This window comes from Streptomyces sp. NPDC097617 (genome assembly GCF_044761485.1).
GTDB lineage: Bacteria > Actinomycetota > Actinomycetes > Streptomycetales > Streptomycetaceae > Streptomyces.
The window spans coordinates 560907-616391 of record NZ_JBIWCL010000002.1 but is presented as its reverse complement, the minus strand read 5'-3'; the positions used below and the strand labels follow the sequence as shown (position 1 = coordinate 616391).

Annotated in this window: 60 protein-coding genes and 2 pseudogenes (2 of these 62 running past the window's edge); 51 read left to right on the top strand and 11 right to left on the bottom strand. The window is 70.9% G+C overall.

Annotation, left to right across the window (positions count from 1 at the left end):
- The 18 genes from ACIQZO_RS06175 to ACIQZO_RS06090 form a co-directional block, all read left to right on the top strand.
- A protein-coding gene (locus ACIQZO_RS06175; RefSeq protein ID WP_403620822.1) for a hypothetical protein crosses the window boundary here: on the top strand, window positions 1–1281 show its 3' portion. It extends 300 nt beyond the left edge of the window; 1281 of the gene's 1581 nt are visible here — the last part of the coding sequence; its start codon lies beyond the left edge, outside the window; the stop codon is at window positions 1279–1281.
- Window positions 1282–1321: 40 nt separating this feature from the next.
- Window positions 1322–1627 (top strand): hypothetical protein, encoded by a 306-nt coding sequence (locus ACIQZO_RS06170; RefSeq protein WP_403620819.1) that lies wholly within the window; start codon window positions 1322–1324, stop codon window positions 1625–1627.
- A 54-nt stretch (window positions 1628–1681) separates the two neighbouring features.
- Window positions 1682–1933: a hypothetical protein gene (locus ACIQZO_RS06165; RefSeq protein WP_403620816.1), complete on the top strand. Its 252-nt coding sequence runs from the start codon at window positions 1682–1684 to the stop codon at window positions 1931–1933.
- A 4-nt stretch (window positions 1934–1937) separates the two neighbouring features.
- Window positions 1938–2666 carry a hypothetical protein gene (locus ACIQZO_RS06160; protein WP_403620813.1) on the top strand — a complete coding sequence of 243 codons (729 nt, stop codon included), beginning with the start codon at window positions 1938–1940 and terminating at the stop codon, window positions 2664–2666.
- 112 nt (window positions 2667–2778) lie between these two features.
- Window positions 2779–3117 (top strand): DUF1360 domain-containing protein, encoded by a 339-nt coding sequence (locus tag ACIQZO_RS06155; RefSeq protein WP_403620810.1) that lies wholly within the window; start codon window positions 2779–2781, stop codon window positions 3115–3117.
- Complete coding sequence (locus ACIQZO_RS06150; RefSeq protein ID WP_403620807.1) at window positions 3117–4865, top strand: hypothetical protein; 1749 nt, start codon at window positions 3117–3119, stop codon at window positions 4863–4865. Before ACIQZO_RS06155 ends, ACIQZO_RS06150 begins: the two co-directional genes overlap by 1 nt.
- Window positions 4866–5078: 213 nt before the next feature.
- The gene (locus tag ACIQZO_RS06145) at window positions 5079–5315 is read left to right on the top strand and encodes a hypothetical protein (RefSeq protein WP_403620804.1); all 237 of its coding nucleotides are present in this window, start codon (window positions 5079–5081) and stop codon (window positions 5313–5315) included.
- A complete protein-coding gene (locus ACIQZO_RS06140) occupies window positions 5308–9108 on the top strand; it encodes a phage minor head protein (protein ID WP_403620801.1) in 3801 nt (1266 codons plus the stop codon). The genes ACIQZO_RS06145 and ACIQZO_RS06140 overlap by 8 nt, the downstream gene beginning before the upstream one ends.
- Window positions 9108–9290, top strand: a complete 183-nt coding sequence (locus ACIQZO_RS06135; protein WP_403620798.1) for a hypothetical protein — start codon at window positions 9108–9110, stop codon at window positions 9288–9290. The genes ACIQZO_RS06140 and ACIQZO_RS06135 overlap by 1 nt, the downstream gene beginning before the upstream one ends.
- Window positions 9291–9392: 102 nt before the next feature.
- The gene (locus tag ACIQZO_RS06130) at window positions 9393–11018 is read left to right on the top strand and encodes a major capsid protein (protein WP_403620795.1); all 1626 of its coding nucleotides are present in this window, start codon (window positions 9393–9395) and stop codon (window positions 11016–11018) included.
- Between the two features lie 83 nt (window positions 11019–11101).
- Complete coding sequence (locus ACIQZO_RS06125; RefSeq protein ID WP_403620792.1) at window positions 11102–11953, top strand: cupin; 852 nt, start codon at window positions 11102–11104, stop codon at window positions 11951–11953.
- Window positions 11950–12438 (top strand): hypothetical protein, encoded by a 489-nt coding sequence (locus ACIQZO_RS06120; RefSeq protein ID WP_403620789.1) that lies wholly within the window; start codon window positions 11950–11952, stop codon window positions 12436–12438. The genes ACIQZO_RS06125 and ACIQZO_RS06120 overlap by 4 nt, the downstream gene beginning before the upstream one ends.
- 169 nt (window positions 12439–12607) lie before the next feature.
- Window positions 12608–13306: a hypothetical protein gene (locus tag ACIQZO_RS06115; RefSeq protein ID WP_403620786.1), complete on the top strand. Its 699-nt coding sequence runs from the start codon at window positions 12608–12610 to the stop codon at window positions 13304–13306.
- Window positions 13307–13308: 2 nt separating this feature from the next.
- Window positions 13309–14013 carry a hypothetical protein gene (locus ACIQZO_RS06110; protein WP_403620784.1) on the top strand — a complete coding sequence of 235 codons (705 nt, stop codon included), beginning with the start codon at window positions 13309–13311 and terminating at the stop codon, window positions 14011–14013.
- Window positions 14013–14819 carry a hypothetical protein gene (locus ACIQZO_RS06105; RefSeq protein ID WP_403620781.1) on the top strand — a complete coding sequence of 269 codons (807 nt, stop codon included), beginning with the start codon at window positions 14013–14015 and terminating at the stop codon, window positions 14817–14819. The genes ACIQZO_RS06110 and ACIQZO_RS06105 overlap by 1 nt, the downstream gene beginning before the upstream one ends.
- Window positions 14810–15409, top strand: coding sequence for a hypothetical protein (locus tag ACIQZO_RS06100; protein WP_403620778.1), 600 nt, complete (start codon window positions 14810–14812; stop codon window positions 15407–15409). The genes ACIQZO_RS06105 and ACIQZO_RS06100 overlap by 10 nt, the downstream gene beginning before the upstream one ends.
- Window positions 15406–15567: a hypothetical protein gene (locus ACIQZO_RS06095; RefSeq protein ID WP_403620775.1), complete on the top strand. Its 162-nt coding sequence runs from the start codon at window positions 15406–15408 to the stop codon at window positions 15565–15567. Before ACIQZO_RS06100 ends, ACIQZO_RS06095 begins: the two co-directional genes overlap by 4 nt.
- Window positions 15568–15642: 75 nt before the next feature.
- Window positions 15643–15954 (top strand): hypothetical protein, encoded by a 312-nt coding sequence (locus ACIQZO_RS06090; protein ID WP_403620772.1) that lies wholly within the window; start codon window positions 15643–15645, stop codon window positions 15952–15954.
- Window positions 15955–16017: 63 nt separating this feature from the next.
- Here ACIQZO_RS06090 and ACIQZO_RS06085 read toward each other — a convergent pair whose 3' ends face one another.
- Window positions 16018–16167 (bottom strand): hypothetical protein, encoded by a 150-nt coding sequence (locus tag ACIQZO_RS06085; RefSeq protein WP_403620770.1) that lies wholly within the window; start codon window positions 16165–16167, stop codon window positions 16018–16020.
- 269 nt (window positions 16168–16436) lie between these two features.
- Between ACIQZO_RS06085 and ACIQZO_RS06080 the strand changes: the two genes are divergently transcribed.
- The 11 genes from ACIQZO_RS06080 to ACIQZO_RS06030 all read left to right on the top strand — a co-directional run bounded on the left by ACIQZO_RS06080 (window position 16437) and on the right by ACIQZO_RS06030 (window position 26975).
- Window positions 16437–17009, top strand: coding sequence for a hypothetical protein (locus ACIQZO_RS06080; protein WP_403620767.1), 573 nt, complete (start codon window positions 16437–16439; stop codon window positions 17007–17009).
- A 102-nt stretch (window positions 17010–17111) separates the two neighbouring features.
- Window positions 17112–17657 (top strand): hypothetical protein, encoded by a 546-nt coding sequence (locus ACIQZO_RS06075; RefSeq protein WP_403620764.1) that lies wholly within the window; start codon window positions 17112–17114, stop codon window positions 17655–17657.
- 319 nt (window positions 17658–17976) lie between these two features.
- Complete coding sequence (locus ACIQZO_RS06070; RefSeq protein ID WP_403620761.1) at window positions 17977–21228, top strand: hypothetical protein; 3252 nt, start codon at window positions 17977–17979, stop codon at window positions 21226–21228.
- A gap of 1 nt (window position 21229) precedes the next feature.
- Window positions 21230–22471: a hypothetical protein gene (locus ACIQZO_RS06065; RefSeq protein WP_403620759.1), complete on the top strand. Its 1242-nt coding sequence runs from the start codon at window positions 21230–21232 to the stop codon at window positions 22469–22471.
- Window positions 22471–23622, top strand: coding sequence for a hypothetical protein (locus tag ACIQZO_RS06060; protein WP_403620756.1), 1152 nt, complete (start codon window positions 22471–22473; stop codon window positions 23620–23622). The genes ACIQZO_RS06065 and ACIQZO_RS06060 overlap by 1 nt, the downstream gene beginning before the upstream one ends.
- 13 nt (window positions 23623–23635) lie before the next feature.
- Window positions 23636–23920: a hypothetical protein gene (locus ACIQZO_RS06055; protein WP_403620753.1), complete on the top strand. Its 285-nt coding sequence runs from the start codon at window positions 23636–23638 to the stop codon at window positions 23918–23920.
- Between the two features lie 42 nt (window positions 23921–23962).
- On the top strand, window positions 23963–24901 hold the full coding sequence (locus tag ACIQZO_RS06050) for a hypothetical protein (protein ID WP_403620750.1): 939 nt from the start codon (window positions 23963–23965) through the stop codon (window positions 24899–24901).
- A 176-nt stretch (window positions 24902–25077) separates the two neighbouring features.
- Window positions 25078–25344: a hypothetical protein gene (locus ACIQZO_RS06045; RefSeq protein WP_403620747.1), complete on the top strand. Its 267-nt coding sequence runs from the start codon at window positions 25078–25080 to the stop codon at window positions 25342–25344.
- Window positions 25344–26264: an N-acetylmuramoyl-L-alanine amidase gene (locus ACIQZO_RS06040; RefSeq protein WP_403620936.1), complete on the top strand. Its 921-nt coding sequence runs from the start codon at window positions 25344–25346 to the stop codon at window positions 26262–26264. The genes ACIQZO_RS06045 and ACIQZO_RS06040 overlap by 1 nt, the downstream gene beginning before the upstream one ends.
- A gap of 14 nt (window positions 26265–26278) precedes the next feature.
- Window positions 26279–26587 (top strand): hypothetical protein, encoded by a 309-nt coding sequence (locus ACIQZO_RS06035; protein ID WP_403620744.1) that lies wholly within the window; start codon window positions 26279–26281, stop codon window positions 26585–26587.
- Window positions 26588–26600: 13 nt separating this feature from the next.
- Window positions 26601–26975 (top strand): hypothetical protein, encoded by a 375-nt coding sequence (locus ACIQZO_RS06030; protein WP_403620741.1) that lies wholly within the window; start codon window positions 26601–26603, stop codon window positions 26973–26975.
- A gap of 24 nt (window positions 26976–26999) precedes the next feature.
- Here the strand turns inward: ACIQZO_RS06030 and ACIQZO_RS06025 are convergent, their stop codons facing one another.
- Window positions 27000–27875: an aminoglycoside phosphotransferase gene (locus ACIQZO_RS06025; RefSeq protein WP_403620738.1), complete on the bottom strand. Its 876-nt coding sequence runs from the start codon at window positions 27873–27875 to the stop codon at window positions 27000–27002.
- A 281-nt stretch (window positions 27876–28156) separates the two neighbouring features.
- Between ACIQZO_RS06025 and ACIQZO_RS06020 the strand changes: the two genes are divergently transcribed.
- Window positions 28157–29176, top strand: coding sequence for an HAD-IA family hydrolase (locus ACIQZO_RS06020; RefSeq protein WP_403620735.1), 1020 nt, complete (start codon window positions 28157–28159; stop codon window positions 29174–29176).
- 54 nt (window positions 29177–29230) lie between these two features.
- On the opposite strand, the gene ACIQZO_RS06015 is transcribed toward ACIQZO_RS06020, so the two are convergent.
- Entirely contained in the window at window positions 29231–30541 is a 1311-nt protein-coding gene (locus ACIQZO_RS06015; protein ID WP_403620732.1) for an XRE family transcriptional regulator, read from the bottom strand.
- Between the two features lie 223 nt (window positions 30542–30764).
- Between ACIQZO_RS06015 and ACIQZO_RS06010 the strand changes: the two genes are divergently transcribed.
- From ACIQZO_RS06010 to ACIQZO_RS05985, 6 genes are read left to right on the top strand one after another with little or no spacing between them, the layout of a single operon-like run.
- The gene (locus ACIQZO_RS06010; RefSeq protein WP_403620729.1) at window positions 30765–31667 is read left to right on the top strand and encodes a dTDP-4-dehydrorhamnose reductase family protein; all 903 of its coding nucleotides are present in this window, start codon (window positions 30765–30767) and stop codon (window positions 31665–31667) included.
- Between the two features lie 16 nt (window positions 31668–31683).
- Window positions 31684–32874, top strand: a complete 1191-nt coding sequence (locus tag ACIQZO_RS06005) for an SIS domain-containing protein (protein WP_403620726.1) — start codon at window positions 31684–31686, stop codon at window positions 32872–32874.
- A gap of 14 nt (window positions 32875–32888) precedes the next feature.
- The gene (locus ACIQZO_RS06000) at window positions 32889–33569 is read left to right on the top strand and encodes an RraA family protein (protein WP_403620723.1); all 681 of its coding nucleotides are present in this window, start codon (window positions 32889–32891) and stop codon (window positions 33567–33569) included.
- Window positions 33566–34621, top strand: a complete 1056-nt coding sequence (locus tag ACIQZO_RS05995) for a DUF2332 domain-containing protein (RefSeq protein ID WP_403620720.1) — start codon at window positions 33566–33568, stop codon at window positions 34619–34621. Before ACIQZO_RS06000 ends, ACIQZO_RS05995 begins: the two co-directional genes overlap by 4 nt.
- 17 nt (window positions 34622–34638) lie before the next feature.
- Complete coding sequence (locus ACIQZO_RS05990; protein WP_403620717.1) at window positions 34639–35415, top strand: sugar phosphate nucleotidyltransferase; 777 nt, start codon at window positions 34639–34641, stop codon at window positions 35413–35415.
- Window positions 35390–36232 carry an alpha/beta hydrolase-fold protein gene (locus ACIQZO_RS05985; protein ID WP_403620714.1) on the top strand — a complete coding sequence of 281 codons (843 nt, stop codon included), beginning with the start codon at window positions 35390–35392 and terminating at the stop codon, window positions 36230–36232. The genes ACIQZO_RS05990 and ACIQZO_RS05985 overlap by 26 nt, the downstream gene beginning before the upstream one ends.
- An 18-nt stretch (window positions 36233–36250) precedes the next feature.
- On the opposite strand, the gene galE is transcribed toward ACIQZO_RS05985, so the two are convergent.
- The 3 genes from galE to ACIQZO_RS05970 all read right to left on the bottom strand — a co-directional run bounded on the left by galE (window position 36251) and on the right by ACIQZO_RS05970 (window position 39221).
- A complete protein-coding gene (galE, locus tag ACIQZO_RS05980; protein WP_403620711.1) occupies window positions 36251–37246 on the bottom strand; it encodes a UDP-glucose 4-epimerase GalE in 996 nt (331 codons plus the stop codon).
- Window positions 37247–37635: 389 nt separating this feature from the next.
- Window positions 37636–38208 carry a GNAT family N-acetyltransferase gene (locus ACIQZO_RS05975; protein ID WP_403620708.1) on the bottom strand — a complete coding sequence of 191 codons (573 nt, stop codon included), beginning with the start codon at window positions 38206–38208 and terminating at the stop codon, window positions 37636–37638.
- Complete coding sequence (locus tag ACIQZO_RS05970) at window positions 38208–39221, bottom strand: hypothetical protein (protein WP_403620705.1); 1014 nt, start codon at window positions 39219–39221, stop codon at window positions 38208–38210. The genes ACIQZO_RS05975 and ACIQZO_RS05970 overlap by 1 nt, the downstream gene beginning before the upstream one ends.
- Window positions 39222–39789: 568 nt before the next feature.
- On the opposite strand from ACIQZO_RS05970, the gene ACIQZO_RS05965 reads away from it, so the two are divergent.
- From ACIQZO_RS05965 to ACIQZO_RS05935, 7 genes are all read left to right on the top strand, one after another.
- Entirely contained in the window at window positions 39790–40272 is a 483-nt protein-coding gene (locus ACIQZO_RS05965; protein ID WP_403620702.1) for a hypothetical protein, read from the top strand.
- 98 nt (window positions 40273–40370) lie between these two features.
- Window positions 40371–40799, top strand: a complete 429-nt coding sequence (locus tag ACIQZO_RS05960; RefSeq protein ID WP_403620699.1) for an ATP-binding protein — start codon at window positions 40371–40373, stop codon at window positions 40797–40799.
- Window positions 40800–40882: 83 nt separating this feature from the next.
- A complete protein-coding gene (locus ACIQZO_RS05955; protein WP_403620697.1) occupies window positions 40883–41071 on the top strand; it encodes a hypothetical protein in 189 nt (62 codons plus the stop codon).
- Window positions 41072–41158: 87 nt separating this feature from the next.
- Complete coding sequence (locus tag ACIQZO_RS05950) at window positions 41159–42274, top strand: radical SAM protein (RefSeq protein ID WP_403620694.1); 1116 nt, start codon at window positions 41159–41161, stop codon at window positions 42272–42274.
- Window positions 42271–42888, top strand: coding sequence for a dTMP kinase (gene tmk, locus ACIQZO_RS05945; RefSeq protein ID WP_403620691.1), 618 nt, complete (start codon window positions 42271–42273; stop codon window positions 42886–42888). The genes ACIQZO_RS05950 and tmk overlap by 4 nt, the downstream gene beginning before the upstream one ends.
- Entirely contained in the window at window positions 42885–43697 is an 813-nt protein-coding gene (locus ACIQZO_RS05940) for an endonuclease/exonuclease/phosphatase family protein (protein ID WP_403620688.1), read from the top strand. The genes tmk and ACIQZO_RS05940 overlap by 4 nt, the downstream gene beginning before the upstream one ends.
- Window positions 43698–43726: 29 nt before the next feature.
- The gene (locus ACIQZO_RS05935) at window positions 43727–44062 is read left to right on the top strand and encodes a MazG-like family protein (RefSeq protein WP_403620685.1); all 336 of its coding nucleotides are present in this window, start codon (window positions 43727–43729) and stop codon (window positions 44060–44062) included.
- Between the two features lie 286 nt (window positions 44063–44348).
- Here the strand turns inward: ACIQZO_RS05935 and ACIQZO_RS05930 are convergent, their stop codons facing one another.
- On the bottom strand, window positions 44349–46079 hold the full coding sequence (locus ACIQZO_RS05930) for a tyrosine-type recombinase/integrase (protein WP_403620682.1): 1731 nt from the start codon (window positions 46077–46079) through the stop codon (window positions 44349–44351).
- 86 nt (window positions 46080–46165) lie between these two features.
- On the opposite strand from ACIQZO_RS05930, the gene ACIQZO_RS05925 reads away from it, so the two are divergent.
- The 5 genes and pseudogenes from ACIQZO_RS05925 to ACIQZO_RS05905 all read left to right on the top strand — a co-directional run.
- Window positions 46166–46573, top strand: coding sequence for a thioredoxin family protein (locus ACIQZO_RS05925; protein WP_403620679.1), 408 nt, complete (start codon window positions 46166–46168; stop codon window positions 46571–46573).
- A gap of 41 nt (window positions 46574–46614) precedes the next feature.
- Window positions 46615–48042, top strand: a complete 1428-nt coding sequence (locus ACIQZO_RS05920; protein ID WP_403620676.1) for a dihydrolipoyl dehydrogenase family protein — start codon at window positions 46615–46617, stop codon at window positions 48040–48042.
- A gap of 281 nt (window positions 48043–48323) precedes the next feature.
- The gene (locus ACIQZO_RS05915) at window positions 48324–48863 is read left to right on the top strand and encodes a hypothetical protein (protein ID WP_403620673.1); all 540 of its coding nucleotides are present in this window, start codon (window positions 48324–48326) and stop codon (window positions 48861–48863) included.
- Between the two features lie 75 nt (window positions 48864–48938).
- Window positions 48939–50666, top strand: coding sequence for a hypothetical protein (locus ACIQZO_RS05910; RefSeq protein WP_403620670.1), 1728 nt, complete (start codon window positions 48939–48941; stop codon window positions 50664–50666).
- A gap of 94 nt (window positions 50667–50760) precedes the next feature.
- Window positions 50761–50859 (top strand): annotated as a pseudogene (locus ACIQZO_RS05905) (phosphodiesterase); the annotation flags it as partial.
- Window positions 50860–50900: 41 nt separating this feature from the next.
- On the opposite strand, the gene ACIQZO_RS05900 reads toward ACIQZO_RS05905, so the two are convergent.
- Entirely contained in the window at window positions 50901–51263 is a 363-nt protein-coding gene (locus ACIQZO_RS05900) for a hypothetical protein (protein ID WP_403620939.1), read from the bottom strand.
- Window positions 51264–51270: 7 nt separating this feature from the next.
- Window positions 51271–51858: pseudogene (locus ACIQZO_RS05895) on the bottom strand (transposase); the annotation flags it as partial.
- Between the two features lie 227 nt (window positions 51859–52085).
- Between ACIQZO_RS05895 and ACIQZO_RS05890 the strand changes: the two are divergent.
- Both ACIQZO_RS05890 and ACIQZO_RS05885 read left to right on the top strand, forming a co-directional pair.
- Window positions 52086–53096, top strand: coding sequence for an RCC1 domain-containing protein (locus ACIQZO_RS05890; protein ID WP_403620667.1), 1011 nt, complete (start codon window positions 52086–52088; stop codon window positions 53094–53096).
- A 147-nt stretch (window positions 53097–53243) separates the two neighbouring features.
- The gene (locus ACIQZO_RS05885; RefSeq protein WP_403620664.1) at window positions 53244–53615 is read left to right on the top strand and encodes a hypothetical protein; all 372 of its coding nucleotides are present in this window, start codon (window positions 53244–53246) and stop codon (window positions 53613–53615) included.
- 237 nt (window positions 53616–53852) lie between these two features.
- Here ACIQZO_RS05885 and ACIQZO_RS05880 read toward each other — a convergent pair whose 3' ends face one another.
- Window positions 53853–54497 (bottom strand): hypothetical protein, encoded by a 645-nt coding sequence (locus tag ACIQZO_RS05880; protein ID WP_403620661.1) that lies wholly within the window; start codon window positions 54495–54497, stop codon window positions 53853–53855.
- A 688-nt stretch (window positions 54498–55185) separates the two neighbouring features.
- On the opposite strand from ACIQZO_RS05880, the gene ACIQZO_RS05875 reads away from it, so the two are divergent.
- The gene (locus tag ACIQZO_RS05875; protein ID WP_403620658.1) at window positions 55186–55353 is read left to right on the top strand and encodes a hypothetical protein; all 168 of its coding nucleotides are present in this window, start codon (window positions 55186–55188) and stop codon (window positions 55351–55353) included.
- Here the strand turns inward: ACIQZO_RS05875 and ACIQZO_RS05870 are convergent.
- A protein-coding gene (locus tag ACIQZO_RS05870; RefSeq protein ID WP_403620655.1) for a DUF2087 domain-containing protein crosses the window boundary here: on the bottom strand, window positions 55326–55485 show its 3' portion. It continues 158 nt past the right edge of the window; the window shows 160 of its 318 coding nt (coding positions 159–318); the start codon falls outside the window, past its right edge; it ends in the stop codon at window positions 55326–55328. The genes ACIQZO_RS05875 and ACIQZO_RS05870 overlap by 28 nt on opposite strands.

Sequence of the window (55485 nt, the reverse complement as noted above, 5' to 3'; positions counted from 1 at the left end):
GACCGGGTGGCGGTCACGTCGTACGGCGACGACCTGGCGCTTCGCCGAGGCAAGACCATCCGTGGCTACGTCACCGAGTACGGGGCCGAGTGGGACATGTTCATCCAGCCCGGCTCGGGGGCGATGCAGGACTGGTCTCTCACCGAGGGCGGCGGTGTCCGCTCGGTGTCGGTCGGCAAGGGCCTCACAGGCCACCCGGTGAACCTGCTGATCGTGGACGACCCGCACAAGGACCGCGCCGACGCGGAGTCGGAAGCCTCCCGGCGGGCGCTGCACGACTGGTACTCGTCCACCGCCCTCAAGCGTCTCCAGCCCGACCGGAACGCGGTGGTCGGCATCCAGACGCGCTGGCACCCGGACGACTGGGCCGGCCGACGCCTCGCCGATGAGGGCCGGATCGAGGAGGGCGGCCGGTGGCGGGTGATCCACCTCCCCGCGGTCGCCGACCCGAAGTTCGGCCCGGACCCGCTCGGCCGCGCCCCCGGCGACCCGCTGCCGCACCCGAAGATCCCGACGCGGGACCGGCGGCTGCTCAAGGCGTGGTGGGCGGACATGAAGAAGACGTCGATCGTGCGGGACTGGCACAGCCTCGCCCAGGGTGACCCGCAGCCCGCCGAGGGCGCACTGGTCTCGGACGAGCTGCTGCGGATGCTGCGGGACACGACCACCAAGGTTGAGCCGCAGAAGATCGCCGTGGCGATCGACCCGTCCGGCGGCGGCCGTGACGTCGCCGGCGTCGTCGGCGGCTTCCTCGGCGACGACAAGCGGGTGTGGATCACCCACGACCGGTCGGCCGTCATGTCGTCGGCCGACTGGTCCACCGCGGCCTGTCTCCTCGCCCACGAGACGAACGCGGCGATCATCTTCGTGGAATGGAACTTCGGCCGGGACATGGCCGTCCTGGCGCTCCAGACGTCGTGGGACACCCTCCAGCGGGAGGGCCGCATCCCGCCCGAAGTCCTCATGCCGCAGATCGCCCCGGTGCGCGCGAAGCAAGGGAAGCTGCTCAGGGCCGAGCCGATCGCCCAACAGATGGTTCAGGACCGGGTACGGCTGCGCGGCGTGTTCACCGACCTGGAACGGGAGTGGGCTACGTGGATGCCGTCGGACCCCGACAGCCCCGGCCGGATCGACGCCTCGTGCATCCTCGTGTACGGCCTGATCCCCGAGGTGAACAAGGGCGCCATCGTCCACGCCCCGCTGCCGACGGCTCCGACGCCCTCGACGGTCCGTCAGCCCCCGCCCTCGGCCGGCCTGTACGGGCGGAGGATCGGGAAGTGATCGGCCCCGCCCCGTCGGCCGCCCGTGGGACACTGCGCCCATGGACACCCTTAACGGCGGGGCGGCGCTCCGCGAGCACCTGGAGCGCAACCCGGAAGCCCAGCGCGCGGCCCTCCAGGACCCGCAGTACGCGGCTGAAGTCCACCGGCTCCGCGCGGTCCTGGGCCACCTGGACGCCGCCCTGGCCGCCGAAGACATGTCCGGCGAGGTCCGGCAGCGCATCGCGGCGCGCCTCGTCGCCGACTGCCTCGGCACCGATGAGGCGAATGCCCGGGTACGCGACCGCGCCCGCGCCGTGCAGGACCTCATGACGGGCGGCGCGGTCCACGTACCCGTCGGCCGGTAGACCGCTTACCTGAACCGTTGGCGGTGGCGCGGCCGACCCCGTCACACTGACCGGGTGATGAAGCTTCCCCGCGTGGAATGCCCGAGCTGCACACGGTCGATCGCGGCCGGGATGGTCGCCGGTCGCCTCAGCAAGGGCCGGATCTGGCGCCACGACGCCCCCGACACCCGCCGCGACACCACCGGGCACCTTCTGTCGTGCGCCGGATCGCTGGAGATCGTGGACCTGCCCTACGGGCAGATGGAGATCCCCATCAGCGAACCCGAGCCCCAGCCCGAGCCCGCCGACGCGATGGCCCTGTTCTAAGCCCATGACCACCTCGAAGGCACACACCGCGTGGGACGGACTGAACGACCGTCAGCGGACCTACCTCGACGCGATCTTCCACGAGGACCAAGCGCGCGAGGAGGCCCACCACGCCGACTCCGCGCGCACCTGGTCCAGCACGCCCGCCCGCGTCTGGCGGCGTATCCCGCTGAACAGCGCGGGCTCCTCCCTCGCCTCACGGCTGCGGTCGAAAGGCGTCCACGACCCGGGCGCCGGGTCCACCCTCAGCGCGCTGTGTACCCGCGGCCTGGCCGAGGTCGACCACGTGCCCGGCATCCTCTCCGACATCGTGTGCGTGCGGATCACCCCGGCCGGTCGTGCCGCCGCCCGCGCCGGCCTCGGCTACGGCCCCCGCTGGGTGAAGCCCAGATGGGCCCTGTCCGAGTGGCTGTGGCGCGAGTTCACCAAGGTCGTGGCAGCCGGTGAGGACGGCCTACAGACGGATCAGATGTGGCACAGCGCCCACGGCTACCTGGTCGACGGCGAACTCGCGCGCGGCAACCGGCCGTACCTGTGCGTCGTCGTGACCTGGGAGAAGGTGAACCGGGCCTACCCGGGCGAGCCGCCGCGCTACATCAACCGCGAGCGGCGCCGGTACCGCCTCACCGACACCGGGCGCGCCCACTACACGGAACGTCTCGCGGACTACCGGGAGATCTACCCGGAGGTCGTCGCCCCCGACGTACCGCCCGAGCCCGCCGACACCCCGTGAGTTTTTGATCTGAAAACGGGGTCTGACCTGCACAGATCCCGGCGGGCCCGTCCCCTTCGGATGGCCTATCATCCCCGCCTGACTCGGCCGGATGATCCATCGGGGTACGGAAATGATCAGTCTTGCAGTGCTCGCCTTCCTTGCGCTCGCCGGATACCGCGGCACGCAGCTCGTCGTCCATGACTCGATCCTCGATCCGGTGCGCGCCCGCGTCGACGCCTGGCAGCAGAAGCGCCCGACGTCCGGGTTCCGGGAAGCGATCGTCACCCTGATCAGCTGCGTGTACTGCACCGGCTGGTGGGTGTCCGGCGCGCTCCTGGCGGCCTGGCTCCTCGTCACCGACTCCTGGCACGGGACCCCGCTCCTGGTCCACGGCATCGAGTGGCTGGCCGTCGCCGCCGGCGCCGCCCTCCTCAACCGCTGGGACGACTCCCGCAAGGACGCCCACTGATGGCACGCCGTGAACTCACGGCGTCCGCCTCCCGGTACACCTCCCGCAAGATCCGAGGCCGGGGCGCCGGAGACCAGTCCTGGCAGGGCCGCGCCTACGACATGTACCACCAGGTCCCCGAAGTACGGTTCGCCGCCTCATGGATCGGCAACGCCATGTCCGGCGCGAGGCTCTACGCGGGCCGCCGAGCCGACGACGGCACGATCGAACCCGCCCCCGACGGCCACCGAGCAAACGAGATCGTCGCCCAGATCGCGGGCGGCCCCGACGGCCAGTCGAAGATGCTCGGCGCGTTCGGCCGGCACCTAACCGTCCCCGGCGAGGGCTGGATCGTCGTGCGCCCCAACGACGAAGTCCTGTCCCCCTACAGCCCGGAGGACGGCCACGACTGGCGGGTCCTGTCGGTGAAGGAGGTCAAGCAGCAGTCCGGCAAGCTGATGGCCGAGATCGACGGCGAAGACGTCCCGATCCCCGAAGGCGACCCCGAGAGCATGGACCCCGACGGGCCCGTGGCGATCCGCGTGTGGGAACCGGACCCCGAGCGCGCCATCGAGGCCGACAGCCCCGTCCGCTCCAGCCTGGAGCTCCTGGAGGAGCTGCTGCTCCTCAACGCCGCCGTGAAGGCCATCGCCCGAAGCCGGATCACCGGCCGTGGCCTGCTCCTCATCCCCAAGGGCACTCGCTTCCCGACGTCCAACGCCCAGGGCGGCGCCGAGGACGACCTGATCGAGCTGTTCATGACGATCGCCGAGACCGCGATCCGCGACCCCGAGTCGGCCGCCGCGACGGTCCCGATCGTCCTGGAAGTCCCCGCGGACACGATCGCCGAGTTCAAGCTGATCAAGTTCGAGTCGGACTTCGACGAACTCGCCATCAAGCTGCGGGAAGAGGCCGTACGCCGCTTCGCGACCGGACTGGAGATCCCCGCCGAGATCCTGCTCGGCCTCGGCGACGTGAACCACTGGGGGGCTTGGGCACTGACCTCGGAGGCGATCCGCCTCGGCATCGAACCGAAGCTGGCCACCGTCTCGTACGCCCTCACCCAGCAGTGGCTACGGCCCATCCTCGAATCGGAAAGCGTCGAGGACTGGCACCGGTGGATGGTCTGGTACGACACCAGCCCGCTGCGGGTGCGCACCAACCGCTCGGAGACCGCCCTCCAGGCCCACGACCGGGGCGTCATCTCGGACGAGGCCCTCCGCCGCGAGACCGGGTTCGATGAGTCCGACGCCCCGGACGCGGAAGAGGTCGCCCGCCGTAACCCGCCCCCGGCAGCGATTCCCCCCGGCGACGAGAAGCCCACCCCGGAGGAGGAGACCCCGACCGCTCCGAACCTGCCCGTGGACGAGTCCGAGGCACCGCCGGAAACCCTCGCCGCGTCAGCCGGCCCCGGTGACGGTCTCCTCGCCGCCGCAGACGGCCTGATCTGGGGCGCGCTCACCGCGGCGGGGGAGAAGCTGCTCAAGACCCCGGCGTGCCCGCGCAGCGAACGGGCCAGGGCCCGCGACGTCGAGTCGGCGCGCCTGCACACGCTTCTCCCGGTCGACGTCGCACAAGTCGAGCAGTGGCGGCTCCTCGATGGCGCCTGGTCGAGGGCCGGGGAGATCGCTGCGCGCTACGGCCTCGACGCCGACTGCCTGACCGCGTCCCTCGACGGCTACACCCGGGAGCTGATCGCCGCTGGCGTGGAGCATGAATACCGGCTCGTGCCGTCAGTCCTGACCTCGTGCTTTGGGGCGGCGGCGTGACGCCCCGGCACGCGCGGCAGTCCGCGTCCACCGATGTCGTCCTCCACCCCGGAAGCCTTCGGTCCGGCTGGTGCCCGGTGTGCAAGGCGTGGACGCACATCACGGCGGACCTGCTGCTCCTTTCGCCTCATGGCCTGTCGACCGTCGGCACGTGGGAGTGGTGCGAGATCTGCGACGACCCCGTCAGTTCTCTCCCGAACAGGAGGATCGACCGTGCCTGATCACGACCAGTCACTTCCCGTGCCGCAGGACGACGAGCCGTTCGTGAGCCCGGACATCACCGTCTCCGTCGAGCCCGACCGCCGGTGCCGGGCCTGCGGACAGACATCCGTTCACGTCATCGCCGTCACCATGCGCGCCGGTACCGAAGACCGGGTCATCGGTGGGTGGGCCTGGTGCGAGGCGTGCGGGGCCTGCCCCCATCCGGTGATGGAGAAGCCCGATGCCTGACCGCGAAGCCCAGCTCGACCAGGCCGAGGCCGAGTTCACCGAGGCGGTCGCAGCCGCCCTCACCGAGACGGCCGACGAGTTTGCCGACGCAGTCCAGGCCGCGACGGAACTCGTCGCCGCCCGGTTCTCCGTCGGCCGGATCACCCGCATGTGGGGCAACCGGACCCGCGGCCTCGTACGCCGCCTCCTCGGCACCGCCGAGACGGCGGCCACCGCGGCGGCCGAAGACATCGGGGAACCCCTGCCTGACGGCTGGGACGACCTTCCCGGCCGGTACGACGACGGCACCCTTCCCGAGGGCCTGGGCCAGTACGTCGAGACGACCGAGCACCTGCTGCGCGCCGTCGGCGACCGCCTGGCCGAGGCCGCGCGCGCCGAACTCGCGGCGGGCGTCGACGCAGGGGAAGACGTCGACCAGCTCCGAGCGCGGCTGCGCGCCGCGTTCACCCGCGAAGGTGCCCAACTCGGGCCCGAACGGGAGCAGCGCATCGCCCAGACCGAGGCGTCCCGGGCGTGGAACACGTCCACCCTGGCCGCCGCCCAGGCCGCATCCGGCCCCGAACGGCCCGTGGTGAAGCAGTGGATCACCCGCCACGACCGGACGGTCCGCACCGCACACGCACAGGCGGACGGCCAGATCCGGCTTCTGGCCGAGCCGTTCAGCGTCGACGGCGTCGCCATGCAGACCCCCGGCGACCCTTCCGCCCCGGCCGGCCTCGTCATCAACTGCCGCTGCCGCCTCGCGGTCGCACCCCAACTACAGGCAGCCGCCTTCGAAGTGAAGGACCCGGTGCGGGTCGACGTCTTGGAATCTGAGGAGATCGCTGTGGAACCTCGATCCGTGACCGCTGCCAGCGGCCACACGGGCGCGATGATCGCCCTGGTGCCGACGGAAGAGGACGCCGAGCGCCTGGTCCTCAACGCCGTCGGCTCGGAACCAGCCGGCGAGCTGCACCTGACTTTGGCCTACCTCGGCGAAGGCGCCGACTGGGATGAGGAGCACCGCACAGACCTGATCGCCCGGCTCCGCGCCCGCGCCCCGGACATCGGCGAGCCGATCGCGGGCCGGGCGTTCGGCGCGAACCAGTGGAACGCCGACGGCAACGACCCGTGCTGGGTGTGGTCCGTCGGCGACGACCGCGACCGCCCCGTGGACGCTCCGAGGATGGAGACGGCCCACTGGGCGGCGACGTACGCGCTGGAGGATATGCCCCGCAAGCCCGCACTGCCGACGCAGCACACCCCCTGGCAGCCGCACGTGTGCGCCGCCTACACCCGCAGCCCGTCCCTGCTGACCGCGATGAACCAGCGCCTCGGGCCCGTGCGGTTCGACCGGCTGAGGGTCGCCTTCGCCGGCCAGTACACCGACATCCCGCTCGGCCCAGAACAGGAGGAAACCACCGTGGACGAAACCGAGTGCGTGACCGCGGGCCCGCCCGCCGGGCGCGCCTGGTCCACCCCCGGCGACACCGGCCTGGCCTTCGAGAACGAGGAGACCGGCGACGGCCGCGTGTTCCGCCCCGGATCGCTGTACTGGTCTGGCGCCGGGCCATGGCCGCTCCAGTACGCCGACGAGATGCTGATGGGCCACCAAGGCGCCGAACTCGCGGGCGCCATCCAGACCATCGGCCGCGAGGGCGGCCGGATCACCGGCAGCGGCGTCATCTACCCCGGCCGCCCAGCCGGTGCCGACGCCCTGACACTGCTGGAGGAGGACGCTCCGCTGGGCGTCTCCGTCGACCTCGATGACGTGTCCGTGGAGTTCGTGGACCGTACCGCGGTGGGCGGCGACGAGGAGGGCGGGGTCATCCTGCTCGCGTCGTTGCCGTCGGCGTCCCTGATGCGCCTCGGTGACGGCTCCTGGTCCCTCAGCGCGAACCGCCTGGGGGAGTGGACCGCCTCCGGGGTCGCCCTGTCTCGGACGGCGGCCGGCACGCAGCTCATCACCGGTCCGGACGGTGTCGTGACGGCCGCCGCCGTGCGCGCCGCCCTGGAGGGCACGGGCGCGCTCACCGCGGCGGCGGGCGACCGCGACAGCGACAGCGGACTCGTCGTCCACCGGGAGTCGTCCGGCGACCTGCTGATGCGGGTGACCCGGGCCCGCCTCCGGGGTGCGACCCTCGTCGCGATGCCCGCGTACGACCGGGCCCGGATCGTCCTCGAAGAACAGTCGTCCCCGGTCGACTATGTCGGCGAGGAGGAGTGGGCCGCCGCAGGTCCGTCCCCGGCACACATGCGGGTCGTGAACTACGTGAAGGCCGCCCCGGTGGCCGTTGGCGCCCGCGAGGTCGCGAAGGCCCTCGGAATGAAGATGGGGACCGTACGCGGCCATCTGACGCGGGCGGCCAAGGCCGGGCGGATCGTCCGCCTCGGCGCGGGCCTGTACGTCGGCCCGGCCAACGAAGGAGCAGGCCTCGGCGCCTCCGCTTCCGGCGACGTCGAACTCCCGGTCCACGACGATCCCGACATGGCGTGGGACGGCGACGCCGCGTCCTCGCGCGTTCTCGCGCTCGCCACCTCCGACGAGGGCTCGATCGATGCCGACGTGCTTGCCGCCGCGTACCTGTGGCGGGACGACGACGCCGACCCGGCCACCGCGGCGGCGCACAAACTGCCCTTCGCGGACGTCGTGGACGGCCAGCTCCAGATCATCGCGAACGCCGTCTACGAGATCGGCGGCGTTCTGCAGGACGACGGCGGGGAGGGTACCGGCATCCCCGAGGAGGACCGCGACGCGGTCATGACCCGGGCCGGGGCTCTCTACGGCCGCCTGGCCGAGGCCTTCGGCGATGACTCGATCCGCGCCCCGTGGCACGAGGGCGCTGACGAGGACGACGAGCTTGAGGCGTCCGCCTGGAGCGCGATGCGCGACACCGACCCGATGCCCGCCGAGTGGTTCCGCGAGCCCACCGCCGCCGAGCTGCCGCCCGGGTCTGGGGGAGTGCACTACGCGAACGGCCGAATCTACGGATGGGTCGCCCAGGCAGGTGAACCCCACGCTGGCTACCCGGGCAAGAAGCTGACGATCGAATCCCTGGGCGCGCTGGACCTGACCCACTTCCTTCGGGCCCGGTTCCGGCTCGACGACGGCACCCTGATCAAGGCGGGCGCGTTCACGATGAACGCCCCGCACCACCGCGACGGCGCCGAGTGCGAGAGCGCCGTCTGCCAGTTCGATGACACCCGCACCGTGGCCGGGATCATCACGGTCGGCATGAGCAACGGCGGTCTCTGGTTCTCCGGCGCGGCCGGCCCCTGGCTGTCGGATTGGGACCGGTCCGTCTTCGCGGCCTGCCAGCCCAGCTACCACATGAAGTCTGGTCCCGACGGGCGTTGGCAGCTCCGGGCGGTCCTGTCCGTGCCGGTTCCCGGACACTCCTCGCCGCTCCTCGCCACCGCGGTCGCCGAGCGGTCGAACCTCGCACTCGCCGCATCGGCGGCCGGCGCCGTCCTCGACCAGACGGACGTGTCCGGACAACTCCCGGACGCCAGCTCGGGAGTTGTTCGGGACAACCTGGAACAACTCCCTGACCTGCCCGGACAGCGTCCGGACACCCGTCCGGACATGTCCGGACGGCGGCTCCCGGCAGATGCCGACGTTGACGACCTGGCCGCCGCGCTCCTGGCCAGCGTCCCCTTCCTTGACGTGCTCGTGACCGCCCTCGACCGGCACCAGGAGCAGCGCGAGGAAGCCAAGAAGGAAGCCGCGCGGCTTGCCGCGTCGGTCATCGCCCCAGCCCGAGCGGAGATCGCCGCCGTCGGCGCCGCCAGCAGCACGGAAGGAACCAACTGATGGCCTGCGCCTGCAACAGCACGAGGAAGCAGTTCGAAGTCGTCGCGGACGGCGGGAGCGGGAAGGTCTTGTTCACCTCCGGCAGCGAGCCGACCGCGCAGGCCGTCTCGAAGAGGTACGAGAACAGCATCGTCCGCGAGAAGCCGAAGCCGGAACCCGCGGCGGCCACCGGAGCGAAGTAGGACAGCGAGCACGGATGGCAGCGCTGACGTCTGGCTATGCTAGGCGTCAGCGCTGCTGGTTTTGGGCCGGGCCACACTCCACTTCCTTTGGAGAGGCCCACCGTGACCGACTTCGAGATCCCCGAGGACGTCTCCGCCCTCAGCGACGACCAGCTGAACGACACCCTTGCCGGGGCTGTCGAGGCGTTCGACGCCATGTCCCAGTCCAGCAGCGTCACCACGGGGGACCTGGAGTCCCTGCGGTCCCTCGCCACGTGCGTGGACTCGATCCGCACCGAGCAGGCATCGCGCCGAGCGGCCGCCGAACAGGCCGCCGCTGAGATCGACGCTCTCGCCGCGCAGGTGCGCGGCGGAACCAACGAGCCGGCCGAGGACGCGCCCGGCGAGGTCGAGGCTGCCGCCGCCGAGCCGGAGCCCGAGCCGGATCCCGCCCCGACCGTGACGGCTGCCGTCGTCGTGCAGCGCCCGGCGCTGAACCTCTCGGGCGTCCGCCGCCGCCAGCCCCGTGTACTGCCGGAGCCGCCGTCCCCGGGCACCACCATCACCGCGGCGGTCGACGTGCCCGGCTACGCGCCCGGATCTCCGCTCGACTTCGGCGACATCACCTCGGGCATCATCAGCCGGGCCAACGCGCTGAAGACGGCCGGTGGCGGCGTGGGTCAGGTGATCAGCTACCGGCACCCGTACCCGGAGGAGCTGATCGTCACCGACTCCTCCTCGGCACCCGAGGGCACGACCGTGGCGCTCCGCGCGTCGAGCCAGCAGCGGCTCCCGCAGAAGGAGTTGGTCGCGTCCGGCGGCTGGTGCGCCCCGTCCGAGACCGTCTACGAGCTGACCGACACGTCGTGCCCCGACATGCTGTGGGACGCGCCGGAGATCCAGCTCGCGCGCGGCGGCCTCCGCTACTACAAGCCGCTGTCCCTCGACGTCGCGGCGATGACGTGGGTGCACACCGAGGCCGACGACATCAGCGGCGCCGAGAAGCCCTGCTTCAAGGTGCCCTGCCCGGCCCCGGTCGAGGTCCGCTGCGACGCCGTCGGCGTCTGCCTGGAAGCGGGCATCCTCACCCAGCGCCATTTCCCCGAGCTGGTCGCCTGGTACCTGCGCAACAGCATGGTGGCCCACGAGATCCGCATCAGGACGGTCCTCTTCCAGCAGGCCCTGGCCGGAGCAACCCCGGTCGTCATCCCGGCGACGATGGGCGCCCTGTCTGCCGTGTACGCGGCCGTCGCGCTCCAGGCCGCCGACATGATCGAGCGGCACTCCCTCTGTGAGACGACGGCCCTCGAAGTTGTCTTCCCCTGGTGGTCGCGGAACGCCTTCCTCGCCGACCTGGCCCGCCGCAACGGCGTCAGCCTCGACGAGGTGACCACCGCGCAGATCCAGGACCTGTTCACGCCCCTGGGTGTCCGTATCCAGTGGGCCCGCGGCCTGACCCCGGCGGTCCCGACGGACATCGGCGGCGCCGTCGCGGCCCTCGACTGGCCCGCGCAGGTCAAGTTCCTCATCTACCCGGCCGGCGGCCTCCAGATCGGCCGCGGCGAGGAGGTCAACCTCGGTGTCGTGCACGACAGCACGAAGTTCACGACCAACGACTACACGGCGATCTTCGCGGAGGAATGCGTCGCCCTCGTGAACCGGTCGGTGGACACCCGCGTTGTCACCGTGCCGATCTGCCCGACCGGAGCGACCGGCGCACAGACCGCGCTCACCTGCCCGATCGCCTGACCGCCACCTCCCCGACCACCGTGCCGGGCCCGAGTACCTGAACCGGGCCCGGCACGGTCCCAGATACCCCTTGGAGGTGCGCGATGCCGGAAGGGCTGCGCGTCTACGTAGAAGCGATCCCGGGCAGGCCCTTGCCCCACGGCATCCTCGGCGCCCCGTGCACGAGCGTCCGCGACATCGCCGAGGACGACATCCACGAGCTGAACGGCGTGGAATGGAAGGCCGTCGGCTGCTGCCCGGTGCACGACTGGCCCGACCCGTGCGAGGACGAGTCCCCGGGCGACGAGTCCCCGGGCCCGCCCCCGCAGAAGGAGTTCTGCCGACCCGCCACCGAGCACGCGGCCCCGATCACCCTCTACGCCGGCACGGAGTGCTCGGCCATGGGCTGGACGTACGCGGAGGCCCGCGCCCACGTCGAGGCCACGATGGCCCTCGGGGAGCAGCACGCGCTCGAGACGGCCTTCTGGCGGAACACGCTCGCCATGCTCGCCGTCGACGTCACCCCGGCGGCGGGCCCCGTGCCCATCGCCCAAGGCATCGCCGCCCTGGAGGGCTGCCTCGCGCAGCAGTACGCGGGCGTCGGCACGCTCCACGTGCCCGTTGGTGCAGCGGCCCTTCTGGGCTGCTGCAACCTCGTCCGTGAGGACGCGGAGACCGGTGCGCTGCGCACCCTTGCCGGGAACTGCGCGGTGATCGGCTCCGGGTACTCCGCGGTGGGCACGGGCCCCGGCAACATCCCCGCCGAGCCGGGCACCGCCTGGCTCTACATCACGGGTCCGCTCGATATCCGGCGTGGGCCTCTCGACGTCATCCCGGACCGGGCCGGTCCGTCCGTCAGCATCCGTACCAACGACCGCAAGGTCCTCGCCGAGCGGACCTACGTGGTCGGCACGACGTGCACCGTTTGCGCCGTCCAGATCGAGGTGTCCTCGTGAGCGACTTCGTCCGCATCCGCCCGACCGCCGACCGTCGGGTCGCCTTCGCCCGTTGGGCTGTCGCCCAGGACCCGAAGATCCGTACCTCGGGCCCCGACACCTTCACCGTGCCCGTCCGTCTCCTCCCCGAGATGCCGGAGGGCATCCTCATCGGCTCGTTCGTCGACGGACACCGCTACATCTCGCCCGAGGAGGATCAGGCCGAGGGCAAGCCGGCCCCCGGTGCCGAGCTTCTCGGTGTGGCGACGGCCGCAGGGCTCGCCCCGGAGCCGCTGCCGGAGCACGAGGCAACGCCGGGGGAGCCGCTGCCCGAGCTGCCCGACGAGGCGTACGCGCCCGAGGCCAGCCCCCTGCCCGGCCCGGAGACGCCCGACGAGGCCACCGGACAGCCGGACGGTGCCTTCCCCTGCTCCGGCTGCGGCAAGGAGTTCAGCACCGAGCGCGGCCGGGACACCCATCATCGGCGTAAGCACGTCGATGGGTGAGCCCGAGCGCGGTCCCGGCCTCGACAGGGTGACCTGCCGGTCCGCCTGGTGGCGCGGGCCGACGGCAGCGCGCTGCCGCGCCCCGGGTAGGCCGCGCCCGCGCGGCTATGCTGATTGCTGACGCTGCTGGTTGTGGGCCGGGCCGACCAACTCACTGTTGGAGGCCGCAGTGCCACTGATCGCCAATGCCGACGTCATCCGGGTCACCAGGGTGGACGGCTGTGGCCGTCCCGTCTGTGGCGAGGACAACGGGTTCGTCTTCGACTGCTTCGCGACGCTCGCCATGAACCCGAACTCCGACGACGGCGACGACATCGAGTACAAGGCCGCGAACGGCCGCGTCTGCGGGTATCGCAAGGGGTGCCCGGTCTTCCGGGGCTTCGACGTCGAGCTCAACTTCCACGAGGTCAGCCCGCAGTTGATCGAAATCATGACGGGCAACCCCGTCGTCTTCGGCTTCGACAACAAGCCGATCGGTTACGACGACTGCGCGGTGCAGTGCTCCTCGGGCTTCGCCCTGGAGCTGTGGGTGGAGGTCCTCGGCGACGACACCTGCGCCCCCGAAGGTACGGGCGACGGCTCCTGGCTCTACTTCCTGCTGCCGTGGGTGACGAACGGGCTGCTCGGCGACCTGGAGATCGGCAGCGAGGCGGCGTCCCTGTCCCTCACGGGGGCGACCCGGGCCGGCGGCGGCTGGGGCCTCGGCCCGTACAACGTCATGCCGAAGAACCTGGCGGGCCTGGCCGGGCCGCTCCTCACCCCGCTCGGTCCGGCCTGCCACCGCCGGACCATCGTCACGACTATCGCCCCGCCGCTGCCGAGTGCTGACTACACCTCGGTCACCGGCGGCCTCTGCCTGGCGTCCTGACGGTGGCACTGGACATCGTCGTCCCCGTCCGGGAGGGGGCCGTCAACGAGCAACTGCGGTACGCGCTTCGCTCGTGGGCGGCCCACCTCCCGCACGGCCAGGTCTGGGTGGTCGGGTACCGGCCGGCGTGGGCCGTCGGTGTCCAGCACCTCCCGACCCGGCAGCGGGGCACGAAGCACGAGAACACCACCCTCGCGGTGCGCGCGGCCTGCCAGCACCCTGACGTGTCGTCGCGCTTCCTGCTGGCCAACGACGACATGTTCGTCATGCGGCCGGTGGACGAGATGCCGGTGCTGCACCGCGGCCCGGTGCGGAACGTCGAGACGTACTACGCGGCGCGCGCGGCGGGGGACTACCTGCGCGGGATGAGGGAGACCAGGGACCTCCTCGCCGAGCTGGGGCACCGTGACCCGCTGTCGTACGAGCTGCACGTACCGATGCCGGTCGACAAGGCCGGGATGCTCGACGCGCTCGACGCCGCCCGGCACCTGGACGCCGTCCACAAGCGCACCCTGTACGGGAACCTGGCCCAGCTCGGCGGCGCCGAGATCCGGGACGTGAAGATCATGCGCCGGTCGCCGGGCGGGTTCAGCGAGGACGACGTCTTCCTGTCGACCATGCCGGATTGTTTCGCGGCCGGCCATGTCGGAGCCCACATCCGGCGCACCTTCGCCGAGCCCGGCCCCTACGAGACCAGGAGGGCTTGATGCCTCTCCAGATCGGACCGTGCGCGGCGTGGCCCACCGAGCTGTGCTGCACCGTCCCCGAGGGCATGGCGCCGGAGGAGGTGGAGCGGTGGACGCTCGTGGCGTCGAACGTCCTGTGGGGCCTTTCAGGTCGCCGCTGGGGCCCCTGCCCCGTCACGGTGCGACCGTGCCGCCGGTCGTGCCTGGAGTCCTTCTCCCCGAGCTTCCAGGCCGGCGTCGGCACGGGCCCGTGGATCCCGTACGTCGATGTCGGCGGGGCGTGGCGGAACGCGTCGGTCTGCGGCTGCAAGTCCGACTGCTCGTGCGGCGAGCTGTGCGAGGTGTACCTGCCGGGCCCGGTGTACGACGTCGCCGAGGTGAACGTGAACGGGGAGGTGCTGCTCCCGGAACAGTACCGGGTCGACGCTCCCGGCAAGCTGACGCGCGTGGACGGCGAGTGCTGGCCGACCTGCCAGGACCTCGCCGCCCCTCCCGGGTCGCCCGGCACGTTCACGGTGAAGTACCGGTGGGGTCTCGCGCTTGACGCCGCGGCCGTCGCAGCGGTCTCGGAGCTGACGTGCCACCTGCTCAAGGGGTGCGCGCCGGGCGGGTCCTGCGGCTGCAAGTCGAACCGGAACGTGACCAGGATCAGCCGCCAGGGCATGGAGATGGAGATGCCGGATCCCACGCTCATCTACAGCGAGGGCCGTACGGGCCTCCCCCTGGCGGACATGTGGCTGGCCATGGTGAACCCCTACCGGCTGACCAGCCCCAGCCGCGTCTACTCGCCCGACTTCGCAAGGCCAAGGGTGCAGCAATGGCCCTGACCGCACTCGCGATTCACGACCTGACGGTGGCCGTCCTCGGCTGCGTGTGCGTGGCCCTGGACCGTACCGCGGAGCAGCTGGCCGGGCAGCCCGGTTGCCCTGCGTGCAGGGCCTGCGTCGTACCCGGACAGCCCGCCTGGGACTCCTGCGACGACCCGTGCAGTGCGGAGGTGTCGGGAGGGCAGCTCACCGTCTCCGTCGCACGGATCTACCCCTCGTCCGAGGCCGACTTCCCGAGCGAGTCGCGCGTCGTGCAGGGAGTACGTGGCTGCACGCCGCCTCCGATTACCGCGCTGGAGCTGGTGGTCACCCTGCTGCGGTGCGCGCCGACCTTCACCGAGGACGGGTGCCCGCCCTCGTGCACCGACCTGGCCGGGGCCGCCCAGATCCTCCACGTCGACATGGCCACGGTGTACTCCGCGCTCCAGTGCTGCTTGCCCGGCACCGAGCAGCGACGACGAGGGCGGCGGTTCGTGATGGGCCAGCAGAAGACCATCGGCCCGGACGGCGGATGCGTCGGCCTGGAGCAGCGCGTCACGGTCGCGCTGCCCGGGTGCGACCGGTGCCCCGACGGCGAGGAGTCCCCGTGAAGGTCAGCGACTTGATCCCGGCCCTTCACCGGCTCTGGGAGGAGCACGGAGACCTGGAGGTACGGGGGTACGACTACTCCAGCAGCCGGCCCACCCTGATCGAGACGCCGCAGACCGAATCCCGCGAGGGCGAGACCTACGTCCTCCTGCGCCCGTAGAGGAGCGCCATGCCCGTAGAAGTACGGATCGACCCGGGGCGGATCGCTCGGACGCTCCGGCTCAGGAACGGCGTTGTGGCGCGGCGGCTCGCCGAGCGGACGCAGCGCACGGCCCGGATCGCCGAGCGGGAGGCGCCCGGCTCGATGGGTCGGTACATCTCGTGGAAGATCGAGAACGGGCCCCAGGGGCTGCAAGGGGTGATCGTCTGCGACCACCCGGCAACCCGGTTCGTTCTCGACGGCACGCGCCCCCACATCATCCGCCCGCGCAGGGCGAAGGTGCTGCGGTTCGAGATCAGAGGCCGTGAGGTCTTCGCCGCCTACGTGCGTCACCCTGGAACCCGGCCGAACGATTTCCTTGGCCGTGCCCTGCGCGAAGGCCGATGACCGGGAGGCGAGCAGGGCCCTGCGTCGTGGCAGGGCCCCGCCCCGAGGACCGTGACACGCGGGCTACAGCGTCATCGCCCAGTCCCAGGTCCACTGGCCAGCCTGGTAGAGGAAGCCGCCGGCCGCGCAGAACGTGAGGTAAAGCAGCGCCTGGGTGACGGGGCGCATCTTGCTCCCAGCAGGCGGGGGCGTCATCCTGAACGGGTTCTTCATCGTTCTCCTACTCGGTGTGCGGATGAGGGCAGCACAAAGGGCCTCCGGCAGCGGGCGACCAACCAACTTGCCGACATGGGGCCCTTTTTGCATGCCTGGCGTCTCGGGACGGGCCGCCCCGGATCGTCGCCGCCGGTCGCTGGCGCCCGCGGCAGGGACCAGGATTCCCGACGCGCCTCACGCTTCGCCACCTTCCTGGGCACGCTGCGTGAACTCGTTGGATCATGGGTAAATCTGGACTTCGCGCCTATGATTCTGGACAGGTCTGGATGAAATCGGATGCGGGGGAAGCGGTGGGGCAGTTCAAGAAGCCGGATCTCGCAGTAGGGCCACTCAAGGAGCTGAACGACTACCTGCACTCCATCCACCGCGAGGCGCTCCAGCCCTCGGCGACGCGAATCGCCCGACACTGGGATGCAGGGGCGAAGGAAGGCAAGTACCGTTCAAGCCGCTCTACTTCGGCCGTCCACGCGATGTTCACGACGTCGGCAGTGCCGGATGGGTCGGCTTTGATCGAGCTGGTGGACGTGCTACTTACCGGCTTCCCGTCTGGCGCGTCGCCAGACCACGTCCTGAGGGTGCAGGGCCGCGCGCGCAGGCTGTTCCGTGAGGTCGTCCATCCGGAGTCCCGCGGGTCAATGGTTGGAGACCTGCGCACGACGGGCACCGAGTACTTCGCGCTTGCGGACGCAATCGAAAAGGCTGAGCGGGCTGAGGAGTTCCGGCGCGGGAAGGGCGTATGGGCGAGGGCCCTCTACGATGCCCGAGAGCTACTGGGCGACGACAGCGCAGTCGTGAAGGAGCTGGAGGCCAGGCACCGCAGGGACACGAGCGGTAGATAGGGGTCTGGGCACGCGGTTTCGTGCGGACATCAAGGTGGCCTACCCTTCGGCGGCACGTCGCTGGTTCTGGGCCGGACGTATGCGCCGCACGAAGGGCTATCCGTGGCCACGAAGAAGTTCGCGCTCAACACAAAGCCGCACGAGGCCGAGATCGGCGACGTGACGCTCCAGTTCCAGCCCGAGGTCATGGGCGACACGTTCCTGGACACCTACAGTCGGCTCCAGGACACCATGCAGCGGCTGAACGTCGACTTGACCGACCTGACCAGCGTGGACCTGGAGCAGGTCCGCGAGACGACCCAGGCGCTCCGCGTCTTCCTCGCCAGGCTCATGCTCCCGGAGTCGGCCGCCACGTTTGTGAGCTGGGACGTGCTGTCGGCCGCCGGTAAAGTCCTCAGCTCCCACAGGACTCCGGAAGAAGCCCACGAGGCCGCCGACGGCAAGGCGAAGGTCACCGTCGTGGACAACGGCCTCCGCCTCCCCGACCGCGTGTTGGTCGAGCTGCTGGAGTGGGTTGTCGAGCTGTACGGAGGCGGCCAGCGCCCTCCTACGTCGTCCAGCGCCTCTGCGCCAGCGTCATCGAGTCCTGGGACGCCTGGGAGGGCGGGCTCGCGCTCCAGGGGGTCGACGTCCACGCGTGGCCGCTGAGGGTCCTGCTCAGCGCTGCCGAGGCGTCCATCGACGCCGCAGCCGAGGACGATGCCGAGCGGGCTCGGAACCGGACCAAGCTGTACGCGCCGCCGCGAGGAGCTGGCCCGTCAGGACGGCGGGCAAGGTCCGCCGCAACGGCGATGGGCCACGGCGAGGCGAACGCCCTCCTGGCGCGCCTCACGGCCGAGGACGCGCGGCTCGGCGGGTGAACGGAGGGGAAGGAGACACGGGCCCTGAGCTGCCGTAGCGGCTAGTCTTGGGGCACCGCTGTTGGTTTTGGGCCAGGCGAATCTACGCACACGCGTGAGGTTCCGCCTTGGCCGAGGACGAAGACTACGGCGTAGGCCGCATTCGCATCGTCCTCGACGACGCCGAAGCGGTAGCGGACGCTCGTGATCTTGGCCTCCGCATTCAGCGGGCCCTGGACCGCAGCACCCGCCGCGTCGGCGAGGCGATCCGCGACAACATCCAGCGGGGCCTGAACCGCACGAGCGTCAGCGTCACGGTCCTGCCGGACCTTCGCCGGTTCGACGCGGCGCTCCTGACCGGTCTCCGGTCGCTGGAGTCGATCAACCTTCCGGTTGCCCCCGACCTGACGGGGTTCCTGGAGCGGATCCGGGCACTCCTCGCCGGCGAGGAGGCGTCGGTCCGGGTCGTCCCGGACCTGGACGGCTTTGACTCCCGGGTCCGCGCGCACCGCGCCCCCGACGTCTCGGTCAACGTCGACGTCGACAACGACCGCCTGCGCCGCGCCCTTTCCGGCCTCGGAGGCATCGCCGGGCGGGTCGTCGGCGCGCTGGGCGGCCTGCTGAAGCTCGGCGCGATCGGCATCGCCGCAGCCGGCGCGGCAACCGCGGTCACCGGGCTCGTCGCCGCGCTCGCGCCCGCTGTCGGCATCATCGCCGCCGCTCCGGCGGTCGTCCTGGGCGCCCAAGCGGCCCTCGGCGCCCTGCGCCTGGCACTGACAGGCGTCTCCGAGGCGTTCGGAGCGGCGCTCACCGGCAGCTCCAAGGAGTTTCAGAAGAGCCTCGAAGGCCTGTCGCCGGTGGCGCAGGCCGCCGCGCGCGAGGTCCGGGCGCTCAAGCCGGCCTTCGAGGCGCTGCGCACGTCGGTACAGGACGCCTTCTTCGCCCGGCTCAAGGGGGAGATCACCGCCGTCGCCTCGGCGCTGCGGGGCCCGCTCCAGTCCGGGCTGACGAGCATCGCCGACGGCTGGGGGCGGGCCGCGGCCGGGGTCACGGGCTACCTCCAGGGAACCAAGGGCGTCAGCAACGTCCAGAGCATCCTGGGCGGGGCGAACGCAGCCGTCGGCGGGCTCGCCCTGACGACGAACAAGCTGACCGCCGGCCTTCTCCAGGTCGCGGCCGTCGTCAGCGACCGCTTCGGCGCCGAGCTGGGGTCCGGGATCTCCGGGCTCGGGGAGCGGCTCGGGCTGTTCCTCCAGCGCGCCGCCTCGGGCGGGGCTGCGGTGCGCTGGGTCGACCAGGCGCTCAACGTCTTCGCGCGGCTCGGCGACATCGTCGGGAACGTCGGGAACGTCCTGTCCGGCGTCTTCCGCGCGGCCGAGGTCTCCGGCGGCGGGCTGCTCGGCAACATCCAGCAGATCACGGGGGCGTTCGCCGGGTTCGTCAACAGCGCTCGGGGCCAGGAGGCCATCGGGAACGTCTTCCGGACGCTGGCCACCATCGCGGCGCAGCTCGGGCCGATCCTCACCGCCCTGGTCGCGCAGGTCGGGGCCATCGCCCCGGCCTTGGCCCCGGTTTTCTCGATCCTGGGGCCCGCGATCGTCGGGCTGATCACCTCGCTCGGCCCGGGGCTGGCGGCACTGGCACCGAGCCTCCAGACCGTCGCGAGCGCCCTAGGCGGTGCTTTTGCGGCTATTGGCCCCAGTTTGGGGCCTCTTGGGGCTGCTCTCGGGTCCATCGTCGCCGCGCTGGCTCCGCTGCTGCCGCTCGCGGGTGAGATCGTCGGCGTCCTGGCCCAGATGCTGGCCCCGGTCCTGGCGAACCTGGCCGGCCTCTTCCAGCCGATCATCAGCGCCCTGGTCGGCGCGCTGCTGCCGGTCCTGCCGCCGATCGCCGCCGCGTTCATCACGCTCGTCCAGGCGATGACTCCCCTCTTCGCGGGAGTCGGCCAGGGAGTCGCCCAGCTGGTCCGCTCCTTGGCCCCGCTGCTGGCCAGCGTCGCGGGCACCCTGGCCCAGGTCGCCACCGCCTTCGCGCCGGTCTCGGCGGCCTTCAACGAAGCCCTGGTCCAGGTACTTCCGCCGCTGGTCGCGGCGTTCGACGCCGTCGTCCAGGCGCTGCTGCCGCTGCTCCCGCCGATCGCCCAACTGGCTGTTGCGCTGGCCCCGCTGGCGTTGCTCACCGTTCGTCTGCTGGCTCCGCTCCTGGCCATCGCGGCCGGGTTCACGTCCTGGCTCGTTATCACGGCGGTGGTGCCGGTCATCCGGGCCGTGGTCGGCGTGGTGGCCGGCCTGGTCTCCGGGCTGGCGACCGCAGTCACGTTCGTGACCGGGCTACCGCGCATGATCGTCGGCGCGCTCACCTCGCTGACGTCGACCGTCGTCGGCTTCTTCACCGGCCTGTTCACGACCATCGGATCCGCTCTGACTAGCGGATTCCAGTCCGTGGTCGGGTTCTTCACCCGGCTCCCCGGGATGATCCTGGCCGGACTCGCGGCGCTCCCCGGCCTCCTGGTCAGCGCCTTCGTCAACGCGGTCGCGGCCGTCGGAATCGCCCTGCTCACGGCCCTCGCGGCCATCATCTACGTCTTCACGGTGCTGCCCGGCCGGGTCTACAACGCGCTGCTCTCCCTGGGCGCGCGGATCATGGCCGCCTTCACCAGCGCGTTCAACTCGGCGCGCACCGCGACGACCTCGTTCCTCACCCAGACGGGGACGTTCTTCTCGCAGCTGCCTGGCCGCGTCGGGACGGCGCTCGCCGCGCTCCCTGGCCGCGTGCGGTCGATGTTCATCTCGGCCGGCTCCTCGGCCTTGGCCGCCGCGCAGTCCGCCGGGTCGTCCGTCGTCAGCTTCTTCTCCGGCCTGCCCGGCCGGATCGGATCGGCCCTGTCCTCGGTCGGGTCCCGGGTCGGGGCCGCCTTCCGGAATGCGGTCGGTAGCGCGCGGAGCGCGGTCTCCTCGCTCATCTCCTCCGTCGTCAGCCTGTTCTCCACGCTGCCCGGCCGGATCGTGGCGACGCTCGGGGACATCGGCGGGCGCATCGTCTCGAAGATCAAGAGCGGGTTGCCGTCCTCGGTGCGGGCCCTGCTGCCCTTCGCCAACGGCGGCATTGTCACGGGCCCGACGGCCGCCTTGATCGGCGAGGCGGGCAAGGAAGTCGTCCTGCCGCTTACGAGGCCCGCCCGGACGGTCGAGCTGGCACAGAAGTCCGGCCTGCTGGACCTCCTGGCCAAGCGGGGCGCGATCCCCTCCGCAGCCCGAGGCGCCGACGCGGGCGGGACGCGGCAGGTCACCCACAACTGGAACATCGTCACCAACGCGCAGGACCCCCGCGTCCTCGCCGAGCATCTGTACGGCCAACTGGCCCGTGCAGCGGGGGTATGACGTGATCAGCGACTACGTCGACTTCGGGTGCACGGAGATTATCAACTCCGCCAGGGCAGCCGTTTACGCCCAGAACGCGTGTCTGCTCTCGGACTGCGCGCCCTGTGCGGGGATCCCTGCAGCCGTCAACGACCCGCCGTACACGGACCCCATCACCGATGAGGCTCCCTGGTACGACCCGGCCGTCCCGGAGAGCGGCCGCTTCCTCGGCGTGATGGGCCTCGACGTCGCGGGATTCTCCAGGTCGACGCTGTCCCGCGACCCTGTGCAGCTTGTCGGCGACGGCGCCGCGCTCGGCGTCGGCCGGCGCGCCCACCGCGAGGTCACGTACACCGTCCTCCTCCTGGTCCTGGACGACGCCGCCCTCTCCTACGCCCAGGAGTGGCTGGCCGCAGCCCTCCAAGGCGCCGCCTGCGGGGGCGGGTGCCAGGGCGCGGAGCTGGGCACCTTCGCGTCATGCCCGACCGGCGACGGGACCGGCGAACTGCGCCACCTCTACGGCGTCGGCCTGATGAACGGCCCCCAGCTCACCTCCGTCCGGCACCTGCCGGAAGGGATCATCGCCGAAGCCACGTTCACCCTTGCCGCGGCCATCCCGTGGATCTACCGGGAGCCGCTCCAGACCCTCACGAACTGGGTGAACCTCGCCGGCGGCGCCCTGGTGACCCTCGACCCGGACGAGATCTACGAGGACTGTGCCGAGGCGGCGGGCTGCCTGGAGGATCCGCTGTGCCCGACGCCCCCGTTGCCGGTCCGGGCGCCGGTTCCCGTGGATGCCTGCTACCCGACGGGCTCGGCCCAGTTCCGGCGGTCCGTGGTCGCGCTGGCCCCGGTCGACCAGCCGGAGTGGCTGGAGACCGTGCCCGTCCTGGAGCTGGACACCGGCTCCACGGCACTGCGACGGCTCATCGTCCGCTTCTGGGCCAACCCCCTGGGCACAGCCTGCATGGAGGTCGCGGACCCCTGCGGTGCCTGCACCGACATCCAGATCCCGTACCTGCCCCCCGGCGCGAAGCTCACCGTGGATGGCCGGACCAAGGTCGCCGAGGTCGAGTGCAACTCCGGGACCCTGGACGCCGCGACGAGCACGCCGGTGCTGTACGGCCCCCAGGGCGGCTCGTTCGAGTGGCCGATCTTCTCGTGCCCCACCGGCGTGTGCATCGAGATCCTGTCGACGTCCGCGACGACGGCCGCCAACGCCCGCGCGCGGGTTCTCCTCGTTCCCCGATCGGATGTGGGCTGATGGCACAGCTCGGGTGTGCCCAGGAGTACCGGGCGGTCATCCACTGGCGGGGCGGGTCGCTGCCCTTCACGTCGCCGTCCGGTGCGTCGCTGACGTCTGTGCGGTGGACGCGCACGATCAACGATGTGTCCGAGGCGACGATCACGATCGCCAAGGGCACGGCGGGCGCGGACTGCTGCGGCAAGCTGGGTCAGATCGAGCCGTACGTCCACGAGCTGACGATCTACCGGGACTCCGAGCTGGTGTGGCAAGGACCCGTGCTGCGGGTCACGGAGAAGCGGACCGCCTTTGTCGTGGAAGCCCGCGACGTGGTCGAGTGGCTGGGCCGGACGAACAACACGACGCTGCTGCGCTACGTGTCGACGAACCCCGCGGACCCGATGCACCAGGGCCCCATCCAGGAGATCGCGGAGGCGATCATCCGGGCGAACCTGGCCGGCGGTCTGTTCGCGTCCTCGCCGGACTGGCCGAGGATGCTCGACTACATCGTCCGCCAGGACGACAGCGTGGTGGCCCGGTTCGAGAAGGACGGGTCTGCGGACATCAACACGTGGATCGTGCCGATCCTCCAGATCCTGGACGACGAACTCGTGCCCCGCGGCCTGGAATACACCACCATCGGCCGCGCCCTGCTCCTCGGCCGCCCGCAGACGACCGCCGACCCGGTCCAGGCCCGGCTCGACCTCGACTCCTTCACCGGAGACATCGAGATCGTCCGGGACGGTTCTGCCGCCGCGTCGCTGGTGTGGGTCACGAACCAGAACGACCAGGAGATCGCGAACACCCAGTACGGGGTGTCCGGAGTCGTGTCGGCCGCCTACGGCCGCCTGGACACCCTGATCCGCACCCAGGCCGAGGGCCTGACCGCCTACGACCTGTGGCAGATCGCGCGGGGCAGCTACCCGGGCCGGAACCCGGTGCCGACATCGCTACGGGTCCCGGACGGGGCGCGGCTGGCGGTGACGGCGCCGGTCACCATGCGGCAACTCGTCGCAGGCGTCCGGATCGACGTCGCCGCCCCCGACATGTGCATGGCCGTCACCCAGCCGTACCGCCTGTCCGACGTCGAGGTCGAGTGGAGCTCCACCGGCGAGAACGTCGGGATCTCCCTCGTACCGATCGGCTACCCCTTCACCTCACCCCCACCGTGACCAGGAGGTCCACGTGAGCCCAGTTCCAGGACAGCGCGCGGCTCAGCGACCGCTGCGCGCGATGACGGCCGCTCAGCGCGTCGTCGGCCGCGCCGTACAGGCCTCTGCGGGGGCGATGACCGGCCCGGTCGGCGTCGGCTTCATCGATGGCCGCCAGGTCCAAATCGACCTCGCGGCGCCGCCCGGCGAGCAGGTGCGGGAGGTGCTGGCGTGCGGCTGTGTCGGCGCGTGCACCTGCCCGGCCGCCGAGAAGATCTCCGCCGACGGCGGGACCCAGACACCGGAGAGGCAGGAGTAGCTGATGGCCAGGTGCGGATGCCAGGGCGGGTGTGCCTGCGCTGTGGTGGGCACGAGCCCCGTCACAGTCACGGGCAACGGCAGTGCGGTCGCCCCGTTCACGGTGGGCGTCAACCGGGCCGCGCTGATCACGGCCGGAGCGGGGATCACCTACGACCCGGGGACCGGGACGGTCAGCGTCCACGTGTCCGCAGACCCCGGGAACGCGGCCGGCTTCGGGTCGGACAACGGCTTCTACGTCTACTCGGGCAGCGGCGGCCCTCTCGCCGTGTGCTCCACCTACTTCCAGACCGACGGCGAGGGCAAGCTCTGCCTGATCCCCGGCTCCATGTCGCTGCGGCAGATCCTCACGTTCGCCACCCCGGGCACCGCTACCTTCACGAAGGCCACGTACCCCTGGCTGTCAAGGATCAAGGTCCGCGCGCAGGCCGGCGGCGGCGGGTCGGCAGGAGCCGCGGCCGCCGCGAGCGAGTCGATCTGGCGGGCCGGCGGCGCGGGCGGCAGCTACGGCGAGCGGCTGATCGACGTCGGGTCGCTCGCGGCCTCGGAGACCATCACCGTCGGCGCGGGTGGCACTGCTGGCGCTGCCGCGAACGGGGCGGCCGGAAACGGGGCGAACTCCTCCTTCGGCGCGCTCCTGACCACCCTCGGCGGCCCTGCCGGAGCCACGACCATGGCCACCGGCGCGACCGCCACCACCGCGAGCGGCACCGTAGGCCCGGGGCCGGGCACCGGTGGCTACCTCAACCTGGGCGGCGGCTCCTCGGGAGGCTCCATCCGCCTGACGGGAAGCGCCGGTATCGGTGGCTCGGGTGGCGACGCACCCCTCGGCCAGGGCGGCGCCGCACGAGCCACTGCCGGAGTGGGCAACCAGCCGCGCGGCTACGGCGCAGGGGGCGGCGGGTCCGTCTCCGCGAACGGCGCGAGCCAGGCTGGCCGCGCGGGCGGCGACGGCATCGTGATCGTCGAGCTCTACGGATGACCGGCCCCCGCGAAGCCGCCGCGCCCCACCTTGGACACCCCGTGTCCGCGCCATGTCCGGACAGTGTCTGTCCAGGTCACGGCCCTGAGTTTCGGATGTCCGGACACCGTCCGGATACAGCCGAGTCCCGTGTCCGGACGGTGTCCGGACAGTGTCCGAGCCCTCTTGGAGGAGCGATGTCCGAGCCGCCCCCGACCGCTGGTCGGATCGTCCACTACGTCTCGCACGGCACCCCGCTGCGGTCCGACGGCAGCCAGGCGTTCCCGCCGGCCTGCCGCGCGGCCGTCGTCACCGAGGTCGACCCGACCGACCCCGGCCGGGTCGGCCTGGCTGTGCTCAACCCCACGGGGCAGTTCTTCCACCCGCTGTCGAGCGGTGGCTCCGTCCTCATCGAATCCCGCTCCCAGGTGCCCGGTTCGTGGCACTGGCCGGAGCGTGCGTGATGGCCGGCCCGCTGGGAGCCGAGGTCTTCCTTTCGGTACTGTGCGCGGAGGGCCTGACCGTCGTGGAGGTGCCCGGCTGGCGGACCTGGAACCGGAACGCCAAGGGCCCCTGGGGTGCGCTCCACGGTGTGATGATCCATCACACCGTGACGTCCGGCACGGCCCGAACCGTGGAGATCTGCCGCTCCGGGTATGAGGGCCTCCCAGGGCCGCTGTGCCACGGCGTCATCGCCAAGGACGGACGCGTCCACCTCGTCGGCTACGGCCGAGCCAACCACGCGGGCCTGGGGGACCCTGACGTTCTGCGCGCGGTGATCGCGGAGACGCCGCTGCCGCGCGATGACGAAGCGACCGTCGACGGGAACCGCGCGTTCTGGGGCTTCGAGTGCGAGAACCTCGGCGACGGCGAGGACCCGTGGCCCTCCGTTCAGTTGGAGGCCATCGAGCGGGTCTCCGCCGCGTTGTGCCGGGCGCACGGCTGGGGCGCGGGGTCGGTCATCGGCCACCTGGAGTGGCAGCCCGGGAAGCCGGACCCGCTCGGCTTCTCCATGGACGGGATGCGGGCGCGGGTCGCCGGACGGCTCCACATCCCGGTGCCGCCGACCCCACCGACACCTACGAAGCCGGTCGTAGACCTGTCCCTGCTCATCCGCGCGGCCCAGCACGATCCGGACCAGGTGGGCACGCCGGTCTCGTACCCCGGGGTCCGAATCGTCGAGGTCGCGCTCGTGGACGAAGGCCTGTTGCAGAAGGGCTACCTGGACGGGCACTACGGCTGGTCGACCCGCACGGCGTACAGCGCGTGGCAGGAGTCCCTCGGCTACCGCGGCCGCCTCCCGGGACAACCGGCCGACGGCATCCCGGGCCTGGCCACCCTGGCCCGGCTCGCCAAGAAGCACTCGTTCGACATCGTCGCCTAGAAAGGGCACCCCTCATGAACCCGACCCATCTCGACGCGGCCTACTGGTACGGGCTGCTCATCTCCTTCGTGCTGCCCGTCCTCGTCGGCTTGGTCACCACCCGCGTGACCCATGCCGCGACCAAGGCCGTCGTGCTCCTGGCCCTCGCGGCGACGGAGAGCTTCATCGTCGAGCTGGCGGCCAGCGGGCCGGGCTGGGACGCGAGGAGCGCTCTCGTGCTCACCGTCGTGTCCTTCGTCATGGCCGTGGCCGCGCACTTCGGCCTGTGGAAGCCCACCGGGGTCGCCGGCCGGGCCCAGGACGCGTTCGTCAAGGCCGCGTGAGAGGAGTACTGCCATGGCCTGGCTCGATGGACCGGCGTTGAACACGCTGATGGCGTGGGGTGGCGTCATCACCCTCGTTGTCGGCGTCGGCGGCGCGACGTGGAGGTTCGTGCGGGCGTCAATACGGACCGGCACCCGGATGAACGAGTTCATGGACGATTGGTACGGCGAAGTCAGCCGCCCCGGGGTGGAAGAACGGCCCGGAATGATGCACCGCGTCAAGGTGATCGAAGACCGACTGCGGAGGGTGGAGCACGAGCTGTACCCGAACAGCGGCGGCAGTCTTCGGGATGCCGTTGACCTCGCGAACGAGCGGCTGGCCCGGCTATGCCCGGATGCCCCGGACGAGGGGGGGTGCCCTCCTCCGCAGGCGTCCGCCGGGCAGTGACCGCTGGTCCATCGACCGGAGGGGTCAGGTCCTACTGCGGGAGGCGATGAAGTCGGCCCACGCGTCGGCGGACTCGGCGATCGAGTCGGCCGTGGCCACCTGCTCGGCGGCGAGGTCGTGCCAGCGCCGGGCCTCGGCCCGAGTGAAGACTGCCAAAGCCTTCGGGTCGGCCGTGCTCCAGTGCGGTACCCGGGCGGCCCACTGCCACGCCTGCTCGGGGGAGTGCCCGCCGGTGGAGACCAGCCGCATACCCCACAGCGCCGCGTCGATCCAGGCCGGGCCGGCCGAAGCCCACGACCAGTCGACCAGCCGGGCCCGGCCGCCGTCCACGAGGATGTTCGTTGAGGCGGGGTCGGTGTGCAGCAAGCGGGTTCCGGCGAGCAGTTCCCGGTCGCTGTCGGCGCAGTAGTAGCCCCACCGGTCCCAGGCGGAGGGCAGCCGTACGTCGGGCGGCGCGGGCAGCGGCGCCAGCTCGGCCAAGGCCGCGGCGACCGGCGGGAGATCCGGCGAGCCGGGCGTGAAGTCGGCATCCCGGCCGGACAACCCCTCGAACGCGAGAAGGTGCCAGCCTTGGCCGTCCACCCGCCACAGGACGCGCGGCGCGCTGGGCGGAAGGAAGGGGTTCACCGCCTCTTCGAGATTCAGCTCGTCCACGGGCGACCAGCCGGGCCCCCACCACGAGTCGTCGTCCTCGTCCTCGGCCTCCGTGAGGGGGGCGCGCTCGCGCTGCCCCTTGACGAAGACCAGCGCCCCCGACGATTTCAGGGTCAGCAGCGACGCGACGCCTGCCGCCGCCGAATGCTCGACCTCGGCGACGGTGAAGGGTGCACCGAGCAGCTTCTCGACGGCGGTCACCACCGGTTCGGGGAGCTGAGCCCAGCGAATGCGCCCTGGAGTCATGTCATTTCCCGGGCTTGGGCGGGTTGGGCGGGAACGGCGGGTTCTTGTCCGGAGTTATGGGCCCCGGCGGGCGCCCGCCGGGCTTCGGCGTCACAGGACCCTTGGGCGGCCTCTTCGCTTCCACAATCGTCATGGTGAGGAGCGTAGAGATCGAGCCCCGGCGGCGCGGCGTGCTTCCCCCGACGCGGCCGATTTCGGCCGACTGGTGGCCGACGACTGGCGTTGCACGCCAAAGTAGTTCCGGGCACCGTCCACGAGCGACGGCCTCCATACTGCCTCTCATGCCGACGCCGCGCGCCCTCGTTCCCCGGGCCTCCCTCCTCGCCCTTGACCTCGACAACACGCTGATCGACCGCAATGCCGCCTTCAGGCGCGCCGTCCGTGCCTTCCTCGTTGAGAACGGGCTCCCAGAGAGCGACGAAGACGCGATCATGGAGCTGGACCAGGGCGGCCACGCACCCCGGCCAGGAGTCGCCGCTGCTCTTGCGCAGCGATGGGACGGCATCTCCGAGCACACGATCCTGGCCTTCCTGCGCCGTGGGCCGGCGGCCTACGTGATGTTGGACGACGCAGTCCGCCGATCGCTCCTCGCCGTTCGGGCCGCCGGAGTGCCCTGCGTGATCGTCACCAACGGCCTGGGAGACCAGCAGGAAGAGAAGATCCGCAACGCCGGATTGGACAGCCTTGTCGACGGCTGGGTGATCTCCGGCTCGGTCGGATACCGGAAGCCGTCGCCCGAGATTTTCCACGCCGCCGCCGAGGCAGTCGGCTTGCCCGCCCTTGAGCGAGACACGACCTGGATGATCGGAGACGCCGCGCACACCGACGTACGAGGTGCGGTCGACCTGGGCATTCACAGCATCTGGGTCTCCGGCGGCCGGCCCTGGACCGAGGCAGGGTACTGGCCGACCCACATCGCGTCCGACGTTGTCGACGCGATCGGCCACGTGCTGGGGGAGCAGCCTCGATTGGTCCGAGACCGGGTTCCCGCCCGGCTCTTCGAGACCGAGGGGCTACAGCCCGAGGTGTACGCGGCGGCCCCCGAGGAGTACCGGTCGCGGCTACGGGAAACCCTGCGGGCGGAGGTGACGGCGCTCCTCGGCGAGGACCCTGCCGCGGTGGCGGTCGGGGAACAACTGGCTGAGGTCCTGGAGGTGCTGCACGCGGTCGCCGCAGACCTCGGACTCAGTCCTGAGGCGTTGCAGGAGCTTCGCCGCAGCCGGGCGGAGGAGCGGGGAACGTACGAGAGCCGCACGATCTGGACCGGCCGATACGCCGCAGACGGCACCGACCGGCCGTAGCACCCCGAGGCCCGCACCGGGCCCCGGGGCGAGTTGCGGGCCGGGGCCCCGCTCTCACGCGGCTACGGCCGCCGACAGGCTCTCGTACCGGTGAACCACACGCTGCGAGGAGACCCGGCTGAGGAGGTCTTCGGCTTGGCCAAGGAGGTCGCGGGCGTGTTCGGTATCGCCGCCCTTGTGGACCGTGTCGGCCAGGTCGAGGACGGCGAGCACGCGGTCACGCGGGTAGTCGACGGCAGAGACCGCCTCGACGCGCCGAGTCAGGAAGGGCACGGCCCGAGACGGCTGGTGGCAGGCGAGCCAGGCGCGGCCCGTGGCGGCGTCCACGGACTCCGTCGTCAGCCAGGTTGCCCACCACGGCGTACGCCCGTCTGGATTCCCAACCTGCGCGAGCGCTTCGTCACGGAAGCGGAGGACCGCCTCCGGATCCTGCCGGCGCCCGGCCGCGTACACCCGCCGATCGGCGATCACGGCGGTGACAGCGGTAGGCAGGTCTGGGGCCCGGGAGGCGATGTCGAGGAGCTGGGCGGCGTCGTTGTGGTGTCCGAGCCAGGCGGCCTGGTACGCCGTTGACGCGACCAGGTTGGCGGCGGCGTGCTGGGTGGCCAGAGACGTCGTGCTCTCACGGGCCAGCCGCATCCCCGTGTGGTAGACGCGCTGTGCATGGGGGTGCTGGCGGGCGTCGAAGAGCATCCACCCCACCTGCTCGCTGAGCTCCACGTAGGCGGTCTGGAGCCGGTCTACGAGGGGGCCTCGACCTCGGGTCTGCGCCACCACCCGGGACGTGCTCTGCCAGATCCCGGTGCCCCAGGTCAGGTCACCCGCTGAGCTTCCGGCCGAGTCGTCCATGTCCCGGAGATCACGAACCGCGCTCTCGATGGTGGTGACCAGGCCTTCGGAGAGCCGCGCGCCCGCCGGGGCGGACGCCGCTTCCGCTATCGGGCCGAGGAGCAGCGCGAGGGCGGGGGCGGTGGCGGCGGCGCCGGTGAGCATGAGCAGGTTGCGGCGGTCCATGATGTCTCCTTGGCTGATCTCGTGAAGCAAGGCCTCCAGGGGGGCGTCGCCGGGTGCGTCGATGTGCCGATTGCGTGTCCGCTGGCGAGGCAGGTCCCACCCGACGTCCGCTGCGGTGATGCACCGCCCGGCCTTGACCGTGAGAACGGCCAGCGCGTCGGTCGCGTTGTCCGGCTGGGGATGCGCTCCCCGTAGCCACGGGTAGGCCGCCTTCAAGCTCAGCGGGGTGCTGCCACGGCGCGCGCGCCGCTCGTTGATCCGCGCGACAAGTTGCTCCGGCCGCACTTCCAGCTGCTGGAGGAGGGCGGCGAGCACCGTGGTCGGCGACGAGCTGACCTCTGCTGGCTGCATGGGCACTCCAAGTCCGGAGGGGTCCTGAGCCGGACGGTACCACCGCCGAGCGCACTGAATGGGGTGGGACGAAAAGGACTTGGTGTACGTACACCAGGTGCCAAATCCGGTGTGTCTAAACCGACTTGGTGGGTGCACCTGGTTGACCTCCGCAACCTCTCCCGATCACCGTTCCGCTCCGCTTGTCTGGCTTCCCCACAGGGCTATTCGGTGAGGTGAAGCGGTGCGAGCAGTGATCTTCGGAGCGTCTGGACTGCTGGGACGCAGCATGATGACGGCGTTCGCGGATACGGCCGTGACCGGGACGGGACACAGCCGGGCCGGGGCGGGTCTGGTTCCGCTTGACGCGACGTCGGCCGACGACGTCGACCGGCTCTTCGACCGGATGAGGCCGCACGTCGTCGTGAACTGCGTGGGGGAGCGCCGGCCCGAGGCGTGGGCGGCGGAACCGGAGCGGGCGCGTGGCCGGAACGTGGACGCGGCCCGCCTCATCGCGCTCGGCGCCGCCGCCCGGGGCGCCCGGCTGATCCACATCAGCAGCGACTACGTGTTCGACGGGACAGATGCGCCGTACAAGCCCAGCGATATCCCGAACCCGTCGACCCCGTACGGCCGGTGGAAGCTGGAAGCCGAGGTGGCGGTGAGGGCGGCTTGCCCGGACACCGCGATCCTGCGGCTGCCCGTGCTCTACGGGCTCGCCGAGTACGCGGCCGAGACGAACCTGACCCAGATCGCCGCCGCAGTGGCGACGGGTGCAGACGTAGAGCTGGACGACGTGTGCCTGCGGTACCCGACCCATGCGCAGGAGGCCGCCGAGGTCTGCCGCCGACTCGCGGGGGTGCTGCTGGAAGGCCAGCGTCTGGGCTCCGTGAACCACTGGGGCGCGCAGGAGGCCTTCACCAAGTACCAGTTGGCCGTGCTGATCACCAGGGCGTTCGGTCTGCCCATCGGTCGCCTCCGGGCCGGGGCGGCGGATGCGGCGGCGGGCGGCCGGCCCGTCGACTGCCGCCTGGACTGTGACGACCTCCCTGCCGCCCTGGGCTGGCCCGTGCGCCGCGACTTCCGCGCCGACCTCCCGCACGTGGTCGCGCCCTGGCTGCACGCCAACCGTCCTGCATCGACCTGACCAGAAGGACACGACCGTGTACCAGGATTTCGCACACGCCTACCTGACCGAGGTCGGTGCCGCGGCCGGCCGCATGTTGACCCGCGGCCAAGACGCCGTCGATCTGCTCCACCGGGCGGCTGTCGGCGGAGGCCGCATCCGTGCCTTCGGCAACGGTGGTTCCTCCGCGATCGTCCGCTCGGCCCTCCTCCAGCTCCAGGCCCACACCGGCCGCCCGGTGTCGGACTCGATGATGAGCCCGGCCGCCATGGCCTACACCGCGCAGCGGGGCATCTACAGCGAGGTCTTCGCGAGGTCGCTCGCTGCCGACATCCGCAGCCTGGACCTGGTCGTCGTCGCCAGCGTCAGCGGCCGGTCGGCGAACATTCGCGAGGCGCTCAGCTCGTGCAGGGAGCACGACGTCCCCGTGCTGGCTCTGGTCGGCGGCGATGGCGCCCAGGTCGAACCCACCCGCGGCATGGTGTGGGCGACCGGGACCGCCGACCAGCAGATCAGCGAAGACGCCATGCTGACCGCGCTGACCCTGGCCGCCGCAACCGCTCTGGGCCCCGCCACGGCGCCGCTCGCGACCCGAGTCGACAAGCACCTGCACGCTGTTGCCGCCGTCGACACCGTCCGGCTGGGGGCGTTCCTGGCGGAGGCGACCGAGGCGGTGACGGCCGCCATCCGCACCCGGCGCCCGATCTACGTGCTGTGCCCCGACGGCGGGCCGCTCGCCCTGGCCGGCGAGCACTTCGCCCACAACCTCCACTGGGACGCGCCCCTCGGCGTCGAGGGCGTCCAGCCGCCCGTGGTCGTCTCCGACCCGTCGCTGGCCGACATGAGCGCGATCTACAACGACCACCCGAACCCGGCGCACGGCGTCGTCTACCAGCTGCGCTCGGCAGCCCCGGGCGACGTGGTGTTCCTCCTGACGTACGACGCCGCGAGCAGGACCACCCAAGAGGCGATCCACGCGGCCGAGCAGGCAGGCGCCCGCCTGCTCCTCCTCCACCGCAGCGGCCCGACCCAGCCGCACACCGAGCGGCTCCAGCTCCCGCAGGCGGACGACTTCGCGCTCTCGGCCCTCGTCCAGTCCGTCGCCCACCTGGTGTGCCGGACTAGCCGTGCCGCGCTCTCCGCCGGTGGAACCCGCTCCTCTGTCGCTGACCTCATGGCCCAAGACCTCGCGCCGCTGCGCGAACTGTCCGACACCCGCCCCTCCTGACGAAAGGCACACCTGTGTCCACACGCGAGATCCGCACCGACTTCGACCGGCCCACCGCCGGCGAGATCGCCGCCCTGTCCCAGCTCCCCGTCGCCTCGATCGTGGACGCCCTGGGCAAGAAGGGCGCCCTGTCGTACTGCCTGCGCCTGCTCACCCCCGGCCTTGTGCTGTGCGGCAGCGCCGTCACGGCCCTCGGCCCGGACGTCACCGTCCGACGCGCCGCGATCGACCTCGCGCAGCCCGGCGACATCGTCGTGGTCGCGGCCGGCGGCGGCAAGGAGAAGTCCTGCTTCGGCGGCGCGACCGCCGAGCACATGCAGAGCCGCGGCATCACCGGCGTCCTCGTCGACGGCATGGTCCGCGACGTCGCCGAGCTGCGCCGCCTCGGCTTCCCGACCGTCGCCCGGGGCACCACCCCGCTCAACCACACCTACCCCGAGGGCCAGGAGGACGGCGCGGTCAACGTCCCCGTGGCCATCGACGGCATCACCATCGCGCCCGGCGATGTCCTGGTCGGCGACGAGGACGGGACCGTCGTCGTCCCCCGCGCCCAGGTCGCGGACGTCATCGCCACCGTGAGGGCCGCCATCGAGGCCGAGGCCGAGAAGTGGGCGGCCCGTCGCGGCCAGAGCCTCGGCGCCGTCGAGCAGCTCACCGCGGCCGGCTACACGATCATTGAAGGGGCATCGGCGTGACCGACCGCTCTCAGCTCGCCGAGACCTTCCGGCGCTTCGCGGACCAGCAGTGCGCCGGGCTGTCCCCGCTGTACGCCACCCTGTCCCACGCGGTCGCGCGGAGCGCCGACCTCCTGGACCTCGCGGCCGGCACCCGGCCGGGCCAGCCCGCGCCCAACATGCTGCTCGGCGCGATCCACCACATCCTTCGCCGAGGTGTCCAGCACCCGCTGGCCAACTACTTCACCGGCCACGAGGACCTGGCCGCCGACGACGCGGACGCCCTGCTCGCCGACTTCTGCCGCCGCCACCGGGCGCAGATCGAGCGGATCATCTCGACCCGGTCCGTCCAGACCAACGAGGTAGGCCGCTGCTCCGTCCTTCTCCCGGCCTTCGCCGCCCTCCAGCAGCAGCTCGAAGGCCCGATCCGGGTCGTGGACGTCGGCGCCAGCGCCGGACTGAACCTCCTCTGGCCCCGCTACACCTACGACTACGGCGGCCGCCGCATCACCCTGTCGGACAGCGACTTGGACACCGTCCTGACCTGTGACATCCGGGGCGGGACCCCGCCCTTGACCCTCGACCCGGCCCGCTTCGTCCGCCCGGTCGGCATCGAACTCGACCCGGTGGACGTCACCGACACCGAGGCCACCGAGTGGCTGGTCAGCCTCACCTGGCCCGAGCAGACCACCCGGATGCGCACCCTGAACTCCGCTCTGGCGCTGGCCTCAAGGAATCCGCCGACGATCCTGGCCGGCGCCGCCGCAGACCACCTCGCCGACATCGTCGCCGAGACCCCGGACGACCAGCACCTGGTGTTCGTCTTCTCGTGGTCGATCTACCAGATCTTCGGCTCGCCCGGCGGCCGGGAACGCCTCGTCGACACCGTTGCCCACCTGAGCCAGCGCCGCCCCATCCACGAGATCTCCATCGGGCACTTCGGCCAGGAGATCCCGCGCATGATCATGGCCACCCACGACGGCGGCGTGAGCCGCTCTGACGTCGTGGCCCACTGCGACGTCTACGGCACCTGGCTCCACTGGCTAACCGACCCCGCCCAACCGGGCAACTGACCACGGAGGAGACCGTCATGACGCGCACGATCACCAGGGCTGTCGTGGCCGCCGGCGGGGCCGGGTCGAAGATGAGCCCGATCACCCGCATCCTCCCCAAGGAGATGCTCCCCGCCGGACGGAAGCCGATCCTGGAACACCTCGTCCTCGAACTGCGAGACGCCGGGATCGACAGCGTCCTCTTCGTGATCTCCTCGCACAAGCCGCAGATCCCGGCCTACTTCGGCAGCGGTACGGAGTACGGGATGGACTTCTCCTACCGCGTCCAGGACGACGGCGCCGGCCCTGGGGCGCCCATCCTCGCCGCCGAGACGTGGACGCAGGGGCAGCCCTTCGTTCTCGCCTTCGGCGACAACATCATCTGTCCGACCCCCGACGGCGAGGCGCCCTTGCGGCGCCTCGTGCGAAACGAGGCGGACCGCTGCGCCGTCCTCACCCGCCTGCTTCCGGCGGACGAGATCCCGCCGCACGAAACCCTCCTGTCCTCGGCCGCCCCGCCCCCGCAGCGCATCGGCCCGTACGCCGTCACCATCGGCAGCGGCGACCTCGACCTGACTGACGCCCGCTGGGTGCACGCATGTGCGGCGCGCTGGATCCTTGGCCCGTTCGCCTTCGAGGCCCTGCGCGCCTGCCCCCGACGCCCGAACGGCGAGCTCTACCTCATCGACGCGATCCAGCGCTGGATCCAGGCCGGGGCCACCGTCACGGCGCATCCACTCCTGGCCACGGAGAAGCGCTTCAACTGCGACCACTGGAGGGCCTACGAAGATGCCGTTGCCACCCTGCGCACCTGACGAAGGCCCCCCGCCGCCCGGCCCTCGTGGCCGGGCGGCGGCCGAGGCCACCCCGCTCCCACCGGTCCGGGTCCCGCTGGAAAGTCCGTTCCAGGAAGCGGGTACCGCGGTCACCCTGCTCCGGCCCCGCTCGGCGGTGCGCCGGGTCGTGCTCGTCCTGCCCGTCGAGAAGCACGACGGCACCAAGTACGGCAGCAGCCTGGAGGAGATCGCCCGGCTTCCCGCTTCCCTGCTCGACGGGACGCTCTTCGCCGCGCCGACGTTCAGCGCATCACCGTGGCTGGTCAACCACGTATCCCGCGCCGACCAGCAGCAGGAGGACCACCTCACCAAGGTGGTCGTACCCACCCTCCTGGCCCTGTACGAGAGCGAGCAGCCCCGCCCGCCCGTACACCTGCTTGGGTACAGCAAGGGCGGATTCGCCGCCCTCAACCTGATCGCGCGGCACCCCGGCGTCTTCGCGGCGGCCAGCGTCTGGGACCCCTCGCTCCTCAGCGACCGGCCGCCTCACCCGCAGCTCGTTGAACTCGCAGGGGACGCCGCCCGGCTGGACGTGTACGACGTGCGCTCGAACCTGCGCCGTCACGCCGGGCATTTGCGCGGCGCCCGCCGTATCGCTCTCGGCGGCATCGGCACCCTGGAAGCCGACTGGACGGCCGGCCGTCAGCTTCTCCAGCGTCTCGATATCCCGCACCGCGCCTACAGGGACGCCCCGTCCGAGCACCGTTGGAGCGCCGCGTGGCTCGCCCCCGCGATGCGGCATTTGCTGGCCCTCGAAGCCCGGCTTCACCCCGGCCCCGGTGCCCGGGAGGGGTGAAGCCGGGAGCCGGGACGGTCAGTCCTTCAACCGCTCGTCGCGGATCGGGATCCAGTCCAGGGCGGACCGGATGCCCTCCTCCAGGGACAGCCGGGGGGTCCACCCCAGCAGCTCGGCCGCGCGGTCGCTCTTGGTGTAGCCGCCGGCCACGTCACCCGGGCGCGGGTCGGCGTCTACCGTGGCCAGTGGCGTGCTGACGACGGCGTTGAAGGCGTCGCACAGCTCGCGGACGGTGGTGCCGTTCCCCGTGCCCAGGTTGATCGCGGTCGAGCGCGTCGTGTCCGTGAGGATGGAGTCGAAGCGCTGGATCGCCGCGACGTGGGCGGCGGCCAGGTCCCACACGTGCACGTAGTCTCGGATGCCGGTGCCGTCGCGCGTCGGGTAGTTCGTCCCGGTGATCGGGAAGGGCCGCCCTTCCTGGTGGGCCTGGATGAGTACGCCGAGGGCGTGGCTGGGGCGCCTGAGCTGGAGCCCCGTGCGCAGCTTGGGGTCGGCGCCGACTGGGTTGAAGTACCTCAGGGACAGCACACGCGGACCGGCCGCGGCGATGTCGGCGAACATCTCCTCGCACACGGCCTTGGTCCGCGCGTAGGGGCTCTGCGGCGCGAGCGGCGAGTCCTCGGAGACGGGGGAGCCGTCCTCCGCCTGGTAGATAGAGGCCGAGGAGCTGAAGATGATGCGGTCGCACTGGTTGCGGTGCAGGTGCTTCAGGAAGGACAGGGACTTGCTGACGTTCGCCTCGTAGTAGCCGATGGGGTCCGCGACGGACTCCGGCACCACGATCAAGGCGGCGCAGTGCACCACGGCGGAGATGTCCGGGTGCTCCGAGAAGATCCGGTCGACCACGGCGCCGTCCGCGATGTCGCCCTCGTAGAAGGTGCGCCCCTCGGTGAACTCCCTGCGGCCCCGGACGAGGTTGTCCAGGATCACGGGCGTGATGCCCGCGTCCAGGCAGGCCGAGGCGACCGTACTGCCGATGTAACCGGCTCCCCCGGCGATAAGGACAGTCGTCACGATGTTTTTCTCCCGGTTCGTTCCAGCCCCAGTAGGCGACGGGCAGCAAGGCTAGCGGAGAAAGTCCCTCCACCAGCCCCACCCCCGAACGATCGCGCCGGTGTGCCGGGCCGGCTCCATTCCATCGTTTGGCATGCATGCAAGCCGCTGGTGCGGCACACTGGAGCCACTGCCGAGCGGCACTGAGCAGGAGCCGCTTGATGCGCCGCAATCCCCCCTTGCGGCCCGAGTGAAGCGAGCCCGACCGCGCCCACCCCCCCCGAGCGCGGTCGGGCTCCGTTCGTGTCGGGGACTGGCTTGCATGCGAGCCCGTCGTATCGTCGAGCCGTCCATCTGCTGTGCGACGCGGAGACGCCCCGCTCTCGAGCGGGGCGTCTCCGCGTGCAGTGTCAGAGCGTGGCTGGCCGGCTGTTGAGGTCGAGGACCATGGCCCGGTAGAAGGGTGCTTCCTCCCACGGGTGCGAGGTACCGACAGGTCGGTAGCCCCACGAGGCGTACGCGGCCTGCGCCGGGGCGGCCTCGGGTTCGGGCCGGACGGTGAGGGTGACCCGCTCTATCGGCAGGCCGTCCAGAAGTGCGTTGTGGAGTGCCTTCGCGGTACCGCGCCGCCGCCAAGCCTTGCGGACGGCCAGCTCCAGGATCACCCAGGTCCGGGTACCAGTCTCGTGGGTGAAGTCGTCGGCCAGGTCTTCGTCGACGTTGCTCCACCACCCGGTGTCGGAAGGCAGGTAGTACCCGTACGCGAACCCGATGACCTCTGCGGCTTCGCGGGCGATGATCAGGCGCATCCCGATTCGCTGCGCGTGGTGGACGTAGTGCTCGATGAACTGCGCCACGTCGGAGGGGCCTTCGCTGTACGGCGGCTCGGCATACACCTCCTCGTACGCCGGGAGGAAGTCGTCGAGTGCTGCTGCCGCGGCTTCCGGCCCGTCGTAGCGCTCGTACGTCACCTCGGCGGACATCACGCGGCCTCCTTGGTCCTGGCGTACTCGGTCAGCTCGTCGGCGGCGTCCCGCGCGGAGCTGGCGTCGACCGCGCGGAGCGATTTCGTCACGGTGCTGAGCCGCCTCATCACGCGGCCAGACTCAACTTCCTCCAGCGCCTCCAGGCTGGCGACGGCGTGCGCGGCGGCCTCGTCGGCTTCGCCGGCGTCCACGAGGGCCTGAGCCAGGGTGATGCGGTACAGGGCCCGGTTCCGGCCGTAGGTGGTCTCCTGGTGGGCGAGGGCGGCGCCGAGGAACCGGGTGGCTGCTCGGTGGTTGCCCAGTTCGGTGTAGAGGAGGCCCTGTGCGTAGTCCAGCTCGGCCGGCCCGTGGAACTGAGTCCACTCGGGGGAGGGGCGGCCCCGGCCATTGCGGTCCACGAGCTGCATGGCGGCGGAGAGCCGCGTCTTCGCGCCGGAGCCGTCATCCATCAGCGCCAGGGCGCGGGCCTCGCGGGCGGCGATGAGCGACTGGAGTACCGGCGAAGCGAGCTGGGTGGCGCGCTCCTGAGCGGCGCGGGCGAGGTCGAGACCGTCGCGGGCGCGGCCTTCGTAGCACGCCTGGAGACTCATGCTGGAGAAGACCAGGATTTCCAGATTGCTGTCGCGCAGCATCGTCGCGGTGGTCAGCGCCTCGCCGAAGTACCGGCGGGCGTTGTCCTGTTCGTCCGCGTCGTAGTAGAGCCAGCCGCAGTGCTCGGCGATCTCCCCGGCAAGGAGTCGGAGCTGACGGCCGATCGTGTCGGGGTAGGTCCCTGTGGCGATGATGCGACGGACGCGAGTCAGGTGCCGCACCGCGAGAGACCGGACGTCGCCGCCGCCGTACGCGTCGTCGAGCTGGAACAACGAGCGAAGGCCGGCCCGCAGCTCCAGGAGGTGAGTGGTGCCGACGGCACCGGTCTCGCCGGGTGGGCTGAGCGGTCGCGAGTGGGCTGGTAGGCCCAGCCCGGTGACGACGCCGATACCGTCGGCCATGAATGCTCGTCGGTCCACGGAGGTGCTGCCCTTCTTTGCGGAGAGTGCTGCACCCCCAACGTTCGCACCTGGCGGAGGTCCGGGAAACCCGAGATCCGTGGGTGACACACCAAACATGGCGTGCAGCACTCGCCAAGCGCGTGCGCGCGGCATGGGAGGCTTCGGCGTCTTCCACCGCCGGTACTGACGGTCGGTCAGTGTTACTGCCTCGCCCAGGACGTCGGCAGTCGCCTCGAAGGCGTGCAGAAAGTCCGCCGGCTTCTCCCAGCGGTGCAGGAGACAGGCCTGCTCAAAGGGCGTCAGTACGTCCACCCGGTCACCTCCGGTGATCTGAACCTTCCCGACGGTAGCGACTTTCGTCACATCGGAAAGACCGCTTGCCGCGAAAAGTCCGCTGGAAAGTCCGCGCGAAGGTCCGGCGGTCCGGATTCAACGGGAGTTGGCTCGTAGTGAGGGCGTCAGCCCGTCGGTTGGCCATCGACCCGCCTGGGAGTGCAGAGCAATGCCGAGCACACGCACGAGAGATGACGGTGACTCTGGCCTCGGCCTCGTCCCTACCGCGATTTCGACCGCGACCGAGCGGCGGATGGCCTCCGGCCACTGGCTGTTGTCGGCGGCCGAGTCGATCTCTGACGCCACCGCCCAGTGGAAGGACGACGGAGAGACTTGGCTGCGGCCGGGCGCGCTCTTCGCGGCGGTCATGGTCTCCGCTGCCGTGGTCCACTCCGCGATGGGGGAAACGACCCCGCAGCGCTGCGCCCCGCGGCTCCGCGACGCGCTGGAGGGTCCGGTCATCTTCGACCCGGCCGCCTGTCGGCAGGAAGGCGGATACACCGCCCTGCTGCCGGTGAGCGCCAGTCGCTTCTGGACCGTGCCGAGCACGACGCTGCACCCCTCCCGTGCCTTGCTCCTGGTCCCGGCGCCTGATCGATGTGCACCGGTGGACGGCAGGCCGTGGTGGGTCGTCCCTCTCGACGGACCCGCGCAGCTCTGCTCGACAGCCCTGCTAGCCTCCCTCGCCAGCCTTGGCCGCCGTCGTCTTATCCCATCGGACGGTGAGCTGCGGTGACTGAGGCTCTGACCTGGCCTGTGCAGGACACGAGGTCCCGCCCGGCCGAGAACGAGGCTGGTGGTGTAGGCCGCCGGCCCAACCGGATCGGCGCACGCATGTCGATGTTCGAGTCTGCTGCCATCGGAAACCCCGCCTACACCCAGACCTTGGACCCGGAGCCCGCCTCCGCGCAGTTCGCGCGCAGTCTGGTCGCTTCCGCGCTCCACGTCTGGGAGCTGGAGGAGGCGGAGGACGCCGCTCTCCTCGTGATGAGCGAGCTGGTGTCCAACGCGATCACGCACGCGGGGTCCGGCTCAATCCGGGTGATAGTCACCCGGCAGGCCAAGCACGTGGTCAGGCTGGCCGTGGTCGACTTCTCGCGGGAGCTTCCGCAGCAGCGCGAGGTAGCCGGCGACTCTGAGCACGGACGCGGTCTGGCCATCGTCGCGGCCTTGACCGACGACAAGTGGGGGGCTGACCCGCTGCCCTGGGGGAAGCGGGTATGGGCCGAGCTGACGGTCGTGAAGGAACGACCCGATGCATGACGACCGCCCCGGCCAGCTCGTCTACGTCGGATTCCTGCTGGGCATGATCGGCATGCTCGTCTACGGCATCTGGTACGGCCCCGGTGTCTGATCCGACCTGGGTGGTCGGCGCCTGCTGGCGCTGCGACGCCAACGGCCTGCCGGTCATGTGGATCGGGGACGTCCAGAGCCGCGACCTCGGCCACGTGGGTTTTTACGCTTGCGAACCCTGCATGCAGCGCCTCGAAGCTCTGATACGCGCGCATTTCAGCCTCGCCCGCGAGCCCGGCTGACCCAGTTTCCCGCCCGGGACGTCCTGCATCGGCGTACGCCCACGGGCGGGCTCCACCCCACCCCGGAACACCTTCTGGAGGCCACCTATGTCCGGACGAGCCATCATCAGCACAGGGCAGGCCGCATCCTGCTACTTCCGAACGTCCGTGGACGCCCCCAATCGGAAGGCCCTCATCCAAATCTGCGAGCCGTGCAACGCCCTCTGCGGCCACTGCTTCGTGGTGGCGACGAAGCGCGGCAACTACATGCCCGTGGACGCCATCCGCGACCGCCTGGTCCCGCAGCTCATCGAGGCCCGGGTCACGAAGGTGACGCTGACCGGCGGTGAGCCGTTCATGCACGAGGACCTGATCGAGATCGTCGCCCTGTTCCGCGCGGCCGGTATGTCCGTCGGCGTGTGCACCAACGGCACCATGTGCTCGGACGAGCAGATCGACGCCCTGGTCGAGCTGGACGCGCACATGAACGTCAGCTTGGACGGTTTCGCGGAGGAGTCGCACAGCATCTTCCGCGGCCTGCCCGGATGCTTCGCCGAGACGATCGACACGATCAAAAGGTTCGCGACGGCCGGAATCCTCCAGGGCCTCCTGTGCACGCCGAACAACCTGGCCGAGGACGTGGAATACCGCCAGCTCGTCGAGTTCGCCCGCGAGCAAGGCGCGACCTACGTCCTGATGAACCCCCTCGGGAGCATGGGCCGCGGCGCATCGCGGTCGGCGCAGGGCAAGCTCCGAACCCCGGACGACCAGATGCGGGAGATCGCCGCGATGACCGCCCCGTTCGAGGCGGACGGGCTCGAGATGGTCAACATCAGGTTCCCCAACGACGAGAAGCCGCTGGCCGGGTGCGAGGCGGGGAACATCATCTACGTCTTCACGGACGGCGCCACCGCGATCTGCCCCTACCTGGTGTTCGCCGCGCGGACCAAGGCCTCAAAGCACCCGGACACGGACTTCCTCGTCGGCAACGTGTGGAAGGACGACGACATTGCGGCCCGGCTCGATAACTACGGCCGGTTCAGCGACCGGTGGGACCTCGGCGGCAACCCGACGTGCGGCTCCTGCTCGCTATCCCCTTCGTGCGGCAAGGGCTGCCCCGCGGCCGTCGTCGCCGCCGGCGAGCGGATCGGCGCCGTCGACACCGAGCTGTGCCCGGTCGTCCCGAAGAAGTCCCTCGTCCTTCCCCTGGTGAGTGTGTTGTGACCGGCCTCTTCGTCACGATCGACGGCCCCGGCGGTGTCGGGAAGTCCACCGTCGCCCAGCTTGTCGTCGACCTTCTACGCGAGGACGGCGCCGCCGTGCACCGCACCCGGGAGCCCTCCGATACCTCCCTGGGGACCCTGGCACGTGCCGGGACCGACCTCTACAAGGGCATGGCGATGGCGTGCCTGATCGCCGCCGACCGGTACCAGCACGTCGAAGAGGAGATCCGGCCAGCCATCGCCCAAGGCCAGACGGTGGTCTGTGACCGCTACATCGCCTCCTCCCTCGTGCTCCAGGTCCTCGACGGCGTCAGCCGCGACGCCGTGTGGGAGCTGAACAGACACGCGGACATGCCGGACCTGGCCGTCATCATCAACGCCCGTGCGGACATCGTCGAGAAGCGCCTGACGGAGCGCGGCGCGCACAGCCGGTACGAACGCGAGGCCGGATCCAGCGAGCGCGAATGCGGCCACTTCCGTGAGGCCGCTAGATTCCTGATGGCCGCCGGCGTTCGCGTCCTCCAGCTCGACGCGAGCACCACCGAGCCGAAGGCGGTCGCCGCGGCCATCGTCGCGGCGATCAAGGAACCATGGATCACGAGGGGCAACGCATGACGGCGCTGGACGTGCTGACGTTCAACCTGAACAACCCGAGCCGGGAGCGGGCCGAGCGACAGCTCGCCTACCTCGCGGCCCGGCCGGAGCAGGTCCTCGTCCTCACTGAGACGGCCTCCAGTGCTGGGTGCGGCTTCCTGGAGGAGCGGTTCCTGGCGGCGGGGTACTCGGTGACGTTCCCCAGGCCCAAGGCATCCGGCGAACGGGGCGTGATGATCGTGAGCCGCCTCGTTACGCGGGAGCTGGACACCGGCGTGGACGTCCTGCCGCACCGCGCGGCCGGGGTCACGGTCGACACGGACGATGGGCCCCTGGACGTGATCGGCCTCTATGTCCCCTCCAGGAACGCTACGGAGGAGAAGACCGAACGGAAGCGGACGTTCCTCCAGGCCTGTCGGAGCAACCTGCCCTTCGCGGAGAGCGCCGCGCGGGTCGTCATTGGTGACCTCAACGTCTTGGAGCCGGCGCACGTCCCCAAGTACCGCTTCTTCCTCCCCTTCGAGTACGAGTTCTACGGCTGGTTCGGGATGGCCGGGTACTCGGACGCTTTCCGGGCCCTGCACCCGGACGCCCTCGAATACACCTGGGTCGGACGGACCGGTGACGGCTACCGGTATGACCACGCCTTCGTGTCCGGCCGGCTCACCGACGGCTTGCGCGGCTGTTCGTACCTCCATGAGCCGCGCACGATGACTGGCCGCCTGACGGATCACTCGGCGCTGACCGTAGGTCTGGCGGTCACCGCGGCGGTCCCGCTGACGGTTACCGACCCGAGGCCGATTGAGGCCCCCGCCCCTTCTCTGTTCTGATCGCCCGCTTTCGCAAGGAGAACCACCTGATGGACCCGAAGACCTGGCAGCAGATCGAGCAGCTTCGCGGCTGGCTGGACAAGAACGCGGGTGACCTGAGCGAGCGAGAGCGCATCCTGCTGCGCGTTCTCAAGATCAACGAGGAGGCGGGGGAGGTCGCAGAGGCAGTGCACGGCGCGCTCGGCGGAAATCCACGGAAGGGCGCCTCGCACTCCTGGGCTGACGTGGAGAAGGAGCTGTGCGACGTGATCGTCACCGCGAGTGTCGCGCTGGCCTCGGTGAACCCCGAAGCGGCGGCCAAGGTCTTCGAGAACCGGCTCCAGCACCTCGTGGACCGAGTGATCCCGCCGGCCCCGGAGGGGTAAGGAGCGTAAGCCCAAGTGACGCGTTGTGCCACAGGGGTTACGAAAGGTTCTTTCAGAAGGTAATCATAGACATGCGCAATCCGGTCATTGTCCGGAAGCGTCGGGTGCCGACGTACCCCTGCCGGGGTGCGTCGGCACCTGTGCGGGCTGCCGTGCTCCGCAAGCTGGTCAGCCCGTGAGGCGGGGGCCTGTCGCCGAAGGGCGCGGGCCCCCGTCCTCGGCCCCTGAGGCGGCAGCCCGGAGAGGCTAAGGACGGCATTCTGCGTCGAGCGACCGTGCCCCTGATCTACCGGGCGGAACCGGCTAGTTCCCGCATCGGACGCTTCGCGTCCTGCAACACCTCTTCCTGGGCCTTCGCGAATGCCTCGCGCACGGCCGTCTCATCCGCCCCGTATGCTCGGACGCTGGTGAGGGATCCCTTCACTCCGTCGTCGCCGATCGTCTGGAGAGCAGGCTCCTCGGTGTACGAGTCCTCGAAGTCCCACCGCCATGAGCCCCGAATCTCACCAGCGTCGGACTCCGAAAGGGTCATCGAGCCATCAGCGTTGTAGAAGGCCGGGCCCATCTCCCAGACCCAGGCCCGGCGCACTGTCCCATGATGAAGAGGGCCGGACTCCTCGGTATCCCTCCATGCGTCACCGGTCATCCTCTCGACCCGCACCTTGCCGCCGCGTTCTCGCACCCAACGCTCCGCGATCTTCTCCGCGGCGTCTTCGGCCTCGAAGGCGACGGCGTACTCGCCAAGCGTCGCGACGTACACCGCGGCGGCTCCCAGAAATGTCGCTGTGATCGAGGCCCCCGTTGTTGCGGTGACTCCCATGACGCGGTTGAGCGTCTCAAGGGCGGCCACGTGGGCCGTCTCCAGCAGATGGCCATAGCGGTCGCTCGTCGTCTTGATCGACTCGTGTCCGACGCGTCGCTGGATGTACGTGAGGCTGTTTCCGTCGGAGATCAGCGCCGCGATGTGAGAGTGCCGGAGATCGTGGAACGTCGGCTGCTTCCACTCCGGCAGGATTCCTCTGGCCTTGGCCCTCCTGACGGCCGTCCTCCAGCGCTTCCAGAACGTCCCGTACTTGATCCGTTGCCCCGCTCCGTCGTGGAAGACCAGTGCGTCCTTGTGCTGCTTGGCGAGACCGTAGTCCTGGAGCTCCTGCCACAGGCTGGTCGTGACCTCCACGCTCCGACGCCCGGCCTTCGTCTTCGGTGGGCCAAGGTAGAACAACGTCGCCGTGCGTCGCTTCCAGGCTCGGGTGACCCGTACTTCGTACCTGCCGGGCTGGGTGCTACGGACGTGCCGCGTTGCCAGTGCACTCAGTTCACCCCAGCGCATTCCCGTGCCGTACGCGGTGCGCACGAGCATCCGGTCCATGGGGCGGCGGAAGCAGGTGATCAGGCCGGCGACCTCTTCTGGAGTCATGAACTCCATCGCGTCATCGTCGTCTTCGCCTCCGCCATCGGGGAGCCGGGTCAGGTCGCACGGGTTCCGGTCACGTAGGGGCGGTTCGGCGACGACGGCCTCGTTCAGGACCGAGGACAGCAGACCGTGGAGACCGCGAAGGGTCCCGGGCGACATCTCCTTGAGCTTTCCCCCTCGCCCATGCCGAACCTTCGTGCCCGCCATCAGGGTCACCCAGGCGCCGACCGTCGCCTTGCTGAAGTGCTTCGCGGATCGGACGTCGCAGGTGCCGAAAGTCGGGAAGATGTGGTTCTCCAGCGCCCTGACTTGCGCATGCTTGTAGTAGTCGCCCGCGGTGCGGTTAGCGATGGAGCGTCGGGCGTATGCCTCGAACTGGTAGACCGACTCGTCCACCTGCTCAGAGCTGACGTATCCCCGTCCCTTCACCCACCCTGGAGGCCACCGGTGGCCGGCTTCCTCGACAGCGGCTTTGAAGACCTTCGCTCCTTCCACGTCCTCCGGAAGAAAGCGCTCCGTCTGCCACTCACCGTCCATGCGCCACTTGACCTGATGGCTCGTGACGGAGCCATCCTTGTTCGTTCGCGGGGTTAGGCTCGCCATGACGCCATAGTGTTCCCGTTGTGTTCCCGTGCTGTCTCGGGAATCAGCCAAGATTCCGCTATTTACGCACGTCGGAGGCCCGCAGAATGACAACCGTAGAGCTGACCAAGGAAAACTTCGACCAGACGGTCAGCGAGAACCCGTTCGTGCTGATCGACTTCTGGGCGGGCTGGTGCCGGCCGTGCCTGCAGTTCGCCCCGGTCTACGAGCGGGCTTCGGAGGCACACTCGGACCTTGTCTTCGCCAAGGTGGACACCGAGGCGCAGCAGGAGCTGGCCGGGGCCTTCCAGATCACCTCGATCCCGACGCTGATGATCGTCCGCGATCAGGTGGCCATCTTCGCGCAGCCCGGCGCCCTGCCGGAGGCGGCCCTGACGGACCTCATCCGGCAGGCCCGTGATCTCGATATGGACGAGGTCCGCGCCAAGATCGCGGCGGAGCAGAAGGGGGCTCAGGGCGCCGGTGCGCAGGAACCCGGCACGCCGGAGGCCTGAGGGTCCACCGCGCGGCCCTGCCGGCGGAGAGACTGATCCGTATGACTGAAGCGGTGGAGTACGACGTAGTGGTCCTCGGCGGGGGCCCGGCCGGCGAGAACATCGTCGACCGGACCCGTGCCGCGGGACTGAGTACGGCGCTCGTCGAGAGCGAGCTGGTGGGCGGCGAGTGCTCGTACTGGGCCTGCGTCCCGAGCAAGGCGCTGCTGCGCCCGGCCCTGGCCCGGGCAGACGCCCGCCGGGTGCCGGGGCTGGCCGAGGCCGTCGAGGGCCCCCTGGACGCGGCGGCGGTGTTCGCGCACCGCGACTACTGGACCGGTGACTGGAAGGACCAGGGCCAGGTCGACTGGATCGATTCGACCGGCGCCGACCTGTACCGGGGCCACGGCCGGCTCTACGGCGTCCGCAAGGTCGCCGTCACCAGCCCCCAGGGCGAGCACCACATCCTGTCGGCCCGGCACGCGGTCGTGATCGCCACCGGTACTCGGGCCGTGATCCCCGACCTTCCCGGCATCGCCGGGGCCGGCCCCTGGACCAGCCGCGAGGCGACCTCCGCGAAGGAGGCCCCCGGGCGGCTGCTGATCGTGGGCGGCTCGGTGGTGGCCGTCGAGATGGCCACCGCATGGCAGGCCCTCGGCTCGCAGGTCACCGTGCTGGCGCGGGGGTCCGGGCTGCTGCCGCGGATGGAGCCGTTCGCGGGAGAACTGGTGGCCGACGCGCTGCGCGAGGCCGGGGCGGAGGTCCGTATCGGGGTGTCCGTCGAGGCGGTCGAACGGGACGGTCCGACCGGGCCCGTCAGCGTGGTCCTTGAAGGCGGCGGGACACTGGAGGGCGATGAGCTGCTGATGGCGACGGGCCGCGCGCCGCGCACCGAGGACATCGGGCTGGACACCGTCGGGCTCGCGGCCGGGAAGTGGATCGACGTGGACGACACCTGCCGGGTGCCCGCGCACGACTGGCTCTACGCCGTCGGAGACGTCAACCACCGCGCGCTCCTCACCCACCAGGCCAAGTACCAGGCCCGGATCGTCGGCGCCGCGATCGCCGCCCGCGCGGCCGGCGCTCCGCTGGACACCGAGCCGTGGGGCGCGCACACCCCGACCGCGGATGTCCGCGCCCTCCCGCAGGCGGTCTTCACCGATCCGGAGGCCGCGGCCGTGGGCCTGACCCTGGCCGAGGCCGAACGGGCCGGGCATCGGGTGCGGGCGGTCGACTACGACATGGCCAAGGTCTCCGGCGCCGGGCTGTACGCCGACGGCTACCGGGGTCGGGCCCGGATGATCGTCGACCTCGATCGCGAGGTCCTCCTCGGGGTCACCTTCGTCGGTCCGGGCGCCGCCGAGATGATCCACGCGGCCACGATCGCGGTCGCGGGGGAGGTCCCGATCCAGCGCCTGTGGCATGCGGTGCCCTCCTTCCCGACCATCAGCGAGGTCTGGCTGCGGCTGCTGGAGACCTACCGGGGCTGAGGGACCCCGTTGGGGGAGTCCTGGACGGGCAACACGGCAACACGGCAACACGGCAACGGCAACACGGCAACACGGCAACGACAACACGGCCCGGCTGCGCCGCACGGCGCGGCCGGGCCGTGCGCCTTTGCGCCCACACCCTGACCGGCGTACGCCGCAGGGAAGTTGACCGGCCGTCACAGCGGTGGAGATGGCGAGAAGTAGGCGTACAACCTTGATCAATATTAGGTTAGCCTTACCTCAGTTTTTACGACTTCCTGTGCCTGAAAGGTGTTCCAGTGATGCGTGCTGCCTCCCTGTCCCGTACCGCCGTCCGCGCGGCCGTCGCCACCTCCGCCGCCGTCGCGCTCGCCGTCGGCGCGGCCGGCTCCGCCTCCGCAGCCACCTCGACGCGTACGGTCACCGACGGCGCGACCACCTTCAACCTCAGCCTCACCGCGCCCTCCGCCGCCGCTGCGGCCGGTCAGAACGTCACGGTCACCGGCAGCGGCTACAGCAGCGCCAAGGGGATATACGTGAGCCTCTGCGCCGTGAGCGGCGCGCCGGGTGCGAACAAGCCCACCCCGTGTCTGGGCGGTTCGGACCAGTCGGGCACCACCGGAGCCTCGCACTGGATCAACAACGTCTTCGGCGGGACGCTGGCGAACACCTCCAAGTTCGGCCCGGGCGGCAGCTTCAGCGTCACCATCCACGTCAAGGCGGACCTCGGCGGCGGCCAGATCTGCGGCGAGACGGTCGAGTGCGCCATCGTCACGCGCGCCGACCACTTCAACTCCTCCAACCGCAAGTACGACGTCCACGTCCCGGTCACCTTCAACTAGTTCGGTCCGTCCGCGGCCGGCCCGGGCCGGCCCGGCCCGGGACCGACTCCCGACCCACCCGTCGACGAGGAAGCCATGACACCCCGACACCCCCTCACCCCCGGTCGTGCGGGCGGCGCCTGTGCCGCGCTGGCGCTCGTGCTGGCCTCGGCCGCCACCGGAAGTCCCGTTTCGGCAGCCGGGGGTGAGGGGGCCGACGCGGCGCCGGGCACCGTCGCGTACCGGTCGGTGGCGCAGTTCGCCGCGGCCGGCAAGCCCCGCGACCTGCTCCTGCATCCGGACTCGAAGAAGCTGTACGTCGGTTCGGATGATCTGCCCGAGACCGCCGACGTCAACGAGAGCGGGCTGCACGTGCTGGATCCCGCCGACGGCAAGGTGCGCAGCACCGTCGGCCAGGCTCCCGGGCCCACCGGCACCCTCGGCCGGCGGGCGGTGCGCCGACTCCTCGCGCCGCTGCCCGGTGACGGGGCGGTCTTCTTCTATCCGCTGCGCGGGATCGGCACCGCCAAGGACGGCGACGCCGCCGCGGCGGGGGCGTGGGTGCCGGGTGCGGCCGTCACCCACGCCACCGCGGGGCTCACCCCTTCGACGGTGCTGGTCGCGCAGGGCTCCGTCCTCTCCGAGGTGGAGACCGCCACAGCGGCCATCAGGCGCTCGGTCGCGCTGAAGGGCGGCGACGGCTTCGCGGTCGACGCGGTGCGCGGCGCGGTGTGGTTCACGGACTTCGGCAACCGCCGCATGTACCGGATCGACGCGACCACCTTCACGGTCACCACGACCGTCGAACTCCCGGCCGGCGAGGGCTTCGCAGGGTTCACGGAGGTCGATCCCGAGACCGGCGCGGTGTGGGTCGGCCTGGACGCCTCTGTCGTCGTCCACGACGCGACGGGCAAGCGCCTGGGCGTCCTCGACGGCGGCGCCGACATGCCCCGCGCGGCGGATTTCGACCGCACCACGCACGAGGCGTTCGTGGTGTGGCAGGACGCGGGGGACACCTCGCAGCCCGGCAGTGACAACAACGGCTCGCTCACCGTGCACCGCACCCGCGATCTGCGGGAGGTCGTGAAGCCGGTCGTACTTCCCGGCGTCCACGTGCAGTTGGGGAGCGCGGCCGTGGCCGTCGAGCCCGGTGGCGCGGCCGTCTTCGTATCGGACCCGGTCGCCGGGAAGATCACCCGGCTGGAGCGGGCGATGTCCCCACGGGTCACCAAGAACCCTGCGGACCAGTCGGTCACGGCCGGTACCCGGGTCTCGCTGACGGCCGAGGCGGAGGGGACGCCGCCGCCCACGGTCGTCTGGCAGGTCAGCGCGGACGCGGGCCGGACCTGGCGGGCCGTGGAGGGCGCGACCTCGCCGACGTACGGCTTCACTCCGGCGCTCTCCGACAGCGGTTGCCGCTACCGGGCCGAGTTCGCCAACGACTTGGGGACGGTCCACACCACCCCCGCCGCCCTCACCGTCACCATCGCGGACACCACGACGGGTGGCGGCGGCGACGCCGGCTCCGCCACGACGGGCGGCAGCGGCAGTACCGGCGGGTCGGGCTCCACCGGCTCCACCGGGAGTACGACGGCGGGCTCGGACGGCGCTTCCGCCGCTACGGGCGGCGCCGCGGGCACCCCCGGTACCGTCGGCGGCGGCTCGGCCGGAGCCACGGTCGGCGGCGGTTCCAATGCCACCGCCACCGGCGGTGCGCTCGCCTCCACCGGGGTCGCCGTGGCCCCCCTCGCCGGGAGCGCCCTCGTGCTCACGGCAGCCGGATGGGCGCTGAAGCGCCGCGCGCGGCAGCGTAGCGACGGCTGACGACCGGAGACAACCCGGCGCAGGCAGGAGGTGGTTCGGCAGGTTGCATGGGTGTCCGCCCCTCTCTTGACCGGAGACGCAGGAGACACCGCGCGTGATCGTGATCGCCCACCTCAGCGACGTCCATCTCGACGGTGACCGGCGCGCGGCCGACCGCACCCGCGCCGTCATGGCGTACCTCGACGCCCTGCCCCACGACCTGGACGCCGTGCTCGTCAGCGGGGACATAGCCGATCACGGGGAGGCCGCCGAGTACGAGGGGGCCGCCGAGACTGGCGGCCGGGCTCCAGAACCGCATACCACCCCGAGGGCGTGGCCGAGCTCGTGGGCGGCGGCCATCCGGCGGGTCGCTGGAGCGTAGGTGTCCATACGCGTCTTGCTGAAGCGGATCAGGTCCGTCGCCCCCGGCCCGGGATGCCGCGACCACGCCCCGGCCGCAGAGCCCCGCGGGTCGGAGAAGCCCTCGTAGTTCAGGTCGTTGACGGTCGTCGCCGCATCCGGAGCGATCCTGATCCAGGGGTTGCGGGCCATCACCTGGTACCAGGCGGCGGCGAGCAGCATGCGGGCCGGGTCCTCCTCTTCTTCGTGGGCGGCCACCTCGGCCGCCGCCCCGGCCCCGGTTCGCAACCTGGTCGGACCGCTCGGGAATGGTGCGGGCGATGCCATGGCGCCGCAGCCAGGTGCGGATGGCTCTCGAGCTGTAACCCTTGTCGCCGATCACGTGGTCGGGCCGCTTGCGTGGCCGGCCGGGTCCGATGCGGGGCACCCGTATCGCCGCTATCACGGCGGTGAACTGAATGCAGTTGGTGTTCCCGCCGGCCAGAACGAAGGCGAATGGGCGGCCCTCTCCGTCGCAAGCGAGGTGGATCTTGCTGGTCATCCCGCCCGGGGACCGCCCGAGAGCCGGGCTGCGGAGCCCCCCTTTTTTCGGGCACCGGCCGCATTTGCTGGTGAGCACGGACGATGCTGGAGTCGACCGATACCAGCCACTCGATATCGCCTGCGGCATCGGCCTGGGCCTGCACGGCCTGGAGCCGGCGATCCCGGTCCTGAACTTCCACACGATCCTGTTCGGAACCGTCCGCTCATCCAGTCGTGGCCGCCCCAGCACAGGCCGGGGCAGCAACGGCTGCACGAGTTCCCACTCGGCATCGGACAGTTCATGGCGGCGTATCACCACTCCATGATCCACAAACCAAGATCGCTTCGACGGCAGGCCCTTGCGGCCACGGCTGCGGAAGTGGGCCCGGTTCAGCAGAACGCCGCAGCCGTTCCAGGATCGTCTGGCTCCTGGCCAAGGGCAGGATCGGGATCCCATCAGCAGCAGAGCGGCCGGCGGCGCCCCCTCTCATCGGGGAGGGTGCGCAGGGCCCTGGCTGGGGAACGCCGGCTCTCGAGGCTGAGCGCTCGATCCGGCGGATGACGCCAAGGGAACCGCTCCGCTCCGCAGGAGGTCTCCCTGCGGGTGTCACGCCAGGACCTTCAATACTGCATCGTAGGGTGGCGTCTCATGTCGCGAACTCGCGCCGAGCACTGGGAGGCGGAATGCTCACCAACTCGTGGGCGCTGGCGGCCGGAAGGCGTCATTCGGTCGGACGGCGCTGGGATGGAACCGTTCTCGCCGTGGGCAATACCGCAGCCGCTGAGTGTCGTGTCGAGCGTTGGAAAGACGTCATCGCGGTGACAGCCGGCAACGTCCATACCGCGACGAACACGGGCAGGTCCCATACGGTGGGACTCCGGTCGGACGGCACGGTGCTGGCAACGGGGTGGAATGGCGATGGGCAATGTGATGTCGCCGGATGGCGAGGCGTCACGGCCGTGGCTGCAGGCTGGCGCCGCACGCTCGGGCTACTCGCGAATGGCCGCGTGCCGGCGGTTGGCCGGAGTGCAGAAGGGCGGTGCGACGTGCAGTGTTGGCGCGAGACGGTCGTCCTCTCGTGTGGTGACTGGCATTCGGTCGGCGTCCGGTCGGACGGTTCAGCACTGGCCGCGGGGAGCAACCGGCGAGGGCAGTGTGACGTTGAAGCGTGGCGTGACCTGGCCGCCATCTCAGCCGGGTATCTCCATACCGTCGGCCTCAGAGTCGACGGGCGGGCAGTAGCGACCGGCGACCCGGCAACCGGGGCGTGCGAGGTCGATGAGTGGGAAGACGTGGTGGCTCTCGGCGCGGGCAGCTACCACACGGTCGGGGTCACAGCCTCCGGGCGGGTCCTCGCAGCGGGAGACAACAGGTACGGGCAGTGCGAAGTCGGCGGTTGGCGCAGCATTGTCGCCGTGGCGGCCGGTTCGACGCACGCCCTCGGCCTGCGTGCCAACGGCACAGGCGTGACCGCAGGGAACAATGCCGACAGACAGTGCGAGGTCGATGCCTGGTCCAGAGTCCAGCTTCATAGGCCCGGGACGCGCCGACGCACTGACGTGCCGTGACCTCAGAGCTCCAGAGACCTCCTTCTGATTCCAGTCTTCAGGGACCCCCGGGCGAGCCCTTCCACGCGAGGGGCCTGCCCAGGAGCCGGCTGGATGATTGATTCCAAGGGGTAGCTGCACGGACGCGAGGGCGCCCACTGTCAGTGTGTGACGACCGAGATGGACACCCCCGCAACTGCGCTGTACGTGGAGGTCGATGACCCTTTGAAGGCCTCGCCGCATCTTGCGCCGCGGCGGCCTCGGGTGGGCCTTGAACCGAAGCTCAGTGACGCGGAACCGGTGATCCTCGCGGTGATGCAGTCGCTGCTGGGCTTCGTCTCCGAGGCCCGCTGGCTGCGCTGCGCCACGCCCACGCTGGCTCAGCAGCTCGTCGACCGCGGTGACGAGACGCTCCGTGGACGAGGTGATCTGGAACGCGGTCAGCGCGACGGGCCTCGACCCGGCGCAGGGTCGCCGGACCGTTGCGGCCGACGCCAACTCGAAGAGCGGCCGTGCCGTTGCCGTTCGACGTGGTTCTGAACGTGGCCGTGATGACGGTGGTGTGCTGGGTGCGAGCAGCCCACGGCCCGGGCCGGCAGCAGGTGTGATGGCCCCGCACCGGGCGTGCAACGGGGCACCGGCGATGATGGCGTCGACCAGGAACACCAGAACCCGGTCGCTGGCTCTGCCTGGGGCCTCCACTCTATGCACCATCGGGTGGGGGGAGCGCGCTAGCTCGTGCGGACCCAGGTGTGGCAGCGGAACTGCAGGATCGTGTCAGCCCCCGCCGCCGGTCGAGCCGCCGTAGCCGATGCCCGACCACCGGGACTCCACGCGGCGTTGGACGACCAGGCCCACCTGGACGGCGGAGGGGGCGAGTGTCTGCTGGAGTTGCTCGTAGAGGGGGGTGGTGTCGGTTGTCCACGGGAGGTGCGGCATGGGCCGGATCAGGCGGCCGTTCTTCAGGAGCACGTGCAGGGTGTTCTTGGCGGACACCGGCTTCCGGTGGGTCTCGTGCGACTCGATGACAGAGTGGTCGATCCAGATCTGCTGTACGTCGGTGAGTGGCCTCGGGTGGTCCGTGCGGGAGCCCCGGACGAGGGTCATGGTGTCCGGGGCTCCCGCGGGCGAGAACCGCAACCGGGTCACGTTCCGGAAGGCCCCGTACAAGACCACGAACGTGTTGACGACGAGTCCCAAGGCGGCGGCGATCCCGACCGCAGCCCAGATCCGGCCGGGCCGCTGGTCGAGGATCGTGGCCATGACCGCATAGACCGGCGTGCCGTAGAGGGCGCCGGCTGCGAGCGACCCGAAGGCCTCCCCGGGCCAGCGCTTGGCGGCGAACATGAGCGGCCGGACGTCCTCGCATAGCACCACGTCGACCACGGCGGGGTCCGAACGGTCGATCCACACGCTGTTCATGACACAACGTTAGGGCGGCGTGACTCGTTGGGGAAGAGCATGTGCGGCGCCAGGCGGTCCGGACACGATGCGCAGCCCTTCTCCGACGGCGATGAACGCCCCATCGCCTGACCTCTGGCTTTCCCAACGCAGTGGCGTGCGTCCCTGCGAGCTCGCGGGCTGAGGGAGCTCCCGGTGCGATATGCGGCGCAACGCATGGCCAGGCCTCCCCACTGCTGAGCCGGTTGATGCATTGTTCAACGGCGTTCCGCTGCTTGTAGGCCGTGCTGCGGGACCGGGCGAATGGTCCTCGGCCCGGCCCCGGTTCCGGCGGTGACCGACCCGGTGACCGACCCGGTGAGCGGGCAGGGGAATGACAGAATGGAGGTCGTGCCGACGTAGGCGCCACGACTCCGGCGAGGAACTCGTTCACGGCGCCGCCCTGGAGCGCATCCTGCGGGAGCTCGGCCAACCACCGCACACGCAGGATGCGGCCAGGCCCGGCGAGTGCTCCTTGAGCTGGCGGTCATCCCCGTGTGTGCGGGGATGGCCTCAGAGCTGACGCCATGCCGAGTGGTGTATCGCCTCCGCCCGTAGACTCGTCCGACACGAAGCCGTTGTCCGTGATGGCGGGGAGCGCCACCCCCTGACCGCCTTCCGGTGCGGGCACGCCCACACCGCCGCGGCCACCACCTTCGCGGGCCGGCCGGTGCCGGTCGCGCCCGGGGTGGTCTCCCCCCTCGGGCTGCCGTGGGAGGCGCCGGCCGGGTCCTCCGAGCACGTCCACCTCGACGAGCCGCCGGCCGTGGCCCTCCATGTGATCGGTGACGACGGCCGGCTGACCACGCACTACCGGGTGGTCGTCGACCGCCGGTAGGCGCGGCCGTCACGGGTGCGTGTGAGCAGTCCCGAGGTGATGAGGTAGCGCCGCAGCGCCGAGCAGTCCTCGTGCACGGTGCGCAGGGCGTCGTTCACCTCGGGTTCCGTGTAGTCCCGGTCGACCGCGAAG

Excerpts from the sequence above, each read along its gene's own strand:
- ACIQZO_RS06170 (WP_403620819.1), top strand. The coding sequence starts at position 1,322 with ATGGACACCCTTAACGGCGGGGCGGCGCTCCGCGAGCACCTGGAGCGC.
- ACIQZO_RS06160 (WP_403620813.1), top strand. The coding sequence starts at position 1,938 with ATGACCACCTCGAAGGCACACACCGCGTGGGACGGACTGAACGACCGT.
- ACIQZO_RS06155 (WP_403620810.1), top strand. The coding sequence starts at position 2,779 with ATGATCAGTCTTGCAGTGCTCGCCTTCCTTGCGCTCGCCGGATACCGC.
- ACIQZO_RS06150 (WP_403620807.1), top strand. The coding sequence starts at position 3,117 with ATGGCACGCCGTGAACTCACGGCGTCCGCCTCCCGGTACACCTCCCGC.
- ACIQZO_RS06140 (WP_403620801.1), top strand. The coding sequence starts at position 5,308 with ATGCCTGACCGCGAAGCCCAGCTCGACCAGGCCGAGGCCGAGTTCACC.
- ACIQZO_RS06135 (WP_403620798.1), top strand. The coding sequence starts at position 9,108 with ATGGCCTGCGCCTGCAACAGCACGAGGAAGCAGTTCGAAGTCGTCGCG.
- ACIQZO_RS06125 (WP_403620792.1), top strand. The coding sequence starts at position 11,102 with ATGCCGGAAGGGCTGCGCGTCTACGTAGAAGCGATCCCGGGCAGGCCC.
- ACIQZO_RS06105 (WP_403620781.1), top strand. The coding sequence starts at position 14,013 with ATGCCTCTCCAGATCGGACCGTGCGCGGCGTGGCCCACCGAGCTGTGC.
- ACIQZO_RS06100 (WP_403620778.1), top strand. The coding sequence starts at position 14,810 with ATGGCCCTGACCGCACTCGCGATTCACGACCTGACGGTGGCCGTCCTC.
- ACIQZO_RS06085 (WP_403620770.1), bottom strand. The coding sequence starts at position 16,167 with ATGAAGAACCCGTTCAGGATGACGCCCCCGCCTGCTGGGAGCAAGATG.
- ACIQZO_RS06080 (WP_403620767.1), top strand. The coding sequence starts at position 16,437 with ATGAAATCGGATGCGGGGGAAGCGGTGGGGCAGTTCAAGAAGCCGGAT.
- ACIQZO_RS06060 (WP_403620756.1), top strand. The coding sequence starts at position 22,471 with ATGGCACAGCTCGGGTGTGCCCAGGAGTACCGGGCGGTCATCCACTGG.
- ACIQZO_RS06045 (WP_403620747.1), top strand. The coding sequence starts at position 25,078 with ATGTCCGAGCCGCCCCCGACCGCTGGTCGGATCGTCCACTACGTCTCG.
- ACIQZO_RS06040 (WP_403620936.1), top strand. The coding sequence starts at position 25,344 with ATGGCCGGCCCGCTGGGAGCCGAGGTCTTCCTTTCGGTACTGTGCGCG.
- ACIQZO_RS06035 (WP_403620744.1), top strand. The coding sequence starts at position 26,279 with ATGAACCCGACCCATCTCGACGCGGCCTACTGGTACGGGCTGCTCATC.
- ACIQZO_RS06030 (WP_403620741.1), top strand. The coding sequence starts at position 26,601 with ATGGCCTGGCTCGATGGACCGGCGTTGAACACGCTGATGGCGTGGGGT.
- ACIQZO_RS06025 (WP_403620738.1), bottom strand. The coding sequence starts at position 27,875 with ATGACTCCAGGGCGCATTCGCTGGGCTCAGCTCCCCGAACCGGTGGTG.
- ACIQZO_RS06020 (WP_403620735.1), top strand. The coding sequence starts at position 28,157 with ATGCCGACGCCGCGCGCCCTCGTTCCCCGGGCCTCCCTCCTCGCCCTT.
- ACIQZO_RS06015 (WP_403620732.1), bottom strand. The coding sequence starts at position 30,541 with ATGCAGCCAGCAGAGGTCAGCTCGTCGCCGACCACGGTGCTCGCCGCC.
- ACIQZO_RS05990 (WP_403620717.1), top strand. The coding sequence starts at position 34,639 with ATGACGCGCACGATCACCAGGGCTGTCGTGGCCGCCGGCGGGGCCGGG.
- ACIQZO_RS05985 (WP_403620714.1), top strand. The coding sequence starts at position 35,390 with ATGCCGTTGCCACCCTGCGCACCTGACGAAGGCCCCCCGCCGCCCGGC.
- ACIQZO_RS05975 (WP_403620708.1), bottom strand. The coding sequence starts at position 38,208 with ATGTCCGCCGAGGTGACGTACGAGCGCTACGACGGGCCGGAAGCCGCG.
- ACIQZO_RS05965 (WP_403620702.1), top strand. The coding sequence starts at position 39,790 with ATGGCCTCCGGCCACTGGCTGTTGTCGGCGGCCGAGTCGATCTCTGAC.
- ACIQZO_RS05960 (WP_403620699.1), top strand. The coding sequence starts at position 40,371 with ATGTCGATGTTCGAGTCTGCTGCCATCGGAAACCCCGCCTACACCCAG.
- ACIQZO_RS05950 (WP_403620694.1), top strand. The coding sequence starts at position 41,159 with ATGTCCGGACGAGCCATCATCAGCACAGGGCAGGCCGCATCCTGCTAC.
- ACIQZO_RS05940 (WP_403620688.1), top strand. The coding sequence starts at position 42,885 with ATGACGGCGCTGGACGTGCTGACGTTCAACCTGAACAACCCGAGCCGG.
- ACIQZO_RS05935 (WP_403620685.1), top strand. The coding sequence starts at position 43,727 with ATGGACCCGAAGACCTGGCAGCAGATCGAGCAGCTTCGCGGCTGGCTG.
- ACIQZO_RS05930 (WP_403620682.1), bottom strand. The coding sequence starts at position 46,079 with ATGGCGAGCCTAACCCCGCGAACGAACAAGGATGGCTCCGTCACGAGC.
- ACIQZO_RS05925 (WP_403620679.1), top strand. The coding sequence starts at position 46,166 with ATGACAACCGTAGAGCTGACCAAGGAAAACTTCGACCAGACGGTCAGC.
- ACIQZO_RS05920 (WP_403620676.1), top strand. The coding sequence starts at position 46,615 with ATGACTGAAGCGGTGGAGTACGACGTAGTGGTCCTCGGCGGGGGCCCG.
- ACIQZO_RS05915 (WP_403620673.1), top strand. The coding sequence starts at position 48,324 with ATGCGTGCTGCCTCCCTGTCCCGTACCGCCGTCCGCGCGGCCGTCGCC.
- ACIQZO_RS05910 (WP_403620670.1), top strand. The coding sequence starts at position 48,939 with ATGACACCCCGACACCCCCTCACCCCCGGTCGTGCGGGCGGCGCCTGT.
- ACIQZO_RS05890 (WP_403620667.1), top strand. The coding sequence starts at position 52,086 with ATGACGCCAAGGGAACCGCTCCGCTCCGCAGGAGGTCTCCCTGCGGGT.
- ACIQZO_RS05880 (WP_403620661.1), bottom strand. The coding sequence starts at position 54,497 with ATGAACAGCGTGTGGATCGACCGTTCGGACCCCGCCGTGGTCGACGTG.